We start from the raw sequence: 56336 nt of genomic DNA, 5'->3' as shown, positions 1-56336 counted from the left end.
CTGGTGGAAATTCCCGGTTTTTGTGCGGTAGACAAGGTTGTACGCCATCTCGATATGCGTGGAGCCCTCGTCCGTGTACAACCCCCAGCCACCGTAACTGAATGAATACACATCGTGGATCTTGTTGTGATTGACGGTAGTTCCCGGCGAAACACCCAGAGTGTACACACCCCCCATATCGGAAAGCACATACTGTCCGATGTTGTAAATGTGGTTGTAATTGATCGTGTTGTGGTGGGCCGGGCTTTCCGCGTATCCCCACGTCCAACCCACCGAAACCCCCGTGTAATAGAAGTCGAAGATGTCGTTATGTTCAATCGTGTTATAAGGTGAATGCCCGATCCAAACTCCCACGGCTGCGGGATGGATGCGACCGCCGTGGGCAATCGTGCAGTTTTTCACGGTGATGTGGGAGACGAGCGCATCCTCGCCCTGGGGTCGCTGACTGGCCCCCTGCCAGTTGGCCGAACCGGCATGCCCAATCTTCACGCCACCTGCCCCTAGGTCAACGAGTTCACAGTTTTCGAGCCGGCAATTGCGGCATCCCTCTCCGAATGCGACGGCGTACGTGCCGGTATGAACCACCGCGCAGGTGTCGAACAGGACATTCCTCGCCCCGACTGCCGAGATCGCGCCATCCAGGCCCACCTCTGCCTGAGGATAGAACTGCCCATCATCTGGGCAAACCCAGTTGGAATGCGCGAAAATGAGACCGTGAAATTGGAGGTGTTCCACCCACCGCTTGTTGGCACCGTCACACGCAAAAATAACCAGATTTTCCAGGCGCGGAGCCACAACGTCCGCCGTTTGCGGATCTTCGCCTGGTTTGGGAATGTACGTGAGTTCACCCTTCGTGCAATCGAGGTAAAACTCGCCCGGCTCGGTCAGAGCCTCCTTCACATTTTCAAGGTAGTAACGATACCCTTTAAGAAACTGGGCCCAATAGGAGTCGAATCCGGTGCCCCGGCGGAAGATGACGAGTTTTTTCTCCGGGTCAATGCTGGCGATCCGCATCCGGGACATGGACCACTGGTGGAAAATGTTGACTTCCACGTCGCCAAGATCGGTCCATTGGGGATTGAATTCCGCTTCGGTATATTGGATGCGGTCATCCCCGGCTGCCTGTTTCTCGGCCGGGGGCGGCACCCGTTCCGCAATCGTGTAATACCCCTTTTTGGGCAATCGGGGACGGTAGCGACGCTGATCGTTGACGAAAAGCTGGGCGAACGCCCATTTTCCGTTTTTCACGTCATCAAGAACAAGATGCCACCGGCCATCGTCGTCCACTTTCCAGCCGGACAAGGGAACGCCACCAGAAATGATTGGTCGTTCATTGGGGTAAGCCTGGTAAATCGTGGGCGACTTTTCGGTGCCCGAATCCTCCGGGGTGAATCGAAGAGCCTGAATCAGGAAATACCGGCCCCCACGAATGCTTACCACGACCGGCGTTTGTCGATCAGGTTCTTTTTGACGGAGTTCTCGAACGGCCTGTTGAGCTCGGGCAAGCGTGGCAAACGGACCATCGGTCTTGGCCTCGTTGGGGGCTGCCAGTTTACCCGACCAACTGTCATTGCCATCCGGTGAGACATAAAAGTCCTGAGCCAGGATGGTGCCCGTACCAAGCGTTGTTGCCACGAACGTTCCAATTAAATACGTTAGCAGCGGAGTGACTTTGCACATGGTGAATCTCCTTCCGCGGTGGGCTAACGAATGGTGGGCCATGATGCCGGGGGAGCCAACAGTCCTAACCAGCAGGCTCCTGTCCCAGAGGCAGAAAACTTATTCCAAAGTGTGCGGTCACTATACCCTCTATGAGAGCTCACGGCAAGCATCCGCAGCAAACAGGAAACTGGGAAAGGGAATTACGGCCTGCCATCAGTCAACACGTCTGCGTACGCGTCTTATTTTCCGAATTAAAAATCTTTCTGCAATTTTTCCAGATTCCCAACCGTGAAACTGGATAGATTGTAACGAGGGTGTCGCAATTCTGCTCTCCCGGATTGACGAATTTATCCCGATTCAATTGGGTGCGGGGACGGGCTTTTGACGATAACGCTTAACAGCAGCGTGAAATCGTTTGTGGGGATTGCACCGGGTTGACCAGAGGTGCCGATCATGATCGGCCCCAAGGAGGTTGCCGTGTCGGCCAGATGGAATGCAAAGTTGCCGGTTTGGGCTGCGCTACCTCTTATCGGGTTAGCAATCAGTCTGAGCTGGCCGCACGTTTCGGGGGCCCTTCGTGCGGCGGAGCCCGAGCAAAGTTCGGCAGGCTCGGCGTCGGCCCCAGCAAGCGTTGAAGAAGCGGGGATTTCCTCGGCCGTTCCTGGTGCGAGGAGCTCGATCGAGCTCTCCCCAGCCTGCCCGGCGTGCGATTGTTGCGGACATTTCCATCAGGGGTGCCTTGCACGTTACATGTCAGCGGTCGGAGGATTTAACTGCACGTGCCGAGGGAGCTATAAGTTTCCGGTGCCGCCTCAATATACCTATCACTGGCCCGGGCTGTACAGCCAGCAGTTGATGACGGCGTACAATAGCCCTTACCGCTATCCGGCCCTGAAACTCCCTCCGTGGATGTCTCGAGGGAGTCAGGAGCCCGGTATTTCGGAGCCGAAACCGCTGACTCCATCGCCCGCAGAGGGAAAACCTCAACTGGAGCCGGTTCACTGAACATGGGAACTGCCGAGAGAAATAGGGGAACACAACGGGCTACTGCATGGTAGCACAGAGATTGCTGTTTGGAAAACATCGTTAACCACATCCATGGCGTCTACGTTATTGACCTAAGTTTTGCACAAGTAAATATCCGCCGCTGATCACGGACCCGATCGGCGCAACAACCCAGGGATGGAGCTATGAACAAGGCAGCGCAGCGTGCGATTTTGGTTCGCCGTGATGCCACAGGCGTGCCGTTTCTCTTCGCTTTCGGTGTGATCACCGCCGTCACCACCGTCTTTGCTTGGGCGTGGGGACGCGTTACTGCACAGGGGGAAGAAGCGAATTCCAATTCGCAAGCCCCGGCTCCGTTGCGCCTTCAACTCCAGGTAGGCGACGTCCACCCCCTGATGCCCGAGGAAAGCAACAGCTCTGGCACCGCGATTCCGGAACCAAGTTCGGAGGGCAGCACGATTCAGTTGCGGATCCGAGCCCCGGCGGATGAACCGTCCATTTCCCAGCCGGCTGCCCAAAATCGACAGGCGACCGTTGTTTCTCCCGGTTCGCCGGAAGAAGTGTGGATTGAAGAAAGCCTCGAAAGCGTCCCCGCTGAGATCTGGGTCAGCGAAGATAAAGCCGCAGTCCCCGCAAAACAAACACAAACTGCGGCCCCTCAATCGCTAGTACAGCGGACCGACAAAAACGGTGGTCTCGCCCCCACGGGTGCCGCGTCGTCCCCAACACAAGGCGAGTCGTCAGCGAGAGGCGGCGGACTGAATTCCGTCGTGGCGCGCGCCGGAACAGGTGACGGGGCGTCTCCCACCCACCGAATCGTGCTGGAAACACCGGGATCGCAGCAACAGATTGTCCTGCGAGTCCGTGCTGTCAATGCGCCTTTGGCGGTTCGGAATCATGCCGTTCATAATAATATGGAGGGCAACGTCGGAGGCGACGAGTCACCGCTGGCCGGTCTGGGTGCGGCTTCGCCCAGGATCCCGCGCACCACGCCGAGTGTCCTCCGATTAATCCGGGAAAATATGGAGGTAAGCCAAAGCTGGGCGGTGGCGGCCAGCCGCCCGGTGCGCCCTTTCCTTCTGGATAACCAGCCGGTCCTGCGAGTTCCGGCTGAGGTGACACCCGAACTGGCACGGGCTACCAGCGAGGAGGCCGTTCCGAACTCCCAGGCAATTGTTCTCACGTCAACCGGCACGGCACAACAGGCGGCGGAAACCCAGGCCGTTTCATCACCAGTGGCCACTGCCTGGGACTGGCCGGGACGGACGTCTGATCCGCAACGAAACCAGGCCCCACGCAGTTCCGATAGTGACGGCCTTGTAACATTTATCGACAACGACATTGTCGCATTCAAACGAAGCCCGCTAGCGGAGGATTCCACCCCCCAATGGCGCGTGGTCACACCCCGGCCTTCTCTGGCTGACCAGACAACAACGTCTTCGCTCGCGCAAGCGGAAGAAGCACGACCTGCGCCAACGCAACCGGTTCTCAGCCAAGACAATTCCTCTGAGAGCGCGCTGCCGCTTCGTCCCGTTCGGCCGTCGATCGTGGGCGATTCGGGTGAGATGGCCGGACAGGCGGCACCATCCAATCGTTCGTCGATTCAAGTAAAGGAGTTCAGCCCTTCCAGCAAACAAACGCCGACTGCTTTGACAGGCTTGCAAACCGAGGCTCCTGCGGTTTCTGCAACGCCAGCGCCTGAGCAACCAAAATCAGAAGCCGCGGCAACCCCGTTTGAAATCATCGAGGAGTCCGGCGAGCTGACCGTCATCGTTCGGCGGAGCAAATTGCTGCGGACGCAGGTAGACGTGTACCGTACGGCGGTGGTGGATTCCAGCATCTGCGACGTGGTTCAATTTACACCCCGTGAGATTTCTATCCTGGGCAAAAGCCAGGGAGCCACGCACGTGACGTTCTGGTTCCAGGATGACCGCTATCGCCCAGTGACCTATCTCGTGCGGGTCATCCCCGATCCGGAAGTCGAGAAAACCCAGGTGGAACGGTATGAACTTCTCGAATCACACCTTGCCAAGTTATTCCCCGAAAGCAAAGTGGATTTGATCGTCGTCGGCGACAAGCTTGTAGTGAAAGGACAGGCACGCGATGCCGCCGAAGCCGCGCAGATCATGGCGGTGATCCGGGGCGAACTGGTTCGGGGGCGGAGCGTGGCCGAGGGGAGGGCGGCCGACCCAGTCGGTCAGGAAGCAGCCGGCCAAACCCTCCCGGCAATCCAGGTGATCAACATGCTGCGGATTCCCGGTCCCCCGCAGGTTGCCCTTAAGGTGAAAATCGCTGAGCTCAATCGGACAGCCGCCCGCAACTTCGGCGTGGACATGCACCTCAACTTCGACCAGGGGAAGTTTCTTATCGAGTCCCTGTTGAATATCTCGTCGGGTGGTTCAGCAAGTGTGATTGGCAACTTTGATGGGGGGGACCTCCAGTTTGGACTGCACTATCTGGAAGAGCATGGCGTGGTCCGCCTGCTCAGTGAACCGACGCTAGTCACCCTCAGCGGCCGTCCTGCCACCTTCATCGCGGGCGGAGAGTTTGCCGTGCCCACGGCCGTCGGTGTTAACGGTGTGGGAGCGGTCACCACAGACTTCCGCGCGTACGGAGCGATCATCACCTTCCTGCCCACCGTGCTTGATAAAGACCTTATCCGTTTGGAGGTCGCCCCGGAATTCAGCCAGATCGATAGGCAAAACACGGTAAACGGCACTCCGGGCTTGCGAACCCGTGCCGTCACCACCACCGTGGAAATGCGCGAAGGCCAGACACTGGCCATCGCCGGGTTGCTGGACGATTCCATGACCGGCAACAACCGGGGTGATCTGCCGATTTTCAATCAGATCTTCGGGCGTCGCAGTCTCAGCCGCAATGAAACTGAGCTCATCATCCTGGTCACGCCGGAGATCGTTCATCCGATGGAACCGGAGGAAGTACCGCCGCTGCCAGGTTTCGACGTCACTGAACCGACCAACCACGAGTTTTACCTGAAAGGCCATCTCGAAGGGCGACCCACTCAGGAATACGACAGCACGACTTGGCCACGACTCCGTCGGCGCTACAACGCCGGGGGACCGGCCACCATCTCCGGTCCCTACGGCCATGGGGACTGAGGCGAAAAAGACGAGTCGTTTTTTCAGCAACGGAAAAACGCACGTTCGAATTGAAGAAAGTTTTCAGCCGAAACAAGAAATAATTTGAGGAAAGAATTGCGAGATAAGCCATGAACCGGCATGAATGCATCCTCCCAATGGCCTCGGCGGGCCAATCGAAACGGCAGCGCAGTTCGCATTACAAACAGCCGGAGATTCACGAAAGAGGATGGCACCGCCTCGCCAGGCTGGGCTGGGGACTGCTGAGCGTGGTGCTTGTAGTAGGTTGTCATACGCCGAAGGTCTCTCACGAGGCCAAAATGGGACCGGTCTACGATCGCCCGTTCCCGCTCGGACAGGTCACCGATGCCCATTGGGAAACGATGCAAACCAATGCCGAAGCCGCGGACTTCATCTTCTACGATCACGAATTTGTGGGCGAGACGGCCGATCTGACACCTCTGGGGCGAAAACATCTGCTCTCTGTGGCACTGCGGTTGGAGCACGTTCCTTTCCCCGTGGTAGTAGAGGAATCACCCCGGGGGGAAAATCCCCAGCTTGACGAAGCCCGCCGACAAACCGTCGTCAATCAACTCGTTCAGCTTGGACTCAATCGGGAGATGGTGGAAGCGCGGGTGGTTGTGGCGCCGGCGTTTACGGAGGGGCTTTCCGCCATTGAAGGCGAGGCGGCGTACTACAGCACACTCCTCGACGGCCAGTATGGAACGGGCTTTCGTGGCATGAACCGCGGCTTCAGCGGCTGGCGACGGTAGTCCTTACAGGCGGCTTCGAAAAAGATTGCCCAACACATTCACGGGACGGAGCGATTTTCTCCGTCCCGTGTTTTCTGATGACGTCTCCAATTCACAACGGACACGACGAGCTTCACAGGGCATGACAAGCGTGCCTCCCTAGTGCCGCGGTGGCACAAGTTCGTCACGTCTGCTTTCAGACCATTCACGCCGGAAAGAAACACCCAACTGGGCCCGCCATACCTGGTCTTTGCTTGACAATTAACACTCGACCGGTCATCATTACCGGTGACCGAAGAGGGAAGAACGGGTGTCTTCGGCAGGTGTTCGATCTGGCGTGGCGTTTTTCCGGGAGGGTCGAATCGATGTGCGAACACTGCACGCGGCGTGAATTCTTGGGAACCGGCGTTCTCAGCGCTCTGGCAGCATCTGCAAGTTGGAGTTACACATGGGCGTCGGAGGCAACTCCCGTCCAGCGGCCGGAAAAAGTCAAAATCGGCGTTCTCTGGTCAGGGTCGCCGGGTCCGGCAGATCGGGGCTGGAACACCGATCCGCCCCATGTAGAGCAGATGCAGACGGTCCTCAAAGAAGTTGAGCAGAAGCTGGGGAACGTCGAACTGGTCTACGGCAAATCGGAGAACGCCGAACAGACCAAGAGCTTTTTGGCCGCCATCGGAGAAGGGACACCCATTCTCGCCATCAACCTCAGTTGCTTTGCACTCACTCGGCTGGTTGGTCCGATCCTGGAAGCCCGCCATCCCATGATCGTCTTCTCACTCCCTGCCAGCGGGCATGACTGGATGTACCCACATCGGTGGCAGCGGGGGGGACACCGCGTCACGTTGTTTGCGACGAGCGATCTCGCCGAACTGGAACACGCGGTGCGGCTACTGCGGGTCATTCCGCTCCTCAAACAGACACGGATTCTTTTGTTCCCACCCGCCCGTGGAACTGCCCCGGCTTGTTCGCCGGAACTGATTAAAGAGCGATTAGGCGCAGAAGTACTGGCTGTTGAGCAGTCAGCATTTGACGAGATGATGGCGGCAGTAGAAGAGGACGCTGTCCGTGAAGAAGCCCAGAAGTGGATCAAAGGCGCCAAGCAGATCATTGAGCCTACAGAAGAAGACATCGCCAAAGCGGCTCGGGTGAGTGTGGCTCTCAATCGGCTCATGGACAAGTATCAGGCTCAGGGGCTGGCGGTGGGAACCTGTATGGGTTGGTTGCCGAGGGGATTCCCCTGCCTCGGCTTCGCACGGTTGCGGGATCGCGGATTGCCAGCCGCCTGCGAGGGCGACATGGATTCGCTTCTTACAATGCTGATCTTCCGATACGCGTTCGACAAACCCGGCTTCCAGGGAAATGCCACCTTCGACACATCCCGCAACGTGCTTTGGACTGCCCATTGCACCGGACCTCTGAAACTGGACAGCATCGATGGACCGGAGCACCCTTACCTGCTCCGCGGACACTCGGAAGTCGGTGGCAGTGGGTGTGTACCGGAGGTGCAGTACCGTGTCGGCGAAGTGATCACCCGAACCAAGTTCGTCAACCTGGATACCTTACTGATCTCCACGGCCAAAATTGTGGAAGTCCCGGAAAAATCGGTCCACGGCTGTCGCACGCAGTTGGTCAGTGAAGTCCGCGACGCGGCCAAGATGGTGGCCAACTGGAGCAGTGCGCTCCAGACGGAGGATGCGATGACGCTCCTCCACCGGGTGGTGTTCTACGGGGATCACCTGCAAAGTGCCTACCACCTGGCCCGCCTGATGGGCTGGAATGTCATTGAAGAGGGTTGAGCCCCTTCAGGGCTGAAATTCGCCGAACCATTCCTGGGCAAAATACGCTCGGAGACCCTCCGGCCAGGCAGCGCTTTCGGGCGGCAGAGTGCGTCCACCCCGGCGCTGATCGGTCTGAGGCTTGGCTTTCGGGCCTTCCGGTTTATTGACTTTGGGCAGCCATTTGGCCAGCCCCGCTTTGATTTCAGTGTACGCAGGATCGTTGGCGAGGTTGGTCCACTCCATCGGATCTTTCTCGTGGTCGTAGAGTTCTTCCGTCCCGTCGCTGTAGCGGATATAGCGCCAGCGCTCCGAGCGCACCGCGTGATTCATATAGCCGTGCGTGGTGATGACCGGACGATCCCAGGGCGCATCCGGCTGCTTGAGGAGCGGCAGGATGCTCTTGCCTTCCACGTGCGGAGGGATGGGAAGATCGCACAGCTCGCACAGGGTGGGATAAATGTCAAGCAGACTCACCGTGCGATGGCATTGACTTCCCGGCTCTGTCACTCCCGGAACGCAAATAATGAGGGGTACCCGGGTAGCCTCTTCCCACAGCGTGAATTTCCGCCAGTGAAGCTTCTCCCCCAGATGCCAACCGTGGTCTCCCCATACGATCACAATCGTATTCTTGGCATAAGGACTTTTTTGAAAGGCATCTAGTAAGCGGCCCACTTGGCGATCCACAAATTCGATGCTCGCCAGATAGCCTTGAACGGCTTTTTCCCAATTGTGGGTCGCTAGTACCCGGGCATGATCTCCTTGAGGGTTGGCGATCTTTTTCCCCAGCGGCGGGACGTCATCCAGATCGTCTTCTTTCACTTGGGGCAAAACGATGTTCGCAAGGGGAAAGTCATCGAAGTACGGTCGGGGGACATACCAGGGCAGGTGCGGGCGAATGTATCCGACAGCCAGGAAGAATGGGCGATCGTGCTTCTGGCCGAGGAACTCAATCGCCCAGTCGCTCAGCTTTGCGTCGCCCATTGCGGCGTCGCCCACGTCAAGCGGCCCCCAATCGAAATGGGCCGCGTTCGGGATGCCATTGACCGGCCGATTTGGCGGCACCGGGTCACCAGGCCGATTCCAATATACTTCCCACGATTGGGGATCGTTAAAAACATTGTGGAAGAGCTTTCCTCCTCCGTACACCTTGTATCCGTGAGCCATGAAGTGCTGGAACACGGTGATCGTGTCCGGAAGTTGCGGGCGCCAGGGGTTGTCATTGTGATAGACACCTGACGACGACGGGAGGACGCCGCATAGCAGGCTTGTTCGTGAAGGATTGCATGCTGGAGCGGTGCAATACGCACGGGTGAAGATCATCCCTTGCTTCGCGAGGGCATCCAAATTCGGTGTTTTTGCCTGCGGGTGGCCGCCCAGAAAGCCCGTCCAATCATTGAGATCGTCAATCGCGATGAACAGCACATTAGGCCTTGCCGGGCCAGCTCCCACTCCGGCAGATCCCGAGGTTTGGCAGACCAACATCCAGCCCACAGCGAGGCCCCACAATTGGAAACACCGACGACTCACCATGAGACACCTCCCCGTGCGTTAAAAAGTTGAAACATCATCTGGTGGCGGCACCAACATGCCTTGCCCAGCCCACCGCCGAACTGACCCCAATTTATCCGAGTCCTGGCCGATCTTGGAGCACCTGCGGGTCCTCTGCCCTGCGGAGAAATGCCATGTCGTTGGTTTCCTGACTGTGCTTCCACAACTTTGTAGTCTGCGTGAATTCTGTGGACAGATTGGGCCACTGTGCGACATACGAACGCGGACGACAGCACCTGCGTAGAAGCATTAAACCCACCTCATGCCGTGCACGGCAACCCCGCCGAAAAACGCGGAATGTTTTCCTAGCGCCCTCCGCGCTGACTCTGGACGAGTGGACTGACAAAGTTGTGACGATATAATAGCAATGAATCGCTATCAGCGTATTCAGGGGGTTGTGCTGATAGCGCCGGTCATGTGTCTCCAGAACGAGGGAGGTCACACTTGCTTACCGAACAACAGGTTGCCCACAGTTGGAACTCGTTGTTCTCTAAAGGTCCGGTTGACGAAAAGAAGCTGAAAAGGGCCGAATCTCTGTTGAAGCATCTGAGGCCGGAAAGCCCTCTCCATTACCGGCTCAGCAAAGAACTGGAGGAAATTCGGGCCCGGTATCTAGAGCGGAATAAGCAAAGCCGAGCCGCGGCCTCAAGTTGAGGTTTCTCGCTTCTTCCTTGTGCATCGGTCCCCATTAGGTGCCGGCGACTCGCGCGGGCGGTTGGCCTTGTGCCTGTCCGAGACAACGCCCGATCTGGCGAACGGCCTGGCGGAGGCGATGTTCGTTTTCAACCAGCGCCAGTCGCAAGTATCCTTCGCCCGCTGCGCCAAAACCGCCGCCGGGGCTGACAGCCACGTCGGCTTCTTTCAGCAGCTTCATGGCGAAGTCGAACGACGACATCTGGCTCGCCCAGGGTTCGGGAATCTTTGCCCAAACAAACATCGTCGCCTTGGGCCGCACAATGGGCCAGCCGAGCCGTTCTAGCCCCTCGCAGAGGACATCTCGTCGCCGTTGGTACTCACGGGCTTGGGCCTCAACGGCGGCATCCGTGTGCCTTAGGGCGACAATTGCCGCCACCTGAATCGCGCGAAACATGCCGTAGTCGTAATAGGTCTTCACGGTGGCGAGGGCCCGCACCATCTCCGCATTTCCACAGCAGAATCCCACTCGCCAACCCGCCATGTTGTAACCTTTGCTCATCGTGGTGAGTTCCACGCCCACATCCCGACCGCCAGGAACGGCCAGGAGACTCGGCGCCCGATAGCCGTCAAACGTGACGTCCGCGTAGGCCAGGTCGCTGATCACGAGGAAACCATAGCGCTTGGCCAGTCGCACCAGTTCATGATAAAAGTCGGCTTCCACGACCGTCGTGGTGGGATTGTGTGGAAAGTTCACGACAACGACTTTTGGCCGCGGAAAAATATTCTCGCAGACGAAAGCCAGCCGCGACAGAAACTCATCCGGTTTCGTGACGTCCAAACTGATGGTACTCGCGCCCGCCAGAATCACGGCGTAAACATGGGGCGGATAAGACGGGGCCGGCACAACGGCCGTGTCTCCCGGTCCCAATAAAGCCAGACACAGATGGCTGAATCCATCCTTTGAACCCAGGCATACGATGATTTCTGATTCGGGGTCCAATCGGACACCGAACTGTTTAAAGTACTTGGAAGCTACCTCCCGGCGGAGGTTCAAAATCCCCCTCGATTCGGTGTAACCATGATTGTCCGGATCCCGAGCGGCTGCCGCGAGCTTCTCAATCACAATGTCTTGCGGGGGATCGCTGGGATTCCCCATTCCCAGGTCGATCACATCGGCTCCGGCGCGGCGTTTCTCGTAAAGCAATTTGTTAATCCGCGCAAATAGATATGGCGGCAGGCGGAGAACGCGCTCGGCCACCGGAATACTGAATCCAGAGCGGGTTTCGATGGGACCAATCGGCCCCGGGACCTCTCTTGCCAACTGTTTATCGTGCATACACCACCACATCCCCCTCTAATAAGGGGATTAAAGCAAGATTTTTGTGGACGAATTTGTTAGCGAGCTTTGGGATATTATCCTTCAGTGTACTGAATGGGCGGGACAAGAGGAAATACCGGCAGCCTGCCACTTTAGGCACCGTCATTGGTGGGCCATGCTCCAACGCGAATGCTCGCGGGAGCGGGTTGGTTGCCTCAAGGCGAATCCGCAGATTCACGGCGGAGCGCCGCTTAACTTTGCCGACAGTTTTCCTCGAAACAGCCGTACTGCCATCGGTTGCCATGGCGTTTTTACGACCTATCTTTTCTTAGCCGCTTCAATTGGGACCGCCTCTCTGAGGGAGAAGGAGCCTCGGTCGGGGCGTGCTGTCGACATCCATTGCCCGTTTTCGACAGGGAGGTTGCAGAGAGGCATGCCACGAGTTTTCACACCCAGGTTGCTGGCATAATTCATCCGTCCAAACGATTTGCCGAAGAGTACCTGTGACCATGGATGCCTACCTGAGCGATGAAATGTTTCAGGAAATGCTGGGGGATTTTTTGGATGAGGCCACCCAGCTCCTGGACCGTCTTAATGAAAACCTGTTGGCGCTTGATGAATGGTTGCGGCAGCGCCCGGCGAACGACACTGCTGGCTTTGACGCTGAAACCCTTAACGAAATGTTTCGCGCCGCGCACAGCCTGAAAGGGCTGTCGGCGATGCTGAATCTTACCAACATCAACCAATTGACACACAAGCTCGAGAATCTGTTCGACGCGGCACGAAAAAATGAACTGCAGCTCGATCACAACGTCGTGGATTTGATGTTCCAGGCCGCGGATCGTTTGCGAGCGATGGTCGAGGCCCTCAAAGACCCAACTCCTGAACCTATCGAGGCGGGAGATATCGTGGAGGCGATGACGTGTCTCTTGGAGGGGGAAAGAGCCGCCGCGTCGTCGCTGGCCAAACATGTCGAACAGGTTCTGGACCATGCTGCGCAGAGAGTAGAGCAGGTTCTCACCGAAGAGGCATTGGCACCGCAAGAAAGGCCGCTCTCGTCAGCGACGCCAAAGGAGTTTCTGAACCGCGCTGCTACAGAATTCCAGCAGGTGACTGATGAGGCCGACCTCAACTCGAAATATCTGGCCCTGTTCATCGATGAGCTGGAACAGGGGCTCGATTCGTTGAGCGAGACGCTGGTCGCTGTAGAAGGTGGTGGAACCCGCGAGGAGCTGGAAAGCCTTCTGTGCACGGCCCACCGGATTAAAGGCGCGGCGGCTTCGGTCGGTTTTCATCAAGCCTCCAAGCTGGCGCACCTGATGGAAGACGTACTCCAGATGCTGCTCGATCAGGGCAGGCAGCTCACCCCCGAGCTCAACGATCGACTCCTGAAGGCCACCGATACCCTCCGTGAATTCCTGGAACAGCTTCGCCAGGGGACGGCTCCCACGGTCGATTTTGCACCCGTTGCCGCCGGGCTTCTAGCTTATCAACAGGTAGTAGCGCAGGGGGTAAATCCGGACAAAAAGTTGGGTGCCCATTCTCAGGAAAACGAAGAGGCGGTAATTGCTGGGGAACCTCAACCTAAGGAAAGTGTTCCAAATCAATGGCCGCCGGCTCAACTTTTGGAGAAGGCCCGCGAGTTCGATCGACCGGTCGTCATGGGACGCGTCGAGCTGCAGCCGGGACTTCAGCTCAGCGGACTGAAAGGCCAACTGCTCCACGAGAAGCTCTGCCACATTGGCGAAGTCCTGGAGTATATGCCTCCCGTCGAGGAGCTGGAGAATCAAGAGTCCCTTCCGGCTGTGGAATTCATCGTCGCCACCGAGAAACCGCTGGACGAAGTAACCCGAGTGCTTCGCGTGGGAGGCGTGCGGGACATCAAATTGCATTCGCTCGTTCCAGAACGTAGAGCCGCCACTCCGACGGCCAATGCGGAGCAGGACGGTCGTCCCGCGACAGCACAGCCGGCAGAAAACGCGAATTTGGGCGCATCGGCCTTTTCATCCCGCCCCGATGAGCAGGGGAACGCCAAGACGAAAACCACGGAACCGGCCAAAAGTGTAGAAACCCTCCGCGTGGATATTGAACGTCTGGATCAGCTCATGAACCTGGCCGGGCAGCTTGTGATCACGCGGGCAAGGCTCACCGAACTTTCGGAGAAACTCAAACAGAGATTCCACAGCAATCGTGCTGTTCAGATACTGCGCGGGGTGAAAGATTCCCTGGGACGGCTTGCCGCCTGGTCGGAGGACGATGGGCCGTACGGCAATCGAGGAAGTGTCAGCCGTCTTTCCTGGAATCGGCTGGAGAAAGAGCTGGAGCTGCTCACTCAGGAACTGGAAGCCGTTACCGAAGCGCGCGTGGCCGTCAACCAGCTTATGGAAGCTGTCCATCAGCTCGATCGCGTCACGGATGGGATTCAGCGGGCAGTGATGGAAACGCGGATGGTGCCCATTGGTCCACTCTTTAATCGCTTCAAGCGAGTGGTCCGCGACGTCACCCGCCTGAATGGCAAGCAGATTCAACTTGTGATTAACGGAGAGAAAACAGAACTCGACAAACGGATGATCGACGAGCTGGGCGACCCACTCATCCATCTGGTACGCAATGCCGCCGACCATGGGATTGAACCGCCGGAGGTGCGGCAAAAGATTGGCAAACCGGTGGTCGGAACTATCACCCTTAACGCCTTCCACCGCGGGAATTCGATCGTCATTGAAGTCAGCGACGACGGCAAGGGGTTGGATGCCGATCGGATTCTCAAGAAGGCCCTGGATCGCAACCTCATCAGCCCTGCTCAGGCGGAGAAAATGTCCCGCGAGGAGATTTACCGGCTCATTTTCCTGCCCGGCCTGAGCACCGCTGAAAAGGTCACGGAGGTCTCCGGTCGCGGCATGGGCATGGACATCGTCAAAGCCAAGATCGAAGAACTGAGTGGTGCCATTGAACTGACGAGCGAACCGGGCGTGGGAACGAAAGTCACCATCAAATTACCGCTGACACTGGCAATCCTTCCCAGCCTGCTCGTGCGGATCGACGGTGACGTCTTCGCCATGCCTATCGAGGCGGTTCGGGAGATCGTGGCTGCACGCCAGGAAAACCTGACCACCATCCACGGAATGAAAACCGCTCGTATCAGGGAGCGCGTCATTTCAGTCATCGAGCTGGGAGAGGTGTTTGCCTCGCACTGCTATGGATCGTATTTCGGCGACGGTTCCCGAGAGGAGACAACCCTGGTGGTTCTGGGCGACGAGGAGCACGAGGTTGGGCTTGTGGTGGACGAGGTCCTCGGTGAAGAGGATGTCGTCATCAAATCAATCGCTGAAAATTACCGCAACATTCCGGGTATTGCCGGGGCAAGCATTTTAGGGAACGGCCGCGTGTCACTCATTCTCGACGTGGCTGCCCTTCTGGGCATGATCAGTCGTCGGACTGGAGTGCACTGATAATGGAGTGCGCGGCTTCCAAGACTAAAGGAGGGACGGAATTCGTGGCAAATGCGTCCTGTTTAACGAACATGTGTGCATTGTAAGAGGAACACTCATGACCAGCGCCATTGCAACCAACCGAGCAGACATTTTCCGTCCTCTTTTCGCCGCTGCCACCCACGACGCGTCAGCGGCCATGTGCCGGTGGACGGACGGATTAATTACGTTGACCCTCGATGAGGTACGGGAAATTCCGCTCCATTCGGTAACCAGTGAACTGGGATTCGCTGATGACATTCTCACCATGGTGATCTTGGGAGTTGAATCGGATCCGGGCACCGTGCTTATTCTCACCTTTGATGAGGATAACGCAAGACAACTGGCTGCCACTTTGACCCGGCGTGTCCGCAACACCAACCCCGAGTGGGACGAGCTGGAAATTTCAGCGCTCACGGAGACAGGCAATATCCTGGGATGTGCCTACATGAACGCGTTGACTCGCCTAATGGGCCGCACCATCATCCCCAGCCCCCCTTACTTCGTCCGCGATTATTTCGCTAGCGTCATCCAACAGGCATTGGCGGAACAGGCGGCCGCCTCGGACGTGGCGCTTATCGGGCGGACCGGCTTTCACCGCGAAGGGGAAGCCCTCAACTGGCACGTGCTCTTCGTGCCGTCTCCGGAATTCCGGAGGATGCTGGAGAACGCCATCAGGGTGAAGCCAAATGACGGATGAGAAAAACCATCACCGAACCCAAGAATGCACGCAGCCCAATGACATATTGATAGGGGATAAACATGCTCAATCCGACAACCGCTGAAGCAACTTCCGTCAAAGGACAGGCAATCCACGTCGGGATGGGTCAGATCGCCACAGGCGATCGTTCCACACAATTCACGTCGGTCCTTGGATCATGTGTGGCCGTCGTCCTGTGGCATCCCCGGCTAAGCTTGGGGGCAATTGCGCACGTGGTGCTTCCCCAATCGCATGGTCAGAACGGCCAGCCAGGAAAATTTGCCGACACAGCGATTCCCACCATGCTCGAGCAACTGGCTAGCATGGGCTGCCCTAAGCCCGGACTTGTCGCTAAAATCGCGGGCGGTGCCAACATGTTCCGGGTAGGTGGCCCGCTGCAAATCGGAGAGGAAAACGTGGCGGCCATCCGCGAGATTTTAAAGAGGGCTGGAATTCCCATTACCGCCGAAGACGTCGGCGGAACCTACGGAAGAAAAATCACCTTCACCTGCAGCACCGGCGAAATGCTCATTGAAGTCGCCGGCCAGAAAGCGAAGGTGATCTGATCTGCCCGAGGGCATCCCTCCGGTGAATCTGTCTGTACACTTCTCAAAAAACTGTCACGGTAGTTGGGGCGGCTCAATCTTGGGATATTCGCCGGAAAGGGCCTTCAGGAACTCCACGAGATCTTTTTGCTGTTCGGGAGTAATTTTGGCCTCTCGAACGGTGTCGAACTCTTGCGATCGGTGCGGATTATCAATTCCCCCTGCTGCCATCACAGCGACCGCTTCTTCGAGCGTGGCGGCACTCCCGTCGTGGAAGTACGGAGCCGTGTTAGCGACTTCTCGCAGGCTGGGCACGCGGAACTTGCCGAAGTCCTCATCCTTTCCTGTGACGGCTTTCCGGCCTTCGTCCGGCTTTTCCTTGTTCATACCCACACCTGCGTTGTAAAACTCATAACTGCTGAAAAGGGGTGGCGTGTGGCAATCCGCGCAGCCAGACTCTTCAAAGACCTTGAGCCCCCGTTTTTGGGCCTCGGTGAGAGCGTTTTGATCACCCGCCCGATACCTGTCATAGGGCGAATTACCACTCAGCACCGTTCGTTCAAAAGCCGCGATGGCCTTGGCGAAGTTCTCCGGCGTCACCCCGGTTCCGAACACTTTCTGAAAGAGTTCCTTATATTGGGGAATGCCGTCCAGCGATTGGACCATGCCCTCGATGGTGTGACCCATTTCGGTGGGATTGGCCACCGGTCCCAACGCCTGTTCTTCAAGTGTCTTGGCTCGACCATCCCAAAACTGCGATGTTGCATAGGCGGCATTGATGACTGTGGGGGCATTGCGGGTGCCCACCTGGCCGTGGATGCCTTTGCTCGTCGGCGTGTGTTCCGCCCAGGCCATGTTTGGATCGTGGCAGGTGGCACAGGAAACAGATCCGTCAGCGCTCACGCGTTTATCAAAGTAAAGCATCTTGCCGAGCTCAATTTTTTCGACCGTCATCGGATTATCTTCCGGAATGGGAAGAGGGGGCAGTCCAAGTGGAACTTTGACTTCGTACGGAGTTCCCTGAGGGGCCGCGCTTTGAGCCTCGGCGGGCGGCGACGCGGCAGGTTTCTCAGCAGGAGTTGAAGAGGCCTCTTCCTTCGGTTTTTCAGCCGATTCCTGCGGAGCCACCGGTTGTGCAGGTTGACTTTCGGCTGCTGGTGGCGTCGTCTCAGGAGCGGGCATGGCCTCCTGCTGCGTCGGAGCTGGAGCCGCCTCCTGCGCCTCAGGCTTGGGGGCCTCTTCTGAGGACGCCGGTTGCTGCGATTGCGCGGCCGGTTGTGCCTCACCAGGTTGAGCAGCTTGCTCGGTTGTTGATGGCGCTGCGGGCTCGGCCGTGCTCGGCGCGGCTGCGCCTGCGGCAGGACCTGTTGTATGCGCGGCCGGTTTTTGACCACGTTCAGTGGCGGGTTTGGGACAACCGGTCAGGAAAGCGACAGCAATCAAACACACAAGCCATCGAATCAAGGTCTTCTCGAGCATCGTCCTCCTCCATTTGCCAGCCAGAACTTGCCATCGGACCAACGGGAAAAGACGCCTTTCGCCCCGGTTCCTTCCCCGCGAAAACTTCTGTTTGTTTGTTACCTACGTTCTCACACTCTCGAAAACCTGACGCAATCCCATGCAGAATTTCGTCAGTCAAAATCCATTGCTCAGTTTAGCCGGTTCATGATCGGATGCAAGAGTAGCCCGGTTCTTTGATTACCAATTTTACATAATGGAGACTTGACATGCGCTTATCGGCTGACCGGCAAAGGATGATCGACGCTCGTCAGTCCTGCTTATCTCGACGAAAATGATTGGGAGCCGTGGGGTAACTGTCCGAGTCCCATGCTCTCTTAGCGGGAAAGAAAGCGAAAAAATGCCTTACGAGAAGCGCGTGGATATACAGGACGCGTTGTTTCTGGTCGGTCCGACCGCGTCGGGCAAGACCCCGGTGGGGATTTGTCTGGCCGAGCAACTCGAAGCCGAGATCATCTCCCTCGATTCGATGGCTGTGTACAGGGGGATGGATATTGGAACGGCCAAACCCACACCGGCTGAACGCAGCCGGGTCCGCCACCATCTGATCGACATTATCGAGCCTGGGGAGGAATACAGCCTTGCCCGCTACCTTGACGATGTCGAACGGGCGCTCGACGAAATCCGCTCCCGGCGACGGAGGGCCCTGTTTGTCGGGGGAACTCCCCTCTATCTAAAGGCCTTACTGCGCGGAATGTTTGAAGGACCTGGTGCGGATTGGGAACTCCGCGAGCAACTGCGGGCCTGGGCCAACGCTCATGGCTCGGAGGCGCTCCACGCGAAATTGAGCTCTGTCGATCCGGAGGCTGCCCGCAGAATTCACCCTCATGACCTGCGGCGGATCATTCGAGCCCTGGAAGTCTATGAAAAGACCGGCCAGCCGCTCAGCCAGTGGCAACGGCAGTTCGATCATCCGTTAGAAGTTGCAAAAGGTCGTGTGCTGGTCCTTGATTGGCCTCGGGAATTGCTTTACCAACGGATCAACCGTAGGGTGGACGAGATGTTTGCCGAAGGACTGGTGGAGGAAGTACAACAGCTTCTTGCCCGGGGTTGCCAGCTCAGCCATACCGCCCGACAGGCGTTGGGATACCGGGAAGTCCTGGAGTACCTCGAGGGCAAGCGCTCATATAGGGAAACTGTGGAACTTGTGAAAACCCGCACGCGTCAGTTTGCGAAGCGCCAGCTCACATGGTTTCGGCATCTCGAGGAGTGTCGCTTTGTGCCGGTGAGCGAGCCGTTCCGACCTGAAAATTTGGCAGAGCGGATCCTCCGCGAATACTGGTGGGAATTCTTGTAAAAGTAGGTCCCGTTTGGACCGAAGGTGTTTCGCGGCCGGAAATTCCCGTTGCATCGGCCGTGCAATTCCGCGATATTACAGCACACGTTCTCCTTTGCAATTTGTTCTAACAACATCAAAAAGAATGGGTCCGTCTCAAGAAAATTCCCTGGCACTGCCGGACGAACAGCTTCTGGAAAATGCCCGAAAGGGCGACTTCAGTGCGTTCGAGTCGCTGGTCAACCGCTACGAGCGCCGGATCTACGCGCTGGCCCGGCGAATCGTGTCGCGTCCCCACGACGCTGAAGAGGTGGTTCAGCAAACGTTTCTGACACTCCTTGAGCACCTAGACGATTTCCGCGGGGACTCGGCCTTTTCCACGTGGCTGCTGCGTATTGCCACCAATCACGCGCTCGCGCTGCTGCGGCGGCAGGCCATCCGTGCCACCCTCCCCCTGGAAGGTGGCTCCCACGCCGATGAAGAGAGCGATCTCCCACTACCGCAGGCCATCGCCGAGTGGCGGGAAAGTCCCGAAGAAATTCTTGCCCGAAAAGAAACTCGGGAACTGGTGGAAAACGCCCTTCAGTCCTTGGATGAGAAATATCGCATGGTTTTTGTTCTGCGGGATATCGAAGGCCTTTCCACGGCCGAGACGGCAAAGCTGCTCAATATTAGTGAAGCGAATGCGAAGATCCGTTTGATGCGGGCGCGGTTGATGCTTCGCGAAAAACTGACGCACCTATTTGGGGATCTCCAAAAGACCTACGCTCCCCATCACCACGACGACGAACTGGACAACTCGGTGGGGCGATAGGAGTATTTCAAAAAGCGCGATCTCGATTCCGGCTCAGTCCAGAGGCACTCCGCTTCCCGCGGGATGAATCCATTTCAGTCCGGCCTCTTTTTCAAGATTTTGGATCCACCCCTGATAGATTGTCGCGAGATCGAATTGAACAACATCCAGGTACGATGCCCTGGTATCCCGCATGAAGCGTTCAAAAAGCTGCTCCATTGGCGGCTGGAACTCAAGGACTCTCACCAGGTACACAACAGTGTGGGGTCGGTTCCACGCCAGGCCCGCCTGACCAACATCTAGGGAAAAAACGGCCGCCATAAACTCATTGCCGGCATCTTGGACCGCGTCTTTTTCCACAATAAGCCCGCTGGCGGGATCTTTCACGCGAATTTTGATGGGACTGATCCGTGGGGGTGTCCGGGTCAGTCGTGCCAAGTCAAACTCTCCGTAAGTGAGCCAGGTGAACGGCTCGGATTCCACGGGCTCCGGCAGATCCATGGCAGGCTCCGCCTGCTTGCTCGCCTTATAGAAGTCTGCCAGGGATTGCCGCGCTGCATTCACTTTCTCGGCCAACGCCTGAACTTCCTTTTCGGCTAGCTTCCGCGCCTCCTGCATCCGCCAGGTATGGATCACCTGCTCGCGCACACCCGGCTCGTCCAGGGTTGGCACATGTTCTTTGACCTTCGCCGTGACCCACGCTAGATATTGATTACTGTCCTGGTCCACTGCGCGAAGAGTTAAGAACTCGGCCAGATCAAACACCGATTGCAGCACCGGTGCTCCCGAAAGATCGAAGGCCTTGCCAATATCGCGGTCCGCCAGGTCCCAGATCGCAGCATTTTCCACGATGAAGTAGTCGAGTCCTTTTTCCTGGGCCAGTTTGCGAAGATCCGGGCGACTCGGCGCGGCAGGTTCCGGCTGTTTGGCCCTTTCAGCCTCCTCTTTGGCTGCCTCGTAATTTGCCAGGTCGCCTTGATACTGGCGCATAATTTCTTCGATTTCGTCCAGGACCGCCTTAATCCGTTCGCTGATGATCAAGGAGCGGACCTGATCCTTGACCTCTTCAAACGGACGGTATTTGGAAGACTCGGCAGCGGGTTGCTGGGACGGTGTTTGGGCCGACGCAGCAGGGGATTGTGTCTGGGATGCTGGCTGCGGTTCGGAAGCTGGCGTCTGGGGCGCAGTGGCCGGTGCTTCCGCCGGTTTCTCCTTGGCGGAATCGCCTGGTTGGGGCTTTTCCTCCGTTGAAGCAGCCGAAGCGGGTGATGCGACCGGTGGTGTTTCAGAAGGTCCCGCAGATGTCTGTTCCGGCTTTTGAGGTTGCTCTTCCTTCTCCGGTGCTTTCTCCTGGAGATTTTCTGGGGCTGGTTCGAAAGCGGTGAAAAGCACTTTCAGGCGGCTTTCATCACGCGATCCCTGTGTGGGTTGGGGCTCACTGGTTCCGGACGAGGATTGCCCCTGCGGCTCAGACGTGCCTTGCTCGGCCTTCGGCTGAGATTGTTCCGCCGGTTGGGAGGGTGTTTCCGTTGGGGAGGGCGATCCCTGAGGTGCTGACTGCTCGGACGTGGGCGTCGATGAGGCAGGGGGTTTCTCCGTCCCGGCTGAAGGGGCTTGCGTACTTTCTGGAGACCCCTGCGGAGACCCTCCGGATGACGGATTTCCTGCTGTTTGTCCAGATTCGGAAGGCGAGGTTGACGTGGCCTCCGTCGGAGGTGGAGCCGGACGGACAAACAGATCGTCCTTCCGCTCTTCGTAGACGCGTCGGAGTTCTTCCTCGGGAATCTTCGTATTAAGCAGCCATTTCTGGAAATCGGCCTTCAGGTATTCGAGCGTCACCTTGTTGGGAACCTTAAAGCCAGGTTCCGGGGATTGGGGATTGGGAAGCCGGGTCTTGTATTCATCGAAGAAGGCCCGCACGGTGCGTTCGTCGGGCGCCGGCACCTGGTCGATGTATTTTTCCACAGGAAAATCGCAGAGTTCGACAGAGGCCATTCTGTTGAGTCGGAGAAAATAGTCCCAGCGGGCGCCGGGCGTTTCACCGGTCAGGCCGGGTTGCAGACTCAACAGGTCCAGCCCAGCAAGCTGCATATAGCGGAGAACCAGAAGTTCGTGCTCCAGACCCGCGAAAAGAACGTTCTCGTCGATATTTCGGGACCTCATCAGGTTGACCAGGTCACTCTGCGACAACGGGACGCCCGAAGCGTCAATCAAACTGCGGAGGAAGGCATTGACACTTTGGTCGGTGACCTTCAGACCCGTTTGCCGGGCATACTGCGCGATGAGCCAGGAACGCACGAGATTCTCTTCGGTGGGTTGGTCGATGGTCATCAGGGCGAGGCGTACCCGAAAGCTGTTTCCTTTGAGCTCCTCGATCCGCTGCATGAGCGCTTCCAGGAACCGGCGGACCACGGCCCGTTCCCTGCGGAGAGAGGCCAGTTGTACTTCTGAAAGATTGCCGAATTTCACGGTGGAGACCACCACACCAGCAGTGCGACTCCGCTGGGTCTGGAGCCACTGGAGAAAACTGGGGATGACAACGAAGCTGACCATCGACAGCAGGAAAAGTCCCACCAGCAAAACTTTCGCGTTCTTTCGGAAGATTTTGAAAGGACTGGCCATAAGACGCTGACTTTCCGTTGACTGAGTTTCGTACTCCGCTCGCGTCTCCACGACTGCCGGGGCTCGCGGCACCGGTTTCCCCGGGCCCCGCCAAAAAACGCTGCCCCCGGCCCGCTGGCGACCGGTACCATCCCCATCGTGGCTCCGTCACACGGTCCCTTAACTCTTAAAGGGATGACGAATACGATGAACAAACGGGCTGGGAAGGCAGAAGCGGGATTCCCTCACCGAAAACGCTCATTCTAAAGGGTGCGAGGATCGTTGAAAATGCCAACCCTAGCCCCGGGCAAGCGAGGCCGACTCAAGTCGCGGCTACTCCCAGCCGGCTCGGCGATGCCAGATTGAGGCAGGCAGGCCGACAGGAAGCATGCGGAAACGGCAAACGTAACCGGGCAATTTCCCGCTGAAATTGAAACTTCGCCCACGGATTCCCCTCCCGGATCACCGACTTCCCCTGGTTGTCAAGCATGCCGACACTTCCACCTCGTCACTCCGCCACCAGAGAAAATGACTGGGAATACAAAAATCCGCTCGAGTGCCCATGACCATAGAATGGGATGCCACTCCCTGCCCATGTACGACTCCGTGGTGTCAACACGATCCATCGATAGCGTCCGGCAAGCGAGGACGGCACCAATTTGAGTGGTAAAAAACTTCTCCGATATTGTCTGATTCCGGCGCACGGTCATAAGATTGCGGGACGGAAAACGAGGCAACAACTCTAAAGGGTGGTTTATGTCGGCCATTGCGTGGGGATCAGGTGGCCTTGGAAAGTTTTCGGAAACAAAGTAAAGAGTGAAAGCTGGCTGTCCCGGTGGGCTTCGCCAGCGTCGCCGCGATGGGATGGGCTAAGACTAAAAAAGAAAGCGGATGTTCCCTGCGGGTGGTACCAACTCAAACGTGGAAGGTTTATCGGCCAAATTGTCGATTTTGATTCCCGAGTTTGCCCATGGCGAAGAAAAAGGCAAGTCAAGCAGGAAAGAGTGATTTTCCGAAGACACGAACGGCTCGCGGGAGTGGCGAAAAGGTCAAGCTGGTCATTGTAGAGTCGCCTACCAAGGCCCGCACGATCAGCCGCTTCCTGGGCTCGCCGTACGCCATCGAAGCCAGCCTGGGCCACATTCGGGATTTGCCGGAGCGGGCCACCGACTGCCCGCCCGAGTACCGTTCCAAACCCTGGGCGTACCTCGGGGTCGACGTGGAAAACGGCTTCCAGCCCATCTACATCGTTCCCAAGGATAAGGTCAAACAGGTCCAGAAGCTCAGAAAGGCTCTTCAGTCGGCAGAAGAGTTGCTTTTGGCGACCGACGAAGACCGGGAAGGGGAGGCTATCAGTTGGCATTTGTGCGAGGTTCTCCAGCCCCAGGTGCCTGTCCAGCGGCTGGTGTTCCATGAGATCACCCGCGAGGCGATTCTTCAGGCTTTGCGGTCCCCGCGCCAGATCGACGAGAATCTGGTGCGGGCGCAGGAAGCCCGGCGGATTTTGGACCGCCTTTTCGGGTATGACATCTCCCCGCTTTTGTGGAAGAAAATTCGGCCAGGTCTTTCTGCGGGCCGGGTGCAAAGCGTGGCCGTGCGACTCATCGTGGATCGAGAACGCCAGCGGATGGCCTTCCGCAGCGCGACGTACTGGGACCTGGCGGCGGAATGTCTTTCTCCGCAAGGGGCCCATTTCTCGGCCCAATTGGTGAGTGTAAATGGACGAGGGATTCCCTCGGGCAAGGATTTCGATCCACAAACCGGCCAGTTGAAGAATCCGGAGTTGCTTCTGCTGGACCAGCCAGCAGCGGAGGCTCTGGCAGAACGGCTCCAGGGCAAATCCGCCCGGGTGATTCTCGCCGAGGAAAAGCCCTATACGTCGCGGCCGTCGCCTCCCTTTACGACGAGCACCCTTCAGCAGGAAGCCAATCGCAAATTCGGGTTCACCGCCCGGTACACGATGCAACTGGCCCAGCGGCTCTACGAAAACGGGCACATCACCTACATGAGAACGGACTCGACACACCTGGCTGAGGAAGCCGTCGAATCGGCCCGGCAATTGATCCAGTCGCAGTATGGACCCGAGTATCTACCCGAACGGCCTCGGGTCTATCAGACGACTGTCAAAAACGCGCAGGAGGCCCATGAAGCGATTCGGCCCGCCGGACATCCCTTCGCCTCGCCGGAGTCGCTCAAAGACGTGCTTTCCCGGGACGAAATGCGGCTGTACGACCTCATTTGGAAGCGGACGGTGGCCTGCCAGATGGCCGACGCTCGGGGGCGACGGATGACCGTGCGGGTGGAAGCAGACGGGGCGGTCTTCCAGGCCACCGGTCGAACGATCGACTTTCCCGGATACCTTCGGGCCTACGTCGAGGGCGCGGACGATCCCGATGCTGAACTCGCCGATCGCGAGACGTTATTGCCAGCGCTTCAGGTGGGAGATACCGTTCTCCTGGAGACGGTGGAGCCAAAAAGCCATGTGACCCAGCCTCCAGCCCGGTACACCGAAGCTACGTTGACCCGGGCACTGGAAGAACTCGGGATCGGCCGGCCCAGTACGTATGCCACCATCATCGATACGATTCTCGAGCGCAAATACGTCATCAAGAAAAACAACGCCCTAGTTCCCACCTGGGTGGCCTTTGCAGTCTGTCAGCTTCTCGAACAGCATTTTCCTGAACTGGTGGACTATTCATTCACCGCTCAGATGGAGGATGAGCTGGACGCCATCAGCCGTGGGGAGCTCCACTGGGTGGATTATCTGAAGCGGTTTTACTACGGGGACGGGCATCCGGGCCTCAAGCGGTTGCTGGAGGCCAAGATCGCCGAAATCGACGCGAGGGAGATCAACCGAATCCGCATCGGCCGGCCGTCGGACGCCGGTGAGGATCAGCCCGAAATCTACGTGCGAATCGGACGCTACGGCCCGATGCTGGAATGGGGTGAAAAACGGGTCCCACTTCCAGAAAACATTGCCCCCGACGAGTTGACCCCAGACGTAGCGAAAACATTCTTCGAAAAGGCCGAAAAGGAGGAAGAGCCGATCGGAATTTGCCCCGAGACGGGCAAGCCCATTTACGTTCGCACCGGTCGGTTCGGGGCTTATCTCCAGCGGGGAACCGGGGAAAACGGCGAGGCGACCGAACGGGTGTCACTGCCGCGGGGCATCCTTCCCGAGAATCTCACACCAGAGAAAGCTGTGGAGCTGTTCCGCTTTCCACGGAACCTCGGCTCTCACCCCGAGACAGGAGAACCTGTCGAAGTCCATCTGGGGATATATGGGCCATATGTCAAATGTGGTGAAGCCACTCGATCCCTTCCTGATGGGAAACCGCCCACCGATATTACACTGGAGGAGGCCCTCCAATTGCTCGCAGAGCCCAAATCCCGGCGTCGACAGATCGCACAGCTTCGCGAACTTGGCCCGTCACCTGTGACAGGAGCACCTGTGCGGCTGATGAGCGGTCGCTACGGTCTGTACGTGACAGACGGCCAAACGAACGCCACTCTTCCCAAAGACGTGTCCCCAGACGATGTCACTCTGGCAGACGCGCTGCAGTGGCTGGCTGAAAAGGCTCAAAGAGAAGCCATTTCCGGGAAAAAGAAAGGCGTGCGACGAAGAACGAAAAAGGCCGGCTGACTGCCGCAATACGGTGCGGGCGTGTCAAGAAAAAGAAAAACCGCAGCGGTAAGCTGCGGGGATGTGAACCGTTACGGGGGGCTTACCGTAACGGATTGAATGGGAAACCGGCGATCGGGAATCTCACGGAGAGCTGAGTCGTCAGACCAGCTCCTTCTTCGCGCCCACGAGGGTGCGAATCCGTTCGGCCAGCAGATGGGCATCGAACGGTTTCTTAAACGTCTCGTTGATGGACGATCGGTCGAAGCTCATGGCGCTTCCGTCGTCCGGCAACAGGGCAATGAGGATGACGTCGCTGAATTCAGAATTGCGACGGACGTGCTGGCAGATCTGTAGGGCCTCCGTGCGGCCGATGGAGAAGTCCACCACGATGCAATCGGGGCGGAAACTCTCGGCCTGGATTCCCGCATCAAAGCCGCTCGATGCGACCGCCACTTTGAAAGAGCGTTCCGGAGGAAGCTCTTTCTTAAGGTTCTCGATGAGCACCTGATCCTGAGCGACGATCAACACCTTGGCGGTGGTCTCGTCCTCCAGCTCACCGAGAGGCATCCCGTGTTCCTTCAGGAATTTGATCAGCGATTCCCGCGGAATGCGCCGATCCTGCGAACCGGGGATGCGGTAACCTTTGAGACGGCCCGAATCGAACCACTTGCTGACGGTGCGCGGGGCCACTTTACAGATCTTGGCAACTTGACCTGTAGTGAAGACCTTCATCGCAGGCTCTCCAAACTGTCACTCGCTCAAGGTAGTCCATCCCAGTCGGCTTTCTCACCGACTTCCCACACCGCGTTCCCGAGTTTGCGAGCCGCCTTTCCGCACACTCCTTCGCGCGGGACTCCTCCTGACAGGTCAGCCCGCAAACCGCTGGGTCGGAACGCCGGGAACAAAACGCTCCGTACAATCTCGGCCGTGGTTCAGCTCCTTCTGACCCGCGCCTCATTAATCACTTCGGCAAATCGGGCCGGTGGAAAACAGTGAAAATTCGTAAAATGGGGAAGGACGATTCCATCCGGACGATTTGCAAAACGATTGGTTCCCTGTCCTTCCGCGTTGAGCAACACGGTCCGCACATCCGTCAACCGGTGACCGTCCTTTGCCCGCTCATTCGCGTGCCGGACGTGATCGACCCTCTCCCCTGGGACGCCTCGGCGGCCGTTCTCACTCTCATGAGAAAACGGCCCTCCGATTGATAGTTTCGAATTCCCGACGAGAAACTCTTTAACGAGTTTGTCGCGTCGTATCGAATTTATTGGATGTAGCGGTCGTCGCGGTTGGCGCGGCGGTTCCGGTTTTGCCAAGTCGGTCGGTCTTTGTCTTTTTTTGGCAACCGGAAGCGCTCGACCGCGCGATCAGCCCGGGCGGAGAAGTCGGTCTCGGATACGTCACGTTCGATGGAGAGACGCCGCGAACGTTTCATCGACTTGGTTGCGGCGGCCGATTCGTCGATCCCGGCTGTGCGGGAACTGTCGGGAAGAAAAGTCTGGAGACATTGGGTCTCGATTAGGGCTAACGGGTAAAAGCGATCATTTCCAGTTCAGAGGGAGAAAGCACCCGATTGAAGACGGCCACTCCATCGATCCACACCTGTGTCCCTTTGTCGAGGTGGATGCCGCCCAGCCCTAGTGCCCGTCCAAATGTGAATGGCGCTCCCGAAAGCAGGGCCCTTCGTACAGGAGTTCCGACAGGCTGCCCGCCGTCGTCGGCATCGGTTTTCAATTCGTAAAGCGTGGCCTCAAGCTCGTCTCCCCACCGCCAGTTGAATTCGTCCGGCAGAGGGAACGAAGTCCCGGGGTCAACGGGCACGCTTATCGGCCGGGGCAGGACCTGTCGCGCGTCGCGGAAAAGATTGATCGTGACTCGATACTTTGTGCCAGATTGGACCCGGGCCGGGGTTCTGCCGTAGGTGATCCTCCGCTCCTCGAGATTGACCTCCAGCCAGTGTTCGTAGACTCCAGACTCTGCGTAGTTGTACCCGTTGAACTTGAGGATGAAGCAGCGTGGGGAATAGATGGGCCAGGTGAACGGGAAGGGATTAGCTTCTCGTGGTGCCGCGTCACCGTAGACGCTCCGAATGACAGGGTCGATATGAACACATGGGGTTGCGCGTCCATTGAGGTAGGCGGTCACGGTCTGTGAGTGCGGATCGAAGGTCATGGCCATACATACCCACTGGCCGTTCGGAAAGGCAGCTCCGTCTATAGCCCGCATCCGCGCAAATTGAGAGCCCGGTGCCGTGGATTGGGGAAAGCTGGCGGCACCAGTAGCCGAGATATGGGCAATCACTCCCTGTGAGCCGAACAGCCCACCGAACAGGGCAAATTGGCGGCGACCGCTGTATTTTCCCCAGTCTCCTTCATCCCAGATTCCCGCTACGAAATGGCGGTCCCCGTAAAACTTGACCCAAGTGACCAGCGTCAACGGTGCCCGACCGTGAATATCCAGAGGCGTCTGGTCGAATTTCTCCCGCGGAACTTCGGCGAAAATGTAGCCCCGATTGCACCGGAATGCCCTGCCGAGGGGCCCGCTTGTGTCATACATCAGTTGCGACTGCGGGTCTTCCTGATAAGGCCAATTCTGCGGAGTATAGCGATGCGTGTCGTCCAGACGCCGCAAATAGACAGGGAATCCGCGGTCCACAACGCGGGGGTCGAATCGCGAGGACCACGTGTCACCTTCGGCGTATTCAAAGTCCCAGAAGGCGATCAGCCCAGGAATCGCCGCGACTTTCTTTTTGGCTTCGTCTGGACTCAGAGCAAAAACCGAAGATGCAAGCGTCAAGGCTGCACCATAAACTGCCAGAATCCGACAGAATCCGAGCAACCGCCTCATAGTTCCGGGTGTTGTCCATCATCGGATATTCACAGGGCTCACAAGGCCAGCAAGATGGGCCGGATGGTGGCCAGCCTCATTGGGTGTCGCCTCACGGGTTGGACTTAAGCTCCTGGTATTTTTTCTCTGCCTCGGCCTGGGCTTTGGCAAGGACATCGGCAATCGCGACGGGCTTGCCGCCGAGCTGTTTGCTCACGTCCGCCGCCTCCATAAAGGCGAAAAGCTCAATGGTCTCCTCCTTGGGGACCGGGGAAACACCAGTCTTGAAGAAATTGCAAATCTCGACGACGAGCGGCTTGTATCCTTCGTAGCTCCCGGCCGAGCCACTTTTTTCTGTGCCTTCCACTTCGGCCCCATATCCTTTTCGCTCTTCAAAAATACCGACGCGGCCGTCTTTCCAGGTTCCTACAACCCGATTTTGGCTTTCCCGGACAACCGTCTGACATCCGGTACCCATGATGGTGTAGAGCGTCTCCACCCCGTGAATACCGTACCAGAAAAGGTCCGGATGATGCGGTTCGATGCTCATGGGACTCCAAGCCAAACATCGCTTAATCTGACCGAAGCCAGCCTCCCCTTTGCGAACCGCCTGAAATCCCGAACTGAAACGCAGGGAGGAGCTGGAAAACACCGGCACATTGGCCTCCTCGGCCAACCGGAAGATGAGAATCACATCACGAAGGGACGCTGCCATGGGCTTGTCGATAAACATGGGCTTACGAGCGGCAATCACTTTACGCGCCTGTTCCAGGTGGGGGCGGCCGTCAACACTTTCGATAAGCACGGCGTCTACGCGAGGTAACATGGCCTCGATGGAATCGAAAATCTGGAGTCCCTTCTGACGGAGTTGTTCCGTATAACCGCCCACCCGATCCCAGCTAAAAGGATTGTCCGGCATCCCATTGGGATATCCGGCAACCACTTGGAATTCTGCCAACACTCCGTCCGCCTTCGGATCGTTGATGATGTCGGTAAAAGCGATCGCGTGGGAAGTGTCCAGCCCAATAAGGCCGAGTTTTTTCACTCGGGGGGAAGCCTCTTCCCCTTCTGCCGCGTTCATTGAAAAGCCGACCAGTAGGCACGCCGCAGCGCTGATGAGTACCGCAGATGGTAATCGCGGTAAGCGGAACATCACACGTCTCCTTTTCTTGGCACGTGGCATGAGGCGGGGTTGATTGTCTCAAAGGTGGACTTACTTGCCCGCGATAATGAGATCCAGGCGGCGACTGAATTCCTCCAGTGGCAGGCCATCATCTTCAATGGTCATCCAGCCGTTGTAGCCGATCTTATCCAATTCTTGTCGCACCGCCGGCCAGTCCACACTGCCGTCTCGCGGGTGGACGAACTTGCCGCCTTTTCCGTCGGGATTGAGCAGGAAGTCTTTCACGTGTAGTTTGACGATCATCGCCCCCAGTGCCCGAATCCACTCCACAGGCGGGGCGTATTTCACGTGATTTCCAATGTCGAAATAGGCCCTGACCATCGGGTGGTCGAAGGATTTCACAAAATGGGCGAAAATAGCAGGCTTGACCCAGAGGTTGTTCCACACATTTTCTAGGGCGATGATCACACCCGTTTTTTCTGCCACCGGGATGAGTCTCTTGACCGCCTCCCGAGATGTATCGATGGCATGATTGTGGGCCTCGATGTAATCCTTGTAAGGAGTGTTATCACCCTTGACCACGCGAAGCACATGCCCGGTCTTCTCATCGAATTCGATGTCGAATTCCCATGGTTCGGGCATTTTCATTCCACCAATGCGGCAGGGAACGAGGAGCAGGGCGTCCGCACCGTAGGCAGCGGCTGTGCGAAGGGACTGCGCCACACTTTCGATATCCTGATTGACGCTGTCGGTATTGAAGTTGGCCCAGCCATACAGAACTGAGTGCACGCGCATGCCGAGGCTTTCTGCCAATTTACGTGCCGCTTGTGCATCTTTGGGATCCGCGTGGCGGTCATTTGATTCCACACCGTGGAATCCAGCCGCTTTGAGCTCTTTGAGCCACTGCTCCGTAGGTTTGCCGATCATCGCCTTGTGGATGGTTGTGCGAAAGCCTTCCGCGGAAGCGATTCGACCGAATGCCAAAATTCCGGCAGCAGCGGAGGCCTGGGCCAGAAAATCGCGGCGCGAAAACAAAGAGCGCATAACTTCCTCCTTCCAACAAATTACCCATCAAAAGGTTGTGATCGATAGGGAAAGGATGTTCAACCGTCGTTTTCGTCGTATACACGGATCTCACAGATTCCCATATCCGGTTGGGCTCGCCGAATCACAATTCTCAATCGGTCTGCCGTCACAGTGGGGAACGTCAACACGCGCCGGCGGTCAAAATTGTCGCGGACTTCCAGCACGGTCGTCCAACCACCATCCTGGCCCACCTGAATGTCAAAATCATCTGCCCGCATCAATTTGGATTGGAAGGAGATGTGGACGGTGTTGAACTTGACCGGTCGCTCAAAATGCAGCTCTACCCATTGAGGAAGCGGTTGCTGGGGATCCGGGCGCCAGGAATGGGGAATGCCGCGTATCGCCCGGGCAAACCCGTCAATGACGTTTTCCGGAGCGAAGAGCCGCTGCGATTGGTCCGTTTCCGTCGCCAGTTTTATTCCAGGTTGGTCCCCGGGAGAAAGTCGGAAGGCATAGGTCTGAGGCATGGTGGTCCATTTTCCACCGGGGCTGCGGTACGCCCGCGAGGTGTCGGTTACCTGCTGCGAGAACAGCGTCCAGAAGATTCCGGCTGTTTTGGGAAGCCACACGAAGTAGTAACCCTCGGGCAATTCTCGTTGGATATTCACAACAACCCAGCCGCTGGTCCCACCGGGCACGCTTACTGAGGATTTGGCTACCGGTCGGCCGTTCTCGAAATCTCCCAATCCGGCAGCGGCACACACCTCGACAGGAATTTCGATGGGCCCGGAGAGCTCGGAACCCAAATGCAGCGCCACATTGTCAAGCCTCCCGCCTTTCCAGTGGAACATGACCGCGCGATCGTGATCCAATTTATGGGTGGGCAGAAGAGTGGCGATCTTGTAGACCTCGTTGGGGGCGGCGCTGGAGGCTGCCACCTTTGCGGAACGTGCCAGATCGCGCGGGTCCTGGTTGGGTAGGTCGATAATGTAGCAGCCATCCTTGAGGAGTTGCTGCTGAAGATCAGAAATATATCGTTCGTACACTCCCCGAGGCGTCGTGTCATGCATTTTGCAGAATCCGGCTGCCGTGCCCACTGCCTGGCCCTGCAGACCGCAGGTGATCATCACCCGTGTGGCTCCCAGGGCCACGTGCGTCACAGAAATGCAGCGTCCTGCCATCATCAGGTTTTCGATATCTTTGGAGTACAAACTCCGGAAGGGAACGGAGAACTTAACCTTGTGCGAGAATACTGCGGGTGGCCCTGGATCGTAGAACCCCTTGGGCGGGTGGATATCAATCCCCCATCCCCCGTAAGAGACGCGATCTGGGAAAAGGGTTTGATTGGCAATGTCGTGCTCCGTCATGATGTAGTCGCCCATTAGGCGGCGCGACTCGCGCTTGCCCACCACGTAACTGACCCAGGTGAGCTTAAAATTCTCAGCCTCTTCCTTGAGTTCAGGGCAGTGGTTTTTGGCATGATCCCACATTCCCCAAATGATCCGCAGCAGCTCGTCTCGAATGATCTCAGCATCCTTATAAGTGTCGAGCTCCCCTCCGTACTCGATCACCCATTGCCAACCGCCGAAACGCAATTGCGGATGGCGACCGGGGTTGAAATCGGAACACTTCTCGAACTTGTGAGCCCAATCGGGGGCTTTGAACGGGACAGGCTGGGCCATCTGCTCGGTGGCATAGCGGAGCGTCCCGCCCATCGTTCCTTTGTTGACATCACCCACTTCCGGAGCGCGGCTTTCGTTGTACATGGACCGGGGTTCTCGACCGTGCCGGTACTCTGCCCCCGCCCACACGCCTATCGAACCGTCACCCGTGCAGTCGATGAAAATCTTTCCCGGGAACCGCAACCGCTGCCCGGTGTTCACGTCCAGTGCCACCACGGCCTTGATTCGTTTAGCCGATGCCATTTCCACGCCCATGGCGTGGGTATTCAGGAAAACGTCCAGGCCGGGCTGATTTTTCACCAGCTTGAGGAGCCGTTCGGAATAGCCGAATACATCTCCGCGGACTTCCTCGATAATTCCGCCTTCGCCAGGATCGAGCGGCTCGCGCGTGGAATCTCCTTCCGGATTAACGAGAATCTCCGTACTGCCATTACCGCCCAGTACGGGCCGGTTTTGAATGAGCGCCGTCCGGCATCCCATTCGGGCGGATGCCACAGCAGCAAACGTCCCGGCCAGTCCACCGCCCACAACAATTGTGTCATACGGTTCGAGTGTTTTGATTTCTCGGCTCACGCCACCGTACATTTCGCGCTGGCGTGCCAGGGGTCCCAATTCATCGGAGGGTCGGAATGTGGGATCGTCGCTCAGCACGATCGCATCGCATCGAGAATAATGACCGGTCAGGTCGTGAAGTTTGACCGTCAATGGACCGGCCGGCAACTCGACGAAGCCCCCATCTTCCCAGGTCCATTCCCCTTTTTTGTTCGCGCCGAAGACATGCTCGATCAGGCGGTCGTTGAGGACGACCCGAAATTTGCCCGGGCTGTACTCGGGAAGCCAATCCCGATTGCGGACCCACAAGCGATAACGACCGGCTTTGGGAACGTTCACTGTGGTCGAGGCATCCTGGACGGGGCCCTCCAAACCGATGGCCAGCAGAAACGGTGATCCCATCTGATCCACAAACTGGGCATCGTTGACCCAACCGCCTCTGTTTTCAAACTTCTCCGTTTCCAGCCAGATGACATGCCGGTCCTGGGCCCAGACTGAAAAGCTCGCGCACAACGCCACACAATATCCAATAACATTCCCCAAACGGATCATCCGGACGTGCTCCTGGGAAGGTTTCCCTCATCTCGGGCGAAGATCGTCATACCAATCCTTGTTATGCCCCAGTGACCCTGGTTTCCAAGGCACTATCACAGTAACCACGGCGCCTAGGCCGGTCAAGTGCCTTGAGTTTTGGAATTCCACCACCGCGATGACAAATGGTCGCGCAGATACGCGGAAAGCCGCGGAAGGTGTCGCTTCAATGGCCGGATGGGAGGGTCGAGTTCCACCCCGACTGACCACCCGCCAGCCTTGCAATCTCTGCTACAGAGCGTCATTATGTGGGGGGCTAAGCTCTGCACGTCTTTCTCACTGAACCGCGCTCCCCGTAAGAATTGAGGAGTTCTCCCATGCACATCTCCAAGCTCAATCGCCGCGGATTTGTGGCGTCCGGCGCGCTGGCAACGGTAGCCAGCGTTGTGCCTCGCTCGGTCCTGGGTGGGCCGGGCTTTGTCCCCCCAAGCGAAAAAATCCGCATCGGTTATGTGGGGTGCGGAACGCAGGGGTTGCGGCAGCTCATGCAGGCCGTTCCGCGACAAGAGATCAAAATTGTGGCGGTTTGTGATCCCAATCGAAAAAGTGACGATTACCCCGAGTGGGGCCCGAAGGAGATCGTCTCCAAGGTCCGTACGTTTCTGGAAGATCCTCGCTGGGGCGAAGGTGCCCGGGGAGGACTCTGCGGCCGGGAGGTCGGCCTGGAAATTGTTTCACGCTATTATGCCAAAGTCGCGGGCAATGCTAGCGAACAACCGCAGTGCCGCGCTTATTCCGATTTCCGGCAGATGCTGGCCGACGAAAAAGATCTAGATGCCATTTACATCATGACCCCGGATCACCTCCACGGAGTGATTGCCGCGCGGGCACTCAAGGCGGGCAAACACGTCATCACGCACAAACCGATCTCCAATGTATTGGGGGAAGTACGGACCCTGCGTGACTTGGCCCAACAAACCGGTCTGGTCACACAGCTTTTCTGCGAGGCAGACAACCCCGATGCCGCCACAATCGCCGAATGGATCCAGGCTGGTGCCATTGGGCAGGTCCGGGAAGTCCACAACTGGTCCACGCGACCTTTCTGGCCGCAGGGCATGACCGAATACCCCACGGAAAAAGTGCCCGTGCCCGACGGTTTTGAATGGGATTTGTGGCTCGGACCGGCTCAGGAGCGGCCATATCATCCCGCCTATACGCATGCCGTCTTTCGCGGATGGTACGACTTCGGCACCGGGGCGCTGGGGGATATGGGACATTACAGCTTCTATCAAATCTTCAAAATCCTTGGTCTGGGATCACCGATCAGCGTGGAAGCTAGTCGCAGCCAATTCTGGCGGATTGAAAATTACACTTGGAAGAAGCAGATCAATCGCGTTTCCTATCCCCGAGCTTCCCTCATCCACTGGGAATTTCCGGGGAGTGATCAACAACCCGCCGTAAAACTTCATTGGTACGATGGAGGCTTGCGACCGGAATTGCTGCCCGAACTGGAGGCCGACGGTCTCGAAATGCCCGAGGAGGGTATGCTCTTCGTGGGCGATCAGGGCAAAATCCTTGCCGGGTTTACGGGAAGCAATCCCCGAATAATTCCCCAAAAAAGGATGAAAGATTTTCAGCCACCCCCGAAGACACTTCCTCGCCCCGCCGGGGAGTTGGACCAATTCATTCGCGCGTGCCGCGGAGAAAGAAAGTCTGATGCCAACTTTGTTTCGGTGTATCCCATGGCGGAAACAATCCTGTTGGGAACTATCGCGGTTCGGGTAGACCAAAAGCTTAAGTGGGATCCAGCCCGGGGTGAATTCACTAATTCGGCAGAAGCGAACGCGCTGATTCGGCGGGAGAATCGCTCTGGTTGGGAGTTATGAGCGCTCACACTTCTTCGTGGAGCACTTCTGCGGCCTGCTGCTGATCGAGCGGCGCCGCTCTGGTTGTCCCTGATCGCCGGCGATGGATCCGCTCTTCCTGTTCGTCTGCCCTTTTTTGGGCATAAAAACGAATCGTCAAATTGAGGGCCAGGGCAATGAGAAGTCCAATGATGCCGAGGTGGTAGATAATCCGGGCGACACCGGCGGTAGCCGCTATGGCGACCACGGCCGCCAGAAACCAGCTCACAACCACCCAAATCGCGCGACCGATTTTGAGATCCGCATCGCCTCGACTGAGGACGCGGTCGGCCAGGCCCGTTGCCAGCACAGCGGCAAACGCCACGTAGGTGGTGGAAACTGGCAGACCACGGCTGGAGGCCATCGCGATCACCCCCGCACTGACCGAGCTGATCACCGCTGCCCGCAGCGCGTCGTAGTGTACCTTCTTTCCGCGTGGCGTCACCATGGGAGGAGGCGCAAGCTCGGGTCGGTGCGGGAATCGGCGGAGAATCCATCGGGCAATCGCGCGACACCACTCCGGCGCATAGAGGGCAACTTTGTCATATTGACTTCCCACGTTGACCTGGGCTCGCGTCACCCGCTGGGCATTCTCCGTCATCATGCCTGCCACCATTAAAGAGCCACAAATCGTCAGCACCCACATTGGAATTTGAATTTGCGTGGCCGAGGCCACACTCTGATCAGAGTGCCGCCACAACCAGAACGCCGAGATGCCCGGAGAGGCACAATTCGCCAGGTCGTTTTGCCCAAAGGCAAAAGCCAAACACAGCATTCCTAGGATCGCCAGTCCCGGAAATAAGTACTTCGTCCCAAAGTTCCCCGAGAACGAAAGAAACAGATGAACGGCCAGGGTGAATCCTCCCCAAACAGTCAAAAAGGCCAGAGTCGGGGTGTACGCATCAATATAGGGATCAATGGCGTATTCCCGAAATGCTTTGACAAACGCAATGCCCGACATGCCCTTAAAAAGCATGAACCAGCCCAGTCCGGTAAGCATCAGACCAGAGATCCATGGGCCATGAAGAAGAATCGTTTCCCGATCTTCTATCTTGTCTCGGATTGCAGCGCGAAAGACACGCTGAATCAGAAAACCGGCCACGCCGGTCATAAAGATGGAAACGAAAATGGCCGCCACCACGGTCCACACTTTTCCCCAGTGAACCACTCCCGGACCGCACAATCCCAGCGAGGCCCCTACCAACTCGAAAATGAGACATGCCGTGGTGCTCACCGGCATCCCAAAGGCCGAGTAGGTGAAAAGAAGAACCGTGTCCACCAGATACACACTGATGTACGCCACAATGGCCTGATAAAGGGTGAGGAGTCCCGGGTCAAAGATGCCTTTTCGGGCTGTCTCAAAGACTGGGGTGGCAGCGCTGGCCCCAATAATCACGGCGAGACCGGCCAGCCTGACGGCCCATTTGCCGCTGAGAATACGAGCCCCAAACACCGCGTTGACGATGTTGGAAGCGTCGTTTCGGCCGACCTCGATACAGTCCCAAACCAACAGCACCAGCCCGAGAAACGCCAAAATGGTGTTCAAACCCACGGTTTTGTTTCCCCCGGAAGATAAGAAAAGACCCCGCTGAGACAGAAGATCCTCTGAGACGAAAGTCTCCTCACCCAGCTTCTTTCTGTCTCAGCAGAACCTAGCCCAGAACGTCTCAGCGGTTTAATTTATCGCGACCGGGGGCTTTTCAGAAGGACCCGCGCAGTCTGGACCTCTGTCACTCCACGGAAGTCGGAGAGTCTTCGCCCCCAGATGCTTCTCCGGCAGCGGCCTCCTGATTGGCCGGGTGGGAAATCACCTGACGAATCTTTTCTAAACTCATAAGTTTCCTCACATGTTCGTCGACTTCCACCAGCACCTTCTGGGCGAGGATCTCGTGGCCAATCACTTCGCCTTCGCCTTCGTCCGTAAGAACTCGGGAGCCCACCGGTGGGAGTTTCTCCAGCAGTTCCTCGTACTGCTCGAACTCATACCGGAGACAGCATTTCAGACGCCCGCACCGGCCGGAGATCTTCGCGGGATCGAGTGTCGCCTTCTGGAGCTTGGCCATCTTCATCGACACCGGCGGCATCGTGACAAGATGGTTGTTGCAACAGACAGGCTTGCCGCAATCGCCATAATCCGCTAGCAATCTCGCCTCGTCCCGAACGCCGATCTGGCGCATTTCAATCCGGGTACGGAACTCACTGGCTAGCCGGCGAACCAGCTCGCGGAAATCCACTCGGCCATCCGCGAGATAGTAAACGATGATCCGTTCCCCGCCGAAAATGTGTTCCACATCCACGAGGTCCATCTGCAGGCCCAGCTCTTTGATGATCCGTTCGCACCGCGCGATTTCATCGGGTGCCCGGCGGCGAATCTGCAACGCCTCGCGCTCGTCTTCCGGGGTCATTTTCCGCAGAATCTGCCCGCGCATCGGGTTGGTGAGAAACGACTCGGTGCGTTCACTGGACTCGATAAGCACCTCCCCCACTTCCAATCCGCGGTCCGTCCGAACGATGACACGATCTCCGCGGACAAACGATTCTCCTTCCTTTGCCGGCGTGAAAATGCCCAGAAGACGCATCGCGCCAAAACGCACAATATAGCGAGTAGCCATCGCAGGACCTGGCCTTTCTGGTAAATGGGTTCCCAAGACCATTGACGAAGACCAAACGCCTATCTCAGGGAGGGAGCATCACAACGGCCAAAGCCGACTGATAAGGTCGGCAACGACCCTCGGGTCTCGAAAAGCGCTGAAGGCGGTGAGGGAGAACACGATCCCCCCGAGCGCGACCAGGAAGATTCCCCTTGGATTGGGGCGTACCTCCACGGTCGCCAGCCGCTTGCTCAGCGCCACTCCGAAACGCTTCCAACCCTGAAAGTCCTGCGTGGGACCAACGGCCGCGAGTGTGACGTTCCGCCACGACGGCCAGGCGATGAGAGTGCATTGAACCCCTAAATTGGGCATCAGCAGGCAATCGCCCGCCCACCGTGAATCTGTGTCCAGGCTCACCGCGGTCTCACTAATGATGGAACGCACCTGGTGAACGGGAACATTAAGGATGACGATCTTGGGGGGAGCCGTCAGGACACCCAACCCCAGCACCAGGACCAGCAAAACGAGAGCAATCAACCAGACTGCCGATCCGTACGCCGCGTAAACAGACAGTGGGAGGAACAGATCGACAGGCCCCACCACAATGAGCCCGAGAATGGCCAACCCGAGCAAAATTCTGTCCTGCATCCCTGTGAGAAGTACAGGGCGTCTGACGAGGTTGAGAAACCCCATCAGCATCAGGTAAACAGAAAGCGGCCCGAGGGCCAGAAACCACTGCCAGCCCGTCATCTATTTCCATCCGATACCACAACCGGACTCTGGTCAAACTCTATTCGGAGTGTCTTTATTGTAATCGGTGCGAACCGCCTCCGTCGAGCACCATGCTCCTTTCCTGACCGCGCGATCTGTAAGACTCTTAGCGCGTGCACACTTCACTTCGAAAATCAATTTAGTAATGTTTCTGTTTCGGCGACGGCAGTTTGGCCACCCCACTCTGCGATTGATCCGATAGCCCTGCCCAATTCGGCCAAACGGTCCGCCCGACCGGAAACCTGCTCGTTCCCTGCCAACCGTCACCGAAATTTTATTCGCTTTATTCGCCCTATATCACCTACTCTCTTTGTACTTCGCTATTTGCCACACCCTCATTCGCGACCTACGTTTACTTGGATGCTAGGGAATCGCTTCGCACGACCCATAAACTTACCATTTTGCCCCAACTCACCAAGAGCCATGCCCACCATGAGACGCGCTTCTTCGAGTGGCTGCATTGTGACGCTGGCCAAGGCCTTCTCCTGCAGGTTCGGCTGGGGACTGGCGGCGGCGATCCTCATCGCCGGCTTGGTCTCACGATTCGGCCAAGTTTTTCACCACCCACCAGAATTGGGGGCTAGCTACCCGAACGACAGCATTGCTTGCGACACTGGCGCCTCGACACACCTCGAGGGAGTTTACTCCCCGGCTGAGCCGACGCCGCATTTGGGTGGCACCCCAGAAGGAAGCGTCCCGAAGGCGGTCGGCTCGGGTGGTATTGGAAAACCGTATTTTCGCCGGGACTTCAACGGAGCGAACAATAGGGAGACCGCCCGGATTTCGGCAAGTCTGCTGGCGCAATTGGAAGAGCGCGCCGCGGATTGGGGCCCCTGTCCCCTGACTGAAGAGGAAAGGCACCTGGTTCGAGATTGCGAAGACCAGCGATTGGACGGTTTTACTTTCTTCCAGGCCGTCCTCATAGCGGGCGGTATTCCGCGGCGGGAGCTTGACGCCTACCAGCAAATGCTGGACGAGCACGCCCAGGCAGTGAAGACCGTCGCGCGGGAATCGCCGGACGAGCTCTCCGCAGTGCGAAATGTGTTTGGCTATCTTCATAGAAGAATCCTTACAGGTGGCTATCAAATCGACGCCACTAATCCTGGCATAGCCTTGAAAACGGGACGCTACAACTGCGTGAGTGCGGCCATTCTGTTCAAGCTCCTAGCTGAAGCGGCCGGGTATCCCACGAGGATTGAACAGCTTCCCACCCACGCCTTCTGCCGCGTGGAGACAACTTTTGCCTCGATCCCCGTGGAGTGCACTGCTCCGCGATGGCTCGACGAGGTGCTCCTGCCGCAATTTGGCCTAGCGACGAAAGGAGTCAGCATCGGTTCCAGAGATTACAGTATGGAAGACGACCTAGGGAGGCTGGTTTCTGCCTCACGAGTCTCCGAGCGCGACTGGCGTCTTTACGAGCAGGGGCGAACGATGTCGGAAACGCAGATCGTCGGGACAATCTATTACAATCGTGGCGTCGACGCCCTGTTCTCACGCCAGTTCGACAGGGCGCTTTTCGATAACATCGTTGCGCTACGGCTGGACCCCACGAACCAGTCGGCGAAGGATAACCTGCTGGCCAGTCTCAACAACTGGGCGATTGCACTGGCCGAGGCCCAACATTTCCCACAGGCCGCCGAGAGGCTCTACTGGGCGCTGCGATGCGCTCCGAGCGCCCAGCCCGTCCAGGCTAACCTGACGCGACTGTTTCGCCAGTGGAAGACCACACTGGCCAGGGAGGGATGCGCCGCCGAGTTCCGCACCGAGGCCGAGAAGGGCCTTCGGGAGCTTTCTTCGATCCCCGGAACCGAATCCGTCCAGACAAACCTTCGGGCACTCCTTGCAGAATGAAAAACCCAGCTTTTGGGCCGGTTTCCAACGAGGACGACCAGTGCCCCACAAAGTGATCAGCTACGAAACCGGCTGTCTCCAGCTTCCATGCATGCCCGTACCGCCTATCTGCGGGTAATGTCGAATTCTCAGATCGCAAGCGCACGGAATCGGTTCGTCGCCCGGTGATGGCCTCTTACTGTCGCGCACGCCACATCCCGGTGATTGACCTTACCGGCGATGAGCGAGAATGACGCTGTTCATGTTCTCTGTGCGGATACGTAAATGGGGTTCCGAAAAGCCGGCGGCTAGCAGATCTTCGCGGTACTCATCGAGCGTGTACGTTCCCCCAGCGGGCGTGTTCACGAGCATATTGATGGCGAACAGTGCTCCGTGTACAGGTGCCGTGCGGGTGGGGTCCATCACGATATCCCGGATAGCGATCTGTCCTCCCGGCTCCAGGGCCCGATAGACCTTCCGAAAGAGCTCCCGGTTCTGTTCCCGCGAGTTCTGGTGGGCAATGGCGCTGACCCACACGAAATCCACTCCCGAGGGAAGTTCGTCACGGTAGAAGTCGCCCACTACAAATTCCACGCGGTCCGCCAACCCCGCCTGTTCGGCCTTTTGCCGGGCCAGCGACACGGCATGGGGGAGATCGAAAAGGATGGCCCTCGCCTCGGGAACCGCCCGAAGAAAGGCAAACGTCCATGTCCCCGGGCCGGCGCCCACGTCCAGCATCTTTTTAAATTGAAGCGGCAGGAGCTGGCGAACGACATCGTCGGCCACCTCGCGCGAGATGACATCCATAGCCAATACGAAAGCCTGAAGGTCGCCATCCGGCCCGCGAATTCCCGATGTTTTGGGGGCCGGAAATCCAGCTTTGGCTGCCCAGGCCAATTGTGACCATCCGCGCATCATGGAGATCCGATGCCGCAACATAGGGATGGCTGTGTCCGGGCTGTTTTCACTGAGTACCGGCCGAAGTTTCGCGGGCACAAAATACCTGTCTTCCCTTTTTTCGAGCACGTTCAGCGCAGCAAGCGCATCCGCTAGGACCTGGATTCCCCGTACCGCGGCGTTCGCCTTGCACGCCAGTTCAGAAATCGTAATTCCCTCATCCGGAATTAGATCGAACAACCCCAGTTCGGCAGCAGCCCCCACCACGGCCGTGGGCCGGAATCCATCCGTCATATCCAGAATCCACTTCTTTTCTGGCAGCATGGCTTTTCCTTTCTCAGCGACAACCTCTGTGGGACGACTGGCCAGTGATTCTCCCACATTTCGCAAAAAATATTCCCAATTACTCCTCAGGACACCCGTGTTGCTCGTGAACTCACGGACTGGTCAGAGAATTCTCCTCCACCTTGGAGATCACCTGACAACCCGGCAGGGCCTGACGGAGCTTTTCTGCCCCGCCCTCGGTCACCTTTGTCCGGGTCACGTGGATTGTCTTGAGCTTTTTGAGGTTGAACAAAGGTTCCAATCCACCGTCAGTGATCGCTGTGCGTCCAAGATGAAGAAATTCCAACTGGGTGAGCTCCGCCAAATAGGGCAAACCTGCATCGGTGACCTTCGTGTTGTCCAGGTTGAGCCATGTCAGTTGCTTCATTTTGGCAAGGATGGGCAACCCCGAGTCTGTCACCTGCGTGCTCCACAAATTCAGCTTGGTAAGGGTCGGTATTTTGGCCAGTTCGGCAAGCCCGACATCGGTGACGGCCGTCTCGCTGAGATCCAGATCAGCCAGGGCAGTCAGCGAGGTGAGAGCGGCCAGGCCATGGTCGGTGATTTTGGTGCCGCGCAGCCGCAGGCGTTTGAGGGCACGGCACTGGGCGATGGCGGCAAGCCCTGCGTCGGTCACTTTGGTTCCCGTCAGAAATAGTTCCTCCAGTGAGGAAAGCCCCGCCACATGCTTGACGCCCGCATCACCAATCCCCGTGTTGTCCAGCCCGAGCGTCTTTAGGAACTCCATGCCGGCCACGATGGTCAGACCGTCGTCCGTGATCGGACAGCCGGTGAGGCGAAGCGAGCGGAGTCGTCGCGCTTCTTTGAGCGGTGCCAGATCCTCATCTGTGAGCTTGGCGGTCGCCGCGTCCACGGCAATCAGATAACCGTCGTCATCCAGGCGACATTTGGCCCCTTTTTTCTCGAGGGCTTCTGCAAGGCTCCCTTGATCTGTGCGAGACGCACCGGACGGTGTCTCGAGGGTCTCCGTCTTCGCCGCCGCTCGCGGGGCCTCTCCCGGCGGTTGAGATGATCCGGCCGAAGAAGCAGGCTCCTTCCTGGCACAACCACTCGCCAGAAGGAGCACAAGACTGCCGACAACCGTCCAACTTATTGTTCCCCCAATCGACAATGGCCAATTGTTTCTGTGCTGCATGGGATCTCTCCTCGGTGAGCCACCAACGCGGCGCCAATACGTGTCATTACACTGCAAAAGAGGCGCTATGACAATTCATGGCGTCTCTGACTTATCCTCCTTTTGCACAAAATCTACGACATGGCATGGGCATAACGCAGGGGCAATTCATGGATTGCTCCTACCGTTCAGCCAGCAAGTGAAGCTAGCAGTTGCAGGCCGGTCGGCAAAATGGATGGTCCAAACATTCGAATGTGACCTGGCAAGCAGGTCCCTCCGGAGGGCGGAGGGGCACGCGTGTCGTGCCCGCTGGATCAGAAACGCCGTCGCCGAGCGGAAATTCCTGTTATGGGCGGGCGTCGTCCTTGCCTGCAGTGCTCTGGCGTTACACAATACGGGGATGAAGCGCCTTATCTGGATTGCCGTTTTCAACCACCCGCCTGTGTGAAATCCTGACGCTCCATCCGGCACGGTCCGTCGAAAGTTATGGTGGTTGAAAGCTGGAAGGACGCTGCGCGGATCGTGTTTCGGTGGCCGATTTGCCCGGTGAAAGACGGTACATTTCGCCGCGACAAGCGTCGATTTAAGCTAAAAGTCTGGATAGTATTCTCAATCCACTGGCGAGCAACATTTGGTGTCGAAGCAATGAGTGATCCCTATTTTCAAAAATTGTTTGCCCAGCGAATCGGCGGCAGTCAGTACGGCAAAGGAACGGAGATCTACAAGTTTGAAAAGATCAAGCGTGCCAAGCGGCGCGTGCTGGCTGAACATCCAGAAAGAAAACTCATCGATTTCGGGATCGGCGAAAACGACGAGATGGCCGACGAGTCGGTCCGCCGTGTGATGGCGGAGGAAATCAACAAGCCGGAAAACCGAGGTTACGCCGACAATGGGATTCCCGCCTTCAAGGAAGCGGTTGCCCGGTTCATGCTCCGGGAATTCGGTGTCGAGCTGGACCCGGTAACGGAGATCAACCACTGCATCGGGTCGAAGACCGCGCTGGCCATGCTTCCAGCCGCTTTCATCGATCCGGGAGACGTCACTCTCATGACGGTGCCTGGCTATCCCGTGGCCGGAACCCACACGCGGTATTATGGCGGACAGGTGTATAAACTCCCGCTTTTGCCGGAAAACGATTTTTATCCTGATCTCGATTCGATTCCCGCAGATGTCTTGAAGCGAGCCAAGCTGCTCGTGCTCAACTATCCCAATAGTCCCACCGGCCAGGTGGCGACGGTGGATTTTTACCGGCGGGTGATTGATTTTGCCCACAAACATGAGCTGGTTATCATCCAGGACGCCGCGCATATCATGCTGAGTTATCGAGATCGCCCTCTCAGCTTTTTGCAGGTACCAGGAGCCAAAGAGGTGGGCGTCGAGGTTCATTCCCTGTCGAAGGGATGGAACATGATCGGCTGGCGGTTGGGCTGGGTATGCGGGCACCCCAGAATCGTTCAAGCCTTTGCCGACATCAAAGACAACTGCGACTCAGGGCAGTTTATCGCCATTCAGAAAGCGGGAATCGCTGCTCTGGATAACCCGGAAATCCCCCGTCGGACTCGGGAAAAATATCGGCGGCGGTTGGAAAAACTGGTGGCCACCCTCAGACGTTGCGGTTTTCAGTGCGACATGCCCGGCGGAACGTACTTTCTATATGTCAAATGCCCGCGAGAAATCGCCGGTCAGCGCTTTGAAACTGCGGAAGACTTGGCCCATTACCTGATCGCGGAACACTCCATCGTCACGGTTCCCTGGGATGATGCAGGTCCCCACTTGCGGTTTTCGGTGACATACCAGGCCGCTGACGAAGCGGAAGAAGACGCCTTGATGGCGGAAACGGAAAAGCGACTAATGTCTCTTAATCCCAAATTCGATTGACTGTTTTACAATGCCAGTGGGTGTGCTGAGAATCTTCGTCTTATTTATCCGGACTCATCTGCAAAGCGGTGCCGCGGCTGCCGCAGCCAGGCCCAGCACCGCTGCAACAATGACGGCTGGTCACAGCCAGAACACTGCGGAGAATCACCATGGCCCACGACATCCGCTATTTCGTGTTTGATGTGGAAAGCGTGGCCGACCCCGATCTGGTGGCCAAACTCCGCTATCCTCACGAGGAAATCGAACCGGAAGAAGCCGTTGAGCGCTACCGCCACGAGCTTATCGAAAAGTATGACAGCGACTTCATCCCCTACACCTACCAGGTGCCCGCGGCGATTGCAATCGCCAAAGTAACTGAGTCGTATCGCCTCGTGGACCTCGTGGTGCTCGACGAACCACACTTCCGACCGCACGTCATGACGGAACTGTTCTGGCGGGGTTGGGAAGCATACAAACGGCCGACGCTGGTCACTTTTAACGGCAGGGCATTCGATATCCCGCTGTTGGAGCTGGCCGCTTTTCGCTACGGCATCAGTATTCCGGGGTGGTTTCAGATCAACGCCCGGGCAATGGATCAGCCCCGCAATCGCTACAATACGCAGTACCACCTAGACTTGTGCGAACTTCTCACGAACTTCGGTTCCACACGCTTCAGCGGAGGGTTGAACCTGGCAGCCCATCTTCTCGGAAAACCGGGCAAGATGGAAATCGCCGGGCATATGGTCCAGGACCTTTACCGCGAGGGGCGGCTCGCTGAGATCAACGATTACTGCCGCTGTGACGTGCTCGATACGTACTTCATCTTTCTGCGGTCGCGCGTTCTGGTGGGGCAGTTGACACTGGAGGAAGAACACCAGATCGTGGAGGAAACCAAAGCCTGGCTCGCTGAGAAGGCCAAAACTGATCGCGCTGCCCGCATGTATCTAGAACACTGGGGCGACTGGCGCAATCCGTGGCAGGAAGCGTCGGATGTCAAGCAGGCTGCGGAAAGCACCTAACGACCTGGCTGACGAGACCGGGCATGACCGCCTGCGAGGACCGTCTCCCGGGTTTTTTCTTTGGTCAGGTCAAAGAGGCAGCCCGACCGCTTTGAGGATGCCTGAAACGACTCACGGCCAAGCAGGTTCCCACGGCCAGTAGAGTCGCCGTTTTTTCCCAAACCGCATTTCCATGCCGATGGTCGCGGAAAACTGGTGCGTCACATTGAATCGAGAGGGGAAAATGATCTGATCTGCGAACTCAAAGCGGAAGACCGGTCCTGAGACGGGGCGAAATTTCAGCCCCAGCGCCAGCGGCATAGTGAAGTATGTTCCCTCGTAGCTCGTTCCCAGTAGGTCGGTAAAATCAATGTGCGTGATCCCCACGCCCCAGTAAACATAGGGCTGCCAGGGATCGTCTTTAGAACCAAAATAGAGTAGCCCCACATCCCAGCCGACTGATCGGGCCCACCGATCGCGGCTGGTACTCAGCCCCTGGCCTTGTGCCCCTGCTACGGCAGAGGGATGGTCCCACAGATCAATGCTGCCCACCGAGAGCCGCGTCTCCACGCCATAATGAGGATGCCAGTCCCAGCCCAGCCGCACCCCACCCCACCAGCCGTCGCGTTCTTCCAGCCAGTTGTCAACGAGCTCAGTTCCCCAGGCGTAACCTAAGAAGATCCCGGCGCTTCCCGGCCGTTCGATCCAGGGTTCCCACTTACCGGCCGACTGTAATTGCGAGACTGCCCCACCGAGAAGCCTGCGGACAGGACCTGTCGGGACGCAGCAGGCGGCTGGAGACGATGATTCTACGATGGAAAGCCCGGTCTGCGGCGAGACCGCACCGCCGGCCATCTCGAAAGTATGCGAGCTCGATGTGGTTTCCTGGAAGGTCTCCCCGTGCCCCAGTTCGTGAGACGTCTCCTCCTCCGGTTTCGCAAGGGGCGGCAAGGCAAGGAGCGGCTGAGGAGCAGTCTCATCGGCAGAGGTCACAACCTCGCCGGTTTCTCCGGAAATCCACACCCAACTTTCGTGGGAAGGTGGCCCGGAGAATTTCGTGTTGCCGGGTGTGTCGCGCAACGCCGAACTGGTCGCAGGAATGACCGTGAGGGGCTCCTGTCCAAAAGCCACGCCCCAAATAGTGACGCCCATCATCGCCAAAGCCCCCGCCACAAGCCGAGGTAAAACGCTCTTCCGCGGGACATCACCTTGGCGCGCGAACGTTCTCCTCCCGCCCAGCGGCGTGGGAAAGTTGCTCGATAAGTTTCGGAAATGGGCAGCCAATCGCGTGGTATCCACTCAAATTGGGCACTGGCACAGGATCGATTTTTCCCCAATCAAGCGGCGGGATTATCAGAAAGACAGGGGGGATATGTCAAGGCTTGTACATCAAGGGCTAAAGCGGGGGAACACTCGACGGCCGGTCGCGAGGCCCGGTCTTGGAAAAAAACTGCAACGGTCCCAGGGACAAAGACGTCACGCCGTGGCTATTCGCCGAAGTTTGCTCCGTGCCCGACTGAGAATGGGCCCGATACTATTCGCTGGGATCCCGGTGATTTGACTGATTTCCTGGTAACTTTTCCCTTCCAAGTGATAGAGCCGGACAACCGTGGCCTCCTGTCCGTCGAGCATCTGAAGTAGGCGCTCCGCTTCGTCCCGATTCGCGATGCGATCTTCTTCCGGCCAGGCCACCGGCGAGGGGACTTTGGAAGAAGCGGGTGGTTCTGCGCGGCTGGCAGTCTCGTGAGTTCCCGCAATCTTGCGCTTTTGTAGGGCCCGAACAACCACCCGTCGGGCAACCACACAAAGGTAACTAGCTAAACTACACCGACCGCGAAACTTGCGCAAAACAGCGAAATCGTCTTTGAGAAGGGTAAGAAACACCTCAGAACAGAGATCGTCCCGAAGTTCCGGCGTCATCCGCAGGCGTCGGGACTCCGCGGTGTGGTTGATCACGTGAATCACCAGCCCGAGGAAGCGGTCCACAAAGTCTTCCCACGCCCGCGGCTTGCGCTCCAGACAGCGTTCCAGGAGATGGCGGTCAATTTCGGAGAGAACCACTTCTTGTTACACTCCGCTTCTCGGCTCACAACACCTGGCCCGCTGACGTCACCTGAAATCCCTCCCCGGGGCAGTTTGACGCCCTCTGTTGGATTTTAAGCACGGACGCGTCTTGTAACAAGAGAAATTGCGCGCAGTCTCACCCCGTCGCGGGGTATTATCCACATAGAAGGTACGGCAACCTGAGCGTGCCATCCTCACACCATCCACGTAACTCCGCGCGACGATGAAAGATGCCGGCCGCCTTGCCCATCGCTGTATGCTTCCAAGATGGGCGTTCTGCGTTCGGGTACCGCGGAAGAGTGCACAGGGAGAACTACCTATATCCTTCTGAGCAAACTACCAGAATTGCCCGGATTGACAACGTTGATGGTCGCAACGCAAAAGCCGAGAATGCTTCTCACCTCACCCAGCGTCGGCCCAACTTGCCGGTTGCCCAGTGAGCTTCAGTTACCGAAAAAGCGGAGTATTGTTTTGATCCTGGCTTAGGCTTCGTGGACACCATGACACCGAACTTTTTAGAGAACGACTGTATTGCGGTCCTACTCAGCGGAGGACTAGATAGCAGCCTCATGCTGGCCAGGCTGGTTGCAGACGGCAAGAGTGTTGCCCCGCTTTATGTGAGGTCCGGCCTGTTCTGGGAAGAAGCGGAGCTGCTCGCCGTGGGCAGGGTTCTGGCATGGTTTGCCGACCATGTCCGTCCTCTCACGATTCTCGACCTACCGGTTCGGGACATTTACGGGGATCACTGGAGCCTCACCGGGCAGCAGATTCCCGATGCCAACTCCCCCGACGAAGCCGTATACCTGCCCGGGCGAAATCTCCTGCTGCTGGTCAAAGCGGGTCTGTGGTGTCGCCAGCACGGGCTGCCATTGCTGGCGCTCGGTATTTTAGATAGCAATCCATTTGCCGACGCTTCCGAGGAATTTTTACGGACCGTGGAGACAGCCCTCAATCTTTACGGACCTCCGTCACTTCAAATCATCCGGCCCCTCCAAGGTGTTTCCAAAAAGGAGCTGATGAAATGGGGGGAGCGGTGGCCTCTCCATGAAACTTTTTCCTGCATCGCCCCGATAGAGGGCCTTCACTGCGGTGGCTGCAACAAATGTGCGGAAAGGCGCCGTGCCTTTCGCGAGGCGGGAATTCCCGATCTAACCCCATACGCTTCCGATCCGAATGGAAAAGAGGTGTCGCCAACTTGAAAATTGGGGCCAACAGCCGCCGGATCCGAGCGACGATCTGTAGAATACTCTATCGGTGGAAAAACTGCACTCTATTATTGGCTAACCGGTGTTCGAGGAAATGTCCATGTACCAGGTGTCGCGAGAGATCGATTTTTGCTACGGGCACCGTTTGCTCAATTATTCAGGGAAGTGCCGGAACCTGCACGGACATAACGGGTTGCTTGTCATCACGTTTGAAGCCGCGTCCCTCGACGAACTCGGGATGGTGCTCGACTTTACAGACATCAAGCGCGTCGTGCAGGGGTGGATCGACGAGCATCTCGATCACCGCATGATTCTCCACCGCCAGGACCCGGTGGTGCCTGTGCTCCAGGAAATGGGTGAACCACTGTTCTTGATGGATGAAAATCCCACCGCCGAGAACATTGCGCGGCTCATTTTTGACTATGTGTTCCAAAAAGGTCTGCCCGTGGTGGAAACGCGGCTTTGGGAGACCCCGCGATGTGCGGCGGTGTATCGTCCGTGAATCGCCACACTCTTCGCTGACGTATCCCGGCGGAGGCAGTGTGACAATTGGCAGAGGTTTGCCGAATTCAATCCGCACGAAGGGCCGCCTCGTAGAATGGCGCAGAGAGTTTTTCCGCTTGGTTGCGGGAACAGGTGTGCGCGATTCGTGGCGGACCAGGGTCACTCTATGACGGAATATCGTCCCGCTCCCAAAAGTTTTCGGCTCCACATTGGAATTTTCGGTCGGCGGAACGCCGGAAAGTCGGCTCTGCTGAACATGCTCACTCGGCAGCAGGTGTCGATTGTCTCCGACGTGGCAGGGACCACCACCGACCCCGTCGAAAAACCGATGGAAATGCTGCCTCTCGGGCCGGTACTGTTCATTGATACCGCGGGCGTGGACGATGAAGGCGCCCTTGGAGCCATGCGGGTCAAGAAAACCCGCCAGGTCTTGGACCGAACTGATTTGGCGCTGCTGGTAGTCGATGCGGGCCGGTGGGACATTTTTGAAGAGCAACTGTTGACCGAGTTTCGCCAGCGTGGCATCCCGGTCATAGTGGTCTTCAACAAAGCCGACGTCGCTCGCCCTGATGCAACACTGTTGGCCCATTTGGATCAACAAAAAATCCCCTACGTATTCACAGCGGCGATCCGGCAGGAGGGACTGGAAGCAGTCCGCGAAGCCCTCATCCAGAATGCGCCCGAAGACTTCATCAACAGCCCACCTCTAATCGCCGATCTGGTACAGCCGGGGCAGATTGTTGTGCTGGTCGTGCCGATCGACAAGGAGGCCCCGAAAGGACGTCTTATTCAGCCGCAGGTGCTCACCTTGCGTGAACTGCTGGATCATGGCGCGCTGGCCATGGTCTGTCGTGACTTTGAACTGGCCCAGGCGCTCCAGTCTCTGGTAGAGCCGCCAGCCCTGGTCGTGACCGATAGCCAGGCCTTCGCCCATGTTGCGCGGGTGACTCCGCCGCACGTGAAGATGACCTCTTTTTCCATTCTCCTTGCCCGTCAAAAAGGGGATCTCAGCGAATTTGTCCGGGGAGCTCTGGCTATCGATCGTTTGCGCCCAGGAGATCGCGTCCTCGTCGCTGAGTCTTGCAGTCATCATCCCATTGTGGACGACATCGGCCGCGAGAAGATCCCTCGTTGGCTTCAAGAGCGAGTGGGCGGCACACTTCATTTCACGACTGTGCAGGGACACGACTTCCCGGAGGATCTCTCCCCGTATCGGCTGCTTGTGCATTGTGGGGCCTGCATGTGGAACCGCCGTGAGGTCCTCACGCGGATTGAGCTCTGCCGGCGGGCAGGCGTTCCCATCTGCAACTACGGTGTGACCATCGCTTATACACTGGGCATCCTCGATCGCGCCCTGGAGCCGTTTCCCGAAGCCCAGCGTGTCTACCGCGAATTGAGCCGCAGTGCCACAGTTGCCTCCTGATCGGAAGCATTGCCCCGGGCAGCTTCGTGCCGTAGGATAAAACGAATTTCGCTGGTTAACGGAATAACCGAAAAAACTCGCCGGCGGGAGGCTGGCAAGGCCGTTTTTGTCCCGTTCTTGGAATCAGTTGGGGTCTTGTCTCCCGGCTTACACAAGAATAGACAGCGCAATCGCTATTTTAACGTTTTTTGATTCAACCATGCCCAACCGTCTCATTTTTTCGAAAAGTCCTTATCTTCGACAGCACGCTGAAAATCCTGTGGATTGGTACCCGTGGGGTGAGGAAGCCTTCCGGAAGGCCAAAGAGCTCGACCGCCCCATTTTCCTCTCCATCGGCTATTCTGCCTGCCACTGGTGCCACGTAATGGAGCGAGAAAGCTTCAGCGATCCCGAAATTGCGGACTTTCTCAATCGGCACTTTGTGTCCATCAAGGTGGACCGCGAGGAACACCCTGCTGTGGATGCCCAGTACATGGAAGCCGTTCAGCTTCTCACCGGCCGCGGAGGATGGCCGCTTACTGTCTTCCTCACTCCCGATCTCCAGCCGTTTTATGGCGGGACGTACTTTCCGCCGAGAGCTCGGGGTGGAATGCCTGGTTTTCTGGATGTGCTTCGCGCCGTGGCCGACGCCTGGCAGAACCGCCGCGACGAGGTTGTGGGACAGGCCGATAAGCTGACCATCCTCGTCTCGGATATCGCGGGAACGCTGGCAGGCAGGGCCGACAAGCCCGAGAGTGCCATAGCCGATCTTGCTGAACGCGCGCTGGCCCAGGGATTTGACAGCCGTTGGGGTGGGTTCGGAGCGGCTCCCAAGTTTCCCCATCCCTCTTTGCTGCGATTTCTCCTTCTCCGATATGCCACCGCATCGTCCCAGGTTGCCCTTTTCATGGCGTTGAAGACGCTCGACTCCATGGCCGCGGGCGGCATTCACGATCATATTGGCGGCGGATTCCACCGCTATTCCACCGATGCACAATGGCTGGTGCCGCACTTTGAAAAGATGCTCTACGATAACGCGCTTCTAGCACGGGCCTATCTTGATGCTTTCCGTCTCACGGAACGGCCGCTCTATGAAGCTGTCACCCGACAAACGCTCGATTATCTCCTCCGCGACATGGCCCATCCGGGTGGCGGATTTTATTCCTCTGAAGACGCTGATAGCGAGGGCGAGGAGGGCAAGTTTTACCTCTGGGATTTTCAAGAAATTCGGGAAATTCTGGGCCATCGCGCTGATCTCTTCACTGAGTACTACGACATCCGTCGGGAGGGCAATTTCGAGGGCCGCAATATTCCAAACCTCATCGCTTCCCAGGATCGTCTGGAACAACTCAACGCCCAAGAGCGAGAAAACATCGAGAGAGAACTTGCAACCTGCCGCGAAATCCTTTTCCAGGCACGTAACCGGCGAGTGCGCCCCGGCCGGGACGACAAGATTCTCCTCAACTGGAACGCATTCACTGTTGACACGCTCTTCTGGGCGGGGCGTGCACTGGGGGAATCACGCTACCATGAAGCCGCCCGGCAGACACTTGATTTTCTGCTCGCCACGTTCTGGAGCAACGGGCACCTTTTCCACTCCTGGTGTGACGGCGAACTTCAGGGTCCGGCCGTCCTGGACGATTACGCAGCCCTGAGTGTGGCCCTGTTGAGTGGCTATGAAACCACGGCCAACGCGACTTACCTCGAACATGTCTATCGTCTGGCGGAAAGGATCCTTGAGCAATTTCGGGATCCGCAAAGCGGGGCGTTTTTCATGACCACGCCCGACCATCCTCATCTGCTCTGCCGACAACTGGATTATTTTGATAACCCCACGCCTAGCGGCACCGCGTTGACCGTGGAGCTGCTCCTCCGTCTGGGGCATCTGCTAGGGGAAACTCGTTTCCTCGCCCAGGCCGAACAAGCACTGGCCGGTTTATCGGGTTGGATGCAGCGGGCGCCCATGGGCGTGGGACACGCCCTGCTCTGTCTCCAGACGCTGGCCGTCGGCTGGACGAGCTGGGTGTTTTGTCTGCGAGGAACTCCCCAGCTTTCGGGCGAATTGCCCCATTTTGTTCACGAATATTTTCGGCGCTACATCCCCGCCTCTGTGACCGCGATGGACGGTGCAAACGAGCATCCTGCCGGGTCATTGCACGAGCGGATCTTTCACGACCGGGAACCGATCGACGGCCAGGCCACTCTCTACCTGTGTCAGGGCAGCCAGTGCAGGCCACCCGTTGTGGGTGACACTGCCATCCGCAACGCGATTCTCAGCCGGAGTGTGCTCGTTCCCAAAGCGCAAGCAGAAGCCGGTTAGGCTTCAGCGGCCGCGACATGATCAAACAAATGGCCGATGCTGGAAGCGGTTTTCTGTCGGTCAGTTTGAACGGGACGCGATTCCGGGCGGCTCGGCCTGAATGTGCTAGTCCAGGTTGCTTGCCGGCAGCTTTATGGGGTTGCCCGGGTGTCCTTACGTCGTTGTTGCCCCTGGCCGTTTTTCCTAAAATATCGGCCAAATCTTCGTGAAAGTGGCTCACCATGGCGGATACCAAAGAGAAGGAGGCCCGGCTATGCAGTGGAAAAACTTGCTAAGTGTGGGTGGGTTGATCGCCGCGTTATTCACCTGGCCGATCGCTGTCCATGGACAAGGCCTCAAAATCTATATCGTCACGGATCTGGAAGGCGCAAGTGGTGTTTATAAGTTTGCCCAAACCCGCGAGAGTGGCCCCCTCAACGAACAGGCCAAGGAATATCTGATGGGCGATATTGCGGCAGTGGTCCGAGGACTTCGCGAAGCTGGGGCGACCGAAATTGTGGTTCTGGACGGTCACGGCAGCCAGGCCTTTGTGCCGCATCTGATGGTGCCTGGTGCCAAATACATCACGGGCTTGCCACGACCCAGCGTGATGCCCGAACTCGACGAAACGTTCGCAGGACTGGTGCAACTTGGCGCCCACGCCATGATGGGAACACCGGACGGCGTTCTCTGTCATACACAATCGTCTCGAAACGAGAACCGTTACTGGTACAACGGGGTGGAATCGGGGGAGCTGGCCCAGGTGGCTCTTTACGCGGGAAGTTTCGGCGTTCCCACAATCATGGTAACTGGTGACGAGGCCACCTGCCGGGAAGCGAGAACGTTCTTTGGTCCGGAGGTGGTGACAGTTGCCGTCAAAAAAGGCTTGGCTCGCGAAAGCGCCGTGCTTTATCCCTTTGAAGAAACGCGTCGTGCTCTCTACGAAGGGGCGAAAAAAGCCATCGAAGCCATCCCTCGTTGCAAGCCCTACCGCATTGAGATGCCCATCAAGGCGAAGAAGCAATGGCTCGTCTTTGATAAGCCCGGCGAGCCGGGACGCCTCATGACCAAAGAAGGTGTCATCGAAGACGTGCGGAAACTTTTTGAGTTTTGAGCGGGAGCAAACCCATCGATCAGTTCCATCATGTCCCGGCCTGCTCTTTGAGTGCGACCAGCCGGGCTCGACCACGGTCCATAAAGACGAGTTTGTCCTCTCGGGCAAGCCAGCCGATGGCCTGCATCACCTCGTCACGCGGGCGTTCCAGTTTCTTGACAAGCTGACTGAGGTTGAGCGGCCCATTGGCGTGCAAAGCATGCCATACCAAGCCCGCGGTTTCACCGATCCGCGCCACATAAGAGTTGGAGATCTCACTCATGGGTCCGTCCTTTCCCAACCTGAGCCAATTGAGGCGGACAGCAAGACAGACTAGTCACAGCCGCGTTTCCTCCTTTGGCAAGTCCTGCACATCGCTCCGTTCTGGCGTGAGAAAAACGTCTCCAGAACGGCCGTCCGCTTTCCGGCCTTTATTTTACCCCTGGCAAATTTGCCTTCCAAGGAACAGCGACGGCTGTCGTCCGGCGATCGATTAGTCCGCCTCCGATGTCACTGTGTGGGAGCGGGTGGACGCGTCAAAACACTCCGGATGGATGCACCGCGCCAGGATTTCCGCCAGATTGATCATCCGTGGGCCGGGGACCACGGGCACATCCTTTCCCAGAAGATAAACACGTCTATTTTGGACAGCGGCCACCTCCTTGACTTCCTCCCAGGCGGCCAGCCACTCCACCCGATGATCATCTGGAATCTCTTTCCCCGCCTGGATTTCGATAATCACCTCCGGATTAAGCCGCAGCACGGTTTCCGCCGAAATAATCGGGAAAGCTACCGCAGAATTCCCGAGGACGTTTTCACCGCCGGCCAACTCTACGAGTTTGTTGAGAAACCCATCCGACCCGGCTGCACAGAGGTTTTGGAGGCGACTGGTTTCCAGCGGCCGATCGACGACAACCAGCACGCGCGGCCGTGGTTGACCGCGACACCGCTGGGCAATTGAATCCAGTCGTTTCCGCCAAGTTGCAGCCAGCTCTTCTGCTCTATGTTCCACCCCCAAAGCCTTACCCAGAATCGACAGCGAATCGAATACACCATCGATGGAACGGTGGTCCACGGTGAGCACATGCAGCCCCATCGCCTGCAGTTTGGTGGGTAAGTCTTCGGCCCCCGCCGGTGCAACGACCAGGTCGGGCCTGAGCCGCAGCACGGCTTCTAGATTGGGATTGATATATCCACCAATCCGAGGCAAGTTGCGAACTTCAGGGGGATATTCACAGAAATCGGTAACAGCCACCACTCGATCGCCGCATCCCAGGGCAAAAAGCGTTTCGGTAATGCTCGGAGCCATGGAGACGATCCGACGAAACTGTCCTGAAGAGGGAGCAAGATCGCTCGATGCTTCTGTAGCCGCAGCGCGAGGTGCTTCCTTGCGCTCTGCC

At 57.6% G+C, this 56336-nt stretch carries 40 protein-coding genes; 20 read left to right on the top strand and 20 right to left on the bottom strand.

The window, feature by feature from the left end; translation table 11 throughout:
* Positions 1-1680 (bottom strand): right-handed parallel beta-helix repeat-containing protein (locus tag ABJK56_RS18750; RefSeq protein WP_347246215.1); only part of this gene is annotated, 1680 nt, incomplete at its 3' end.
* 459 nt (positions 1681-2139) lie between these two features.
* Between ABJK56_RS18750 and ABJK56_RS18745 the strand changes: the two genes are divergently transcribed.
* The 4 genes from ABJK56_RS18745 (at position 2140) to ABJK56_RS18730 (ending at position 8313) form a co-directional block, all read left to right on the top strand.
* Entirely contained in the window at positions 2140-2667 is a 528-nt protein-coding gene (locus ABJK56_RS18745; RefSeq protein WP_347246214.1) for a hypothetical protein, read from the top strand.
* A 185-nt stretch (positions 2668-2852) separates the two neighbouring features.
* Complete coding sequence (locus ABJK56_RS18740) at positions 2853-5786, top strand: pilus assembly protein N-terminal domain-containing protein (RefSeq protein ID WP_347246213.1); 2934 nt, start codon at positions 2853-2855, stop codon at positions 5784-5786.
* 110 nt (positions 5787-5896) lie between these two features.
* Positions 5897-6538 (top strand): hypothetical protein, encoded by a 642-nt coding sequence (locus tag ABJK56_RS18735; RefSeq protein WP_347246212.1) that lies wholly within the window; start codon positions 5897-5899, stop codon positions 6536-6538.
* A gap of 344 nt (positions 6539-6882) precedes the next feature.
* Entirely contained in the window at positions 6883-8313 is a 1431-nt protein-coding gene (locus ABJK56_RS18730; protein WP_347246211.1) for a hypothetical protein, read from the top strand.
* Between the two features lie 6 nt (positions 8314-8319).
* Here the strand turns inward: ABJK56_RS18730 and ABJK56_RS18725 are convergent, their stop codons facing one another.
* Positions 8320-9825: a sulfatase gene (locus tag ABJK56_RS18725; protein ID WP_347246210.1), complete on the bottom strand. Its 1506-nt coding sequence runs from the start codon at positions 9823-9825 to the stop codon at positions 8320-8322.
* A 706-nt stretch (positions 9826-10531) separates the two neighbouring features.
* Complete coding sequence (locus ABJK56_RS18720; protein ID WP_347246209.1) at positions 10532-11815, bottom strand: aminotransferase class I/II-fold pyridoxal phosphate-dependent enzyme; 1284 nt, start codon at positions 11813-11815, stop codon at positions 10532-10534.
* A gap of 491 nt (positions 11816-12306) precedes the next feature.
* Here ABJK56_RS18720 and ABJK56_RS18715 point away from each other — a divergent pair, with 491 nt between their 5' ends.
* From ABJK56_RS18715 to ABJK56_RS18705, 3 genes are all read left to right on the top strand, one after another.
* Positions 12307-15246 (top strand): chemotaxis protein CheA, encoded by a 2940-nt coding sequence (locus ABJK56_RS18715; RefSeq protein ID WP_347246208.1) that lies wholly within the window; start codon positions 12307-12309, stop codon positions 15244-15246.
* A 97-nt stretch (positions 15247-15343) separates the two neighbouring features.
* Positions 15344-15964: a chemotaxis protein CheC gene (locus tag ABJK56_RS18710; RefSeq protein WP_347246207.1), complete on the top strand. Its 621-nt coding sequence runs from the start codon at positions 15344-15346 to the stop codon at positions 15962-15964.
* Positions 15965-16026: 62 nt separating this feature from the next.
* Positions 16027-16530, top strand: coding sequence for a chemotaxis protein CheD (locus ABJK56_RS18705; protein WP_347246206.1), 504 nt, complete (start codon positions 16027-16029; stop codon positions 16528-16530).
* 54 nt (positions 16531-16584) lie between these two features.
* Here the strand turns inward: ABJK56_RS18705 and ABJK56_RS18700 are convergent, their stop codons facing one another.
* Positions 16585-17988: a cytochrome c peroxidase gene (locus ABJK56_RS18700; protein WP_347246205.1), complete on the bottom strand. Its 1404-nt coding sequence runs from the start codon at positions 17986-17988 to the stop codon at positions 16585-16587.
* Between the two features lie 379 nt (positions 17989-18367).
* On the opposite strand from ABJK56_RS18700, the gene miaA reads away from it, so the two are divergent.
* Both miaA and ABJK56_RS18690 read left to right on the top strand, forming a co-directional pair.
* Positions 18368-19324 (top strand): tRNA (adenosine(37)-N6)-dimethylallyltransferase MiaA, encoded by a 957-nt coding sequence (miaA, locus tag ABJK56_RS18695; RefSeq protein ID WP_347246204.1) that lies wholly within the window; start codon positions 18368-18370, stop codon positions 19322-19324.
* Positions 19325-19448: 124 nt separating this feature from the next.
* Entirely contained in the window at positions 19449-20117 is a 669-nt protein-coding gene (locus tag ABJK56_RS18690; protein WP_347246203.1) for a sigma-70 family RNA polymerase sigma factor, read from the top strand.
* A 33-nt stretch (positions 20118-20150) separates the two neighbouring features.
* On the opposite strand, the gene ABJK56_RS18685 is transcribed toward ABJK56_RS18690, so the two are convergent.
* Together ABJK56_RS18685 and ABJK56_RS18680 are read right to left on the bottom strand one after the other, a co-directional pair.
* Positions 20151-22718 (bottom strand): hypothetical protein, encoded by a 2568-nt coding sequence (locus tag ABJK56_RS18685; RefSeq protein ID WP_347246202.1) that lies wholly within the window; start codon positions 22716-22718, stop codon positions 20151-20153.
* Positions 22719-23019: 301 nt separating this feature from the next.
* Positions 23020-23187 (bottom strand): hypothetical protein, encoded by a 168-nt coding sequence (locus tag ABJK56_RS18680; RefSeq protein ID WP_347246201.1) that lies wholly within the window; start codon positions 23185-23187, stop codon positions 23020-23022.
* Between the two features lie 480 nt (positions 23188-23667).
* Here ABJK56_RS18680 and topA point away from each other — a divergent pair, with 480 nt between their 5' ends.
* Positions 23668-26340, top strand: a complete 2673-nt coding sequence (gene topA, locus ABJK56_RS18675; protein WP_347246200.1) for a type I DNA topoisomerase — start codon at positions 23668-23670, stop codon at positions 26338-26340.
* A 141-nt stretch (positions 26341-26481) separates the two neighbouring features.
* Here the strand turns inward: topA and ABJK56_RS18670 are convergent, their stop codons facing one another.
* Entirely contained in the window at positions 26482-27054 is a 573-nt protein-coding gene (locus ABJK56_RS18670) for a helix-turn-helix domain-containing protein (RefSeq protein ID WP_095416559.1), read from the bottom strand.
* A gap of 260 nt (positions 27055-27314) precedes the next feature.
* On the opposite strand from ABJK56_RS18670, the gene ABJK56_RS18665 reads away from it, so the two are divergent.
* The gene (locus ABJK56_RS18665) at positions 27315-27530 is read left to right on the top strand and encodes a hypothetical protein (RefSeq protein WP_347246199.1); all 216 of its coding nucleotides are present in this window, start codon (positions 27315-27317) and stop codon (positions 27528-27530) included.
* Positions 27531-27846: 316 nt separating this feature from the next.
* Here the strand turns inward: ABJK56_RS18665 and ABJK56_RS18660 are convergent, their stop codons facing one another.
* The 4 genes from ABJK56_RS18660 to ABJK56_RS18645 all read right to left on the bottom strand — a co-directional run bounded on the left by ABJK56_RS18660 (position 27847) and on the right by ABJK56_RS18645 (position 34083).
* Complete coding sequence (locus ABJK56_RS18660; protein ID WP_347246198.1) at positions 27847-29169, bottom strand: hypothetical protein; 1323 nt, start codon at positions 29167-29169, stop codon at positions 27847-27849.
* A 91-nt stretch (positions 29170-29260) separates the two neighbouring features.
* Complete coding sequence (locus tag ABJK56_RS18655) at positions 29261-30301, bottom strand: Gfo/Idh/MocA family oxidoreductase (protein WP_347246197.1); 1041 nt, start codon at positions 30299-30301, stop codon at positions 29261-29263.
* 60 nt (positions 30302-30361) lie between these two features.
* The gene (locus tag ABJK56_RS18650) at positions 30362-31315 is read right to left on the bottom strand and encodes a sugar phosphate isomerase/epimerase family protein (protein WP_347246196.1); all 954 of its coding nucleotides are present in this window, start codon (positions 31313-31315) and stop codon (positions 30362-30364) included.
* 59 nt (positions 31316-31374) lie between these two features.
* Positions 31375-34083 (bottom strand): FAD-dependent oxidoreductase, encoded by a 2709-nt coding sequence (locus ABJK56_RS18645; RefSeq protein WP_347246195.1) that lies wholly within the window; start codon positions 34081-34083, stop codon positions 31375-31377.
* A gap of 356 nt (positions 34084-34439) precedes the next feature.
* On the opposite strand from ABJK56_RS18645, the gene ABJK56_RS18640 reads away from it, so the two are divergent.
* Positions 34440-35948: a Gfo/Idh/MocA family oxidoreductase gene (locus ABJK56_RS18640; protein ID WP_347246194.1), complete on the top strand. Its 1509-nt coding sequence runs from the start codon at positions 34440-34442 to the stop codon at positions 35946-35948.
* Between the two features lie 4 nt (positions 35949-35952).
* Here the strand turns inward: ABJK56_RS18640 and ABJK56_RS18635 are convergent, their stop codons facing one another.
* The 3 genes from ABJK56_RS18635 to ABJK56_RS18625 all read right to left on the bottom strand — a co-directional run bounded on the left by ABJK56_RS18635 (position 35953) and on the right by ABJK56_RS18625 (position 39307).
* Positions 35953-37518, bottom strand: a complete 1566-nt coding sequence (locus tag ABJK56_RS18635; RefSeq protein WP_347246193.1) for an inorganic phosphate transporter — start codon at positions 37516-37518, stop codon at positions 35953-35955.
* A 178-nt stretch (positions 37519-37696) separates the two neighbouring features.
* Positions 37697-38578: a regulatory iron-sulfur-containing complex subunit RicT gene (ricT, locus tag ABJK56_RS18630; RefSeq protein ID WP_347246192.1), complete on the bottom strand. Its 882-nt coding sequence runs from the start codon at positions 38576-38578 to the stop codon at positions 37697-37699.
* A 78-nt stretch (positions 38579-38656) separates the two neighbouring features.
* Entirely contained in the window at positions 38657-39307 is a 651-nt protein-coding gene (locus ABJK56_RS18625; protein WP_347246190.1) for a hypothetical protein, read from the bottom strand.
* A gap of 453 nt (positions 39308-39760) precedes the next feature.
* Between ABJK56_RS18625 and ABJK56_RS18620 the strand changes: the two genes are divergently transcribed.
* Positions 39761-41179 (top strand): hypothetical protein, encoded by a 1419-nt coding sequence (locus ABJK56_RS18620; protein ID WP_347246189.1) that lies wholly within the window; start codon positions 39761-39763, stop codon positions 41177-41179.
* Between the two features lie 210 nt (positions 41180-41389).
* Here the strand turns inward: ABJK56_RS18620 and ABJK56_RS18615 are convergent, their stop codons facing one another.
* Positions 41390-42436, bottom strand: coding sequence for a methyltransferase (locus ABJK56_RS18615; RefSeq protein WP_347246233.1), 1047 nt, complete (start codon positions 42434-42436; stop codon positions 41390-41392).
* 55 nt (positions 42437-42491) lie between these two features.
* The gene (locus tag ABJK56_RS18610; RefSeq protein WP_347246188.1) at positions 42492-43535 is read right to left on the bottom strand and encodes a hypothetical protein; all 1044 of its coding nucleotides are present in this window, start codon (positions 43533-43535) and stop codon (positions 42492-42494) included.
* Between the two features lie 624 nt (positions 43536-44159).
* On the opposite strand from ABJK56_RS18610, the gene ABJK56_RS18605 reads away from it, so the two are divergent.
* Both ABJK56_RS18605 and ABJK56_RS18600 read left to right on the top strand, forming a co-directional pair.
* Complete coding sequence (locus tag ABJK56_RS18605; RefSeq protein WP_347246187.1) at positions 44160-45392, top strand: LL-diaminopimelate aminotransferase; 1233 nt, start codon at positions 44160-44162, stop codon at positions 45390-45392.
* A 149-nt stretch (positions 45393-45541) separates the two neighbouring features.
* Positions 45542-46390: a 3'-5' exonuclease gene (locus ABJK56_RS18600; protein WP_347246186.1), complete on the top strand. Its 849-nt coding sequence runs from the start codon at positions 45542-45544 to the stop codon at positions 46388-46390.
* Between the two features lie 111 nt (positions 46391-46501).
* Here ABJK56_RS18600 and ABJK56_RS18595 read toward each other — a convergent pair whose 3' ends face one another.
* Both ABJK56_RS18595 and ABJK56_RS18590 read right to left on the bottom strand, forming a co-directional pair.
* Positions 46502-47524 carry a hypothetical protein gene (locus tag ABJK56_RS18595; protein WP_347246185.1) on the bottom strand — a complete coding sequence of 341 codons (1023 nt, stop codon included), beginning with the start codon at positions 47522-47524 and terminating at the stop codon, positions 46502-46504.
* 321 nt (positions 47525-47845) lie between these two features.
* Entirely contained in the window at positions 47846-48430 is a 585-nt protein-coding gene (locus ABJK56_RS18590) for a sigma-70 family RNA polymerase sigma factor (RefSeq protein WP_347246184.1), read from the bottom strand.
* Between the two features lie 503 nt (positions 48431-48933).
* On the opposite strand from ABJK56_RS18590, the gene ABJK56_RS18585 reads away from it, so the two are divergent.
* The 5 genes from ABJK56_RS18585 to ABJK56_RS18565 all read left to right on the top strand — a co-directional run bounded on the left by ABJK56_RS18585 (position 48934) and on the right by ABJK56_RS18565 (position 54957).
* A complete protein-coding gene (locus tag ABJK56_RS18585) occupies positions 48934-49632 on the top strand; it encodes a 7-cyano-7-deazaguanine synthase (RefSeq protein WP_347246183.1) in 699 nt (232 codons plus the stop codon).
* A 106-nt stretch (positions 49633-49738) separates the two neighbouring features.
* The gene (locus ABJK56_RS18580) at positions 49739-50140 is read left to right on the top strand and encodes a 6-carboxytetrahydropterin synthase (protein WP_347246182.1); all 402 of its coding nucleotides are present in this window, start codon (positions 49739-49741) and stop codon (positions 50138-50140) included.
* 168 nt (positions 50141-50308) lie between these two features.
* Positions 50309-51565 carry a [FeFe] hydrogenase H-cluster maturation GTPase HydF gene (gene hydF / locus ABJK56_RS18575; RefSeq protein ID WP_347246181.1) on the top strand — a complete coding sequence of 419 codons (1257 nt, stop codon included), beginning with the start codon at positions 50309-50311 and terminating at the stop codon, positions 51563-51565.
* A gap of 199 nt (positions 51566-51764) precedes the next feature.
* Positions 51765-53864 (top strand): thioredoxin domain-containing protein, encoded by a 2100-nt coding sequence (locus ABJK56_RS18570; protein ID WP_347246180.1) that lies wholly within the window; start codon positions 51765-51767, stop codon positions 53862-53864.
* A gap of 253 nt (positions 53865-54117) precedes the next feature.
* Positions 54118-54957 (top strand): M55 family metallopeptidase, encoded by an 840-nt coding sequence (locus ABJK56_RS18565; protein ID WP_347246179.1) that lies wholly within the window; start codon positions 54118-54120, stop codon positions 54955-54957.
* 28 nt (positions 54958-54985) lie between these two features.
* Here ABJK56_RS18565 and ABJK56_RS18560 read toward each other — a convergent pair whose 3' ends face one another.
* Together ABJK56_RS18560 and ABJK56_RS18555 are read right to left on the bottom strand one after the other, a co-directional pair.
* The gene (locus ABJK56_RS18560; protein ID WP_347246178.1) at positions 54986-55219 is read right to left on the bottom strand and encodes a winged helix-turn-helix domain-containing protein; all 234 of its coding nucleotides are present in this window, start codon (positions 55217-55219) and stop codon (positions 54986-54988) included.
* Positions 55220-55429: 210 nt separating this feature from the next.
* Positions 55430-56336, bottom strand: a 907-nt coding sequence (locus ABJK56_RS18555) for a cobalamin-binding protein (RefSeq protein ID WP_347246177.1), incomplete at its 5' end; no start/stop codon positions are given.

Origin of the sequence: Thermogutta sp. (assembly GCF_039793925.1) — a bacterium.
GTDB lineage: Bacteria > Planctomycetota > Planctomycetia > Pirellulales > Thermoguttaceae > Thermogutta.
This window is presented reverse-complemented; position numbering and strand designations above follow the sequence as displayed.

Coding starts and splice junctions, on each gene's coding strand:
- ABJK56_RS18740 (WP_347246213.1), top strand. CDS start 2,853: ATGAACAAGGCAGCGCAGCGTGCGATTTTGGTTCGCCGTGATGCCACA.
- ABJK56_RS18735 (WP_347246212.1), top strand. CDS start 5,897: ATGAACCGGCATGAATGCATCCTCCCAATGGCCTCGGCGGGCCAATCG.
- ABJK56_RS18730 (WP_347246211.1), top strand. CDS start 6,883: ATGTGCGAACACTGCACGCGGCGTGAATTCTTGGGAACCGGCGTTCTC.
- ABJK56_RS18725 (WP_347246210.1), bottom strand. CDS start 9,825: ATGGTGAGTCGTCGGTGTTTCCAATTGTGGGGCCTCGCTGTGGGCTGG.
- ABJK56_RS18720 (WP_347246209.1), bottom strand. CDS start 11,815: ATGCACGATAAACAGTTGGCAAGAGAGGTCCCGGGGCCGATTGGTCCC.
- ABJK56_RS18715 (WP_347246208.1), top strand. CDS start 12,307: ATGGATGCCTACCTGAGCGATGAAATGTTTCAGGAAATGCTGGGGGAT.
- ABJK56_RS18710 (WP_347246207.1), top strand. CDS start 15,344: ATGACCAGCGCCATTGCAACCAACCGAGCAGACATTTTCCGTCCTCTT.
- ABJK56_RS18705 (WP_347246206.1), top strand. CDS start 16,027: ATGCTCAATCCGACAACCGCTGAAGCAACTTCCGTCAAAGGACAGGCA.
- ABJK56_RS18700 (WP_347246205.1), bottom strand. CDS start 17,988: ATGCTCGAGAAGACCTTGATTCGATGGCTTGTGTGTTTGATTGCTGTC.
- miaA (WP_347246204.1), top strand. CDS start 18,368: ATGCCTTACGAGAAGCGCGTGGATATACAGGACGCGTTGTTTCTGGTC.
- ABJK56_RS18690 (WP_347246203.1), top strand. CDS start 19,449: ATGGGTCCGTCTCAAGAAAATTCCCTGGCACTGCCGGACGAACAGCTT.
- ABJK56_RS18685 (WP_347246202.1), bottom strand. CDS start 22,718: ATGGCCAGTCCTTTCAAAATCTTCCGAAAGAACGCGAAAGTTTTGCTG.
- ABJK56_RS18680 (WP_347246201.1), bottom strand. CDS start 23,187: ATGCTTGACAACCAGGGGAAGTCGGTGATCCGGGAGGGGAATCCGTGG.
- topA (WP_347246200.1), top strand. CDS start 23,668: ATGGCGAAGAAAAAGGCAAGTCAAGCAGGAAAGAGTGATTTTCCGAAG.
- ABJK56_RS18670 (WP_095416559.1), bottom strand. CDS start 27,054: ATGAAGGTCTTCACTACAGGTCAAGTTGCCAAGATCTGTAAAGTGGCC.
- ABJK56_RS18660 (WP_347246198.1), bottom strand. CDS start 29,169: ATGAGGCGGTTGCTCGGATTCTGTCGGATTCTGGCAGTTTATGGTGCA.
- ABJK56_RS18655 (WP_347246197.1), bottom strand. CDS start 30,301: ATGTTCCGCTTACCGCGATTACCATCTGCGGTACTCATCAGCGCTGCG.
- ABJK56_RS18650 (WP_347246196.1), bottom strand. CDS start 31,315: ATGCGCTCTTTGTTTTCGCGCCGCGATTTTCTGGCCCAGGCCTCCGCT.
- ABJK56_RS18645 (WP_347246195.1), bottom strand. CDS start 34,083: ATGATCCGTTTGGGGAATGTTATTGGATATTGTGTGGCGTTGTGCGCG.
- ABJK56_RS18640 (WP_347246194.1), top strand. CDS start 34,440: ATGCACATCTCCAAGCTCAATCGCCGCGGATTTGTGGCGTCCGGCGCG.
- ricT (WP_347246192.1), bottom strand. CDS start 38,578: ATGGCTACTCGCTATATTGTGCGTTTTGGCGCGATGCGTCTTCTGGGC.
- ABJK56_RS18625 (WP_347246190.1), bottom strand. CDS start 39,307: ATGACGGGCTGGCAGTGGTTTCTGGCCCTCGGGCCGCTTTCTGTTTAC.
- ABJK56_RS18620 (WP_347246189.1), top strand. CDS start 39,761: ATGAGACGCGCTTCTTCGAGTGGCTGCATTGTGACGCTGGCCAAGGCC.
- ABJK56_RS18610 (WP_347246188.1), bottom strand. CDS start 43,535: ATGCAGCACAGAAACAATTGGCCATTGTCGATTGGGGGAACAATAAGT.
- ABJK56_RS18605 (WP_347246187.1), top strand. CDS start 44,160: ATGAGTGATCCCTATTTTCAAAAATTGTTTGCCCAGCGAATCGGCGGC.
- ABJK56_RS18600 (WP_347246186.1), top strand. CDS start 45,542: ATGGCCCACGACATCCGCTATTTCGTGTTTGATGTGGAAAGCGTGGCC.
- ABJK56_RS18595 (WP_347246185.1), bottom strand. CDS start 47,524: ATGATGGGCGTCACTATTTGGGGCGTGGCTTTTGGACAGGAGCCCCTC.
- ABJK56_RS18585 (WP_347246183.1), top strand. CDS start 48,934: ATGACACCGAACTTTTTAGAGAACGACTGTATTGCGGTCCTACTCAGC.
- ABJK56_RS18580 (WP_347246182.1), top strand. CDS start 49,739: ATGTACCAGGTGTCGCGAGAGATCGATTTTTGCTACGGGCACCGTTTG.
- hydF (WP_347246181.1), top strand. CDS start 50,309: ATGACGGAATATCGTCCCGCTCCCAAAAGTTTTCGGCTCCACATTGGA.
- ABJK56_RS18570 (WP_347246180.1), top strand. CDS start 51,765: ATGCCCAACCGTCTCATTTTTTCGAAAAGTCCTTATCTTCGACAGCAC.
- ABJK56_RS18565 (WP_347246179.1), top strand. CDS start 54,118: ATGCAGTGGAAAAACTTGCTAAGTGTGGGTGGGTTGATCGCCGCGTTA.
- ABJK56_RS18560 (WP_347246178.1), bottom strand. CDS start 55,219: ATGAGTGAGATCTCCAACTCTTATGTGGCGCGGATCGGTGAAACCGCG.